The sequence below is a fragment of the Tabrizicola oligotrophica genome (assembly GCF_011008935.1).
In the GTDB taxonomy this organism is placed as follows: domain Bacteria; phylum Pseudomonadota; class Alphaproteobacteria; order Rhodobacterales; family Rhodobacteraceae; genus Tabrizicola_A; species Tabrizicola_A oligotrophica.
Genome location: NZ_JAAIVJ010000011.1, coordinates 1 through 56,379 on the forward strand (window position 1 = coordinate 1; position 56,379 = coordinate 56,379).

The following is a 56,379-nucleotide window of genomic DNA, read 5'->3' on the forward strand; positions in this document are numbered from 1 at the left end:
ACCTGCTCGTGCTGCGAACGCTTCGTGCAAGCCCCGCTCCCGTCGCGGCCCATCGAACGCGGCCGCCCCGGGCCGGGTCTCTTGGCCCATGTGCTGGTCAGCAAGTATGCCGATCATCTGCCACTCTATAGGCAAAGCCAGATCTTCGACCGCGAAGGGCTCGATCTGGACCGTTCGACCCTGGCCGATTGGGTCGGCAAGACCACCGCCCTGCTGGAACCCCTCGCCGATGCCATTGGACGACATGTCCTGTCGGCCGAGGCGATCTTTGCTGACGATACGCCCATCAGCATGCTGGCACCCGGCACTGGCAAGACCCAGACAGCAAGGCTCTGGACCTATGCCCGCGATGAACGGCCATGGGGAAGCACTGTGCCCCCGGCAACCTGGTATCGGTTCTCCGGCGACCGCAAAGGTCAGCACCCCAAGGATCACCTCGCCCGATACCGTGGCTGGATGCATGCCGACGGCTATGCAGGGTTCGAGGACCTCTACCGCTCCGGCGCCATCCGCGAAGTCGCCTGCATGGCCCATGTCAGGCGCAAGTTCGTCGACATCCACCGGTCGCAAGGCTCGCCCATCGCCGAAGAGGCCATCGGCCGGATCGCCCAGCTTTATGCTGTGGAGAAGGAGGCCAGAGGGTCGCCACCTGATCGACGCGCCGAACTCCGCCACGCCCATGCTGCCCCGGTCTTCGACGATCTGGAGCGATGGCTGGCCATGCAACTCACCACGATCTCTGGCAAATCCCCGCTCGCATCCGCTATCCGATACGCATTGACCCGAATGGAACGCCTGCGCCCATACCTCGATCACGGCATCCTCGAATTGGACAACAACGCCGCCGAACGTGGCATGCGCCCCATCGCCCTCGGGCGGAAGAACTACCTCTTCGTCGGGTCCGAGGCAGGCGGCAAGGCCGGCGCCATAGCCTACACCCTGATCGAAACCGCCAAGCTCAACGCCGTCGATCCCCACGCCTGGCTCGCAGACACCATCGCCCGCATCCCCGACTACAAGATCACCAAGGTCGATGACTTGCTGCCGTGGAAATGGCGCGGGTAGCGGTCAGGCCGGACGCTTACTGGGGAACTCCTGATTTTTCCCGCAGTCTAAACGCCCATGCGAAAATCACAACAAAGGGCCGCGCCCGACCTCGGGTGGGCGCAGCAACGGCTGTTCTGGGCGATTTATGGTGCAACCAACCCCACCGCAGTTCTAGCGGCTGAGGTTGCAATCGCGCCCTCCCGGGGGGAGGTCGGGCGCGGCCCGGCGGCGCATGCGCGCCTTGATTCCGGGCGGGGGCGGGGCGTGCTCTTATTTCTTAGTTGAATGTCATTTGAAGCGATAGTGTCGGCAATCCGGCATAACTGTAAACCGCGCCTGCAAGACGATGCGCCCCTGCGTCACATGTAACAAATGCATCAAAATATCCGGCTTCGCCGATGTGCAAGCAATCAAGAAACTGAGCGCGAAACTTGCTTTTCTGATTACTAGGTGCCCCGGAATAGTTTCTTCCTGTTTTAGCGATAGCACCAAGTGAGTATAGCGTCAAAGAAAACGCCGTAAGCCTTTCGGCACGGTTTGAGAAATTCTGAGCAAAACCGCGCGGATACTCTGTAGTTATTTCTGTTCGGCCGTCGTCGGTCATTTGATTGAAAACAGTTTCGGCGACCCGTTCTACGGGTATTTGAGAAATGTTGCCAAGCGATGCAATCTTGGCGCGAACGGAGGAGAACCGCTCGACATCTTGACTGAGATTAATTCTTGATAAGTTTTCTCGCATTTCTAATTCCACGCGGTCTAAAAGCGCAGAGATGGCGACATATTCTGACTGTAGAGTTCTACCAGATTCCTTTGTCAGTTGCTCAACGGCATCGCGCATCGAAGTGACAAGATCTTCAACCAACTCCTTGTCATCAATCTCCCCCAATCCGCTAATCAGTTTCAAAAGGGGAAACACAGTTTCAAGATATTTAGATTCGATAGTGTATATGTTTTCTCGGTGCCATTTAACTTCCGAACTCACATTCATACTTGAGAGGTCAGCTTTTCCGTGTTTCCGAAGTTGGTTCGATCTTTCTGATGACAAAAAGAATGGATCCAACTTCTCGAGGCGTGGCACATATTTTTCGAAATTGGGACTGCGACAAATTTCTGTCAAATGAAAGTGTGACACTACCGGAAGAATATCATTCTTCCGCAATTTTCTGAACAAATTGACAACCTCGTCGTTATCAAGGTGGCCAAGTACGTTTTGGTCTACGTAGCAGTGCGCCCTCACACCAACCGCTCCGCCTCCTTCGCCGCCCGGATGAAATCGGCGAACAGCGGGTGCGGGGCGAAGGGTTTGGACTTCAGTTCCGGGTGGAACTGGACGCCGATGAACCAGGGGTGGTCCTTGACCTCGACGATCTCGGGCAGGCGGCCGTCGGGGCTCATGCCGCTAAAGATCAGGCCGCATTTCTCAAGGCCCTCGATATACTTGGCGTCCACCTCGTAGCGGTGGCGGTGGCGTTCCTCGATCACGGTGGTGCCGTAAACCTGCGCCACCCTGGACCCCGCTTTCAGGTTCGCGGTATAGGCGCCCAGACGCATGGTGCCGCCCTTGGCGTCATCGGCCTTGCGGCGCACGGTGTGGTTGCCCTGCACCCATTCCTTCAGGTGATAGACCACGGGCGTAAAGCGCTTGGCCCTGGCCTCGTGGTCGAACTCCTCCGAGCCGGCATCGGGGATGCCCGCCAGATTGCGGCTGGCCTCGATCACCGCCATCTGCATGCCAAGGCAGATGCCAAGATAGGGCACCTTCTTTTCCCGGGCAAAGGTGGCGGCCTTGATCTTGCCTTCGGTGCCGCGTTCGCCAAAGCCGCCGGGCACCAGAATGGCATTGAAGCTTTCCAGATAGGGCGCGGGGTCTTCACGTTCGAAGATCTCGGAATCGATCCATTCGGCGCGGACCTTGGTGCGGTTCGCCATGCCGCCATGGGTCAGCGCCTCGGCGATCGACTTATAGGCGTCCTCAAGCTGGGTATACTTGCCGACAATCGCCACGCGCACCTCGCCTTCCGGGTGGGTGATGCGGTCCATCACGTCTTCCCAGCGGCTGAGGTTCGGCTTCGGCGCCGGGGTGATTCCGAAGGCATCCAGCACCGCCTGATCGAGACCCGCGCGGTGATAGGCGAGCGGCGCCTCGTAGATCGTCTTCAGGTCATAGGCCGGGACGACAGCCTCCTTGCGGACGTTGCAAAAGAGCGCGATCTTCTCCAGCTCCCGCTCGGGGATCGGGTGTTCCGAGCGGCAGACCAGCACGTCGGGGGCAAGGCCGATGCTCTGCAACTCCTTGACCGAATGCTGCGTGGGCTTGGTCTTCAACTCGCCCGAGGCCGACAGATAGGGCAGCAGCGTCAGATGCATCAGGATCGACTGGCCGCGCGGGCGCTCATGGATGAACTGGCGGATGGATTCGAAGAACGGCAGGCCCTCGATGTCGCCCACCGTGCCGCCGATCTCGCACAGCATGAAATCGACCTCATTGTCGCCGATGCGCAGGAAGTCCTTGATTTCATTGGTGACGTGCGGAATGACCTGAATGGTCTTGCCGAGGTAGTCGCCCCGGCGCTCCTTCTCCAGCACGTTGGAATAGATCCGGCCCGAGGAGATGCTGTCGGTCGTGCGGGCGTGAACCCCGGTGAAGCGCTCGTAATGGCCAAGATCGAGATCGGTTTCCGCCCCGTCATCGGTGACGAAGACCTCGCCATGTTCGAAGGGCGACATGGTGCCGGGGTCGACGTTCAGATAGGGGTCAAGCTTGCGCAACCGCACCGTATAGCCGCGGGCCTGCAACAGCGCGCCAAGTGCCGCCGAGGCCAAGCCTTTGCCAAGCGAAGACACCACGCCGCCGGTGATGAAGATATAGCGCGCCATGTGGGGTCTCCCGTGGTTTGAATTCGTGCGATTCGCGGATCTGGAATCACAGCATCACGGGAGTTGACCTATAGCCGAGGATGGCCAAGCGCGCAACCGCACCGCAAGATGCTGTTTCAGGTTCCGGCAGCGCCGCAACAGGTTGAGGTCAGTTTTCGGCTTTTTCCGGGGTGGCCGGGGCGTCCGCCGGGGCAGGCGGCAGAAGATCGGTGGCCGGAGCCTCGGCCTTGGGGGCGGGGGCTTCGATGCCGATCTGGTCGGCGACCGAGCCGGTCTTGCCCTCGCCTGCCGCAAGGATGGTCAGCGTGATCGAGGTCACGATGAAGGCCGCCGCCAGAACCCAGGTGATCTTGCCGAGCGCCGTCGCCGCGCCACGGGCCGAGATCGCGCCGCCGCCGCCCATGCCAAGGCCGCCGCCTTCAGAGCGCTGCAACAGCACGACGCCGATCAGAAGCAGGGCAAGGATGAGGTGGACGGTGAGAACGACGTTTTCCATGAGGCCTTCGCTAAGCTTTGGCGCCGGTTCGGGCGCATGGGGCTGACGCGCCTATCTAGGCGGATGGGGGGCGGGGCGCAAGGGTTTTGGGGGCGGTCAAAGCGCGATCTGCGGCGCATCGGCGCGCAGCATGTCGGCAAGCGTCAGGCTTTCGATGATGACCAGATAGGACCAGAACACCTCGGCAAAGACCCGGCGGATGCGGCAGGCAGCCTCGTCCTTGCAATCCTCGCAGCGCTGATAGGCCGAGCGCGACAGGCAGGGCAGCGGGGCGATGGGGCCGTCGATGGTGCGCAAAAGCTCGGGAATGGAAATGTCGGCCGGCGCCTTCAGCAGCGAGTATCCCCCCGACCGGCCGCGGGTCGAGCGGATCACGCCGGCATTGCGCAGCTCCAGCAGGATATGCTCGAGAAACCGCTTCGGCGTGCCGGCACGTCTTGCCACCTCTTCGATGGTCAAGGCCTCGGGCGTCGTCTTTGCGGCCTCGTCGGCCAGCACCAGAAGCGCCTTCAGCGCATATTTCATCTTTTGCGTAATCATCGCTGCAGCCTAAGCCCCTGTCGGACGGGAATCAATCCGGCCTCAGCCGGCTGCGGCAACCGGCGCCATCAGGCTTTCCAGCCGCTGCGCGGTGCGCCGGTAGTGATCGGCCAGAAGCGCGCAAGCCAGATCGGCATCGCGCGCCAGCGTCGCCCTGGCCAGTGCCTCGTGTTCGGCCTGCACATCGCGGGCCGGTTCGCCGGGGCGGGGGGCCAGCATCGGATGACGGTAGCGTTCGCTCTCGACATAAAGCCGCTGGAAGAATTCCATCAGCCAGCCCGACCCGCAGGCCACCAGAAGCGCCTTGTGAAAGGCGTGGTGCCGGACCTCCAGCGCGCGGGCGTCGTCTTCGCTGGCCGTCCCCCGCGCGGCCTGCAACATCAGCGCGTGCAGCGTGCCGACGATGCCGGCCTCCCACTCATCGCCGCCCTGTTCGATCGACAGGCGCAGCGCGCGGGATTCGATCAGGATGCGGGTGTTGGTGGCGTCCCACATCTCGTCCATCGACAGGGGCGCCACAGAAAACCCCTTCAGCGCCACCGATGTCACCAGCCGCTCCGCCTGCAACCGGTTCAGCGCCTCGCGCAGCGGCGAAAAACCCATGTCATAGCGTTCCGACAGCTGCGCCATGCGCAGGGGGGCACCGGGTTTCAGATGTCCCGCCACGATGTCGCGGCGCAGGCTGTCATAGGCTTTTTCGGCAAGTGTCATGGTTTTTGCCCCTTTTCCCGGCCACTATGGCGCAGGCGTGTCTGTTTGGCAAATCCAAGATTTTCGAAAATCCGTATTGCCATCGAAAATAATTCACGCCACACTGCACCGCGGAAACGCACCCTGCATCCGGGAGAAGCCTTCATGGCCAAAGCGCATGAGAACCACCGCGAAGACGTCATCGGCCGCGCCAATGTCGAGGACACGCCCGAGCTGCTGTCCTATTACGACGATCTGGAGAAATACCACACCGGCGCGCTCTGGACCGTGGCCAACAAGATCGAACCCTGGGAACCGAAATCGCAGTCGGTGCCGGTGGTCTGGCGCTACAAGGATCTGCGCGAGCATGTGATCCGCTCGGTCGATCTGGTGACGCCGGAAAAGGCCGGCCGCCGGGTGATCTACCTCAACAACCCCGGCCGCACCGATGTTGCCGCCGCGGTGGGCTGGATTTACGCTGGCCTGCAGGTGATGAACCCTGGCGAGGTGGCCGGCGCCCACCGCCACTCGGCCAGCGCGATCCGCTTCATCATGGAGGGCAGGGGCGCCTATACGGTCGTCGACGGCCACAAGATGACCCTTGGCGGCAATGATTTCGTCCTCACCCCGAACGGCACCTGGCATGAACACGGTGTCTCGGCCGAAGGCACCACCTGCCTGTGGCAGGACGGGCTGGACATCCCCTTCGTCAACGCGATGGAGGCGAATTTCTACGAGGTTCACCCCGATCTCAACCAGGCGGTCGGCTATGCCGTGGATGACATGACGAAAACCTGGGGCAATCCGGGCCTGACGCCTTCCACCGGCAAATGGTCGCACGGCTATTCGCCGATGTTCAAATACGAATGGGAGCCGACCTATGTCGCGCTGTCGAAATACGCAGGCTGCACCGAAGGCTCGCCTTTCGACGGGGTGATGATGGACTACGTCAACCCCACGACGAACGGCCCGGTAATGCGCACCATGGGCGCCTCGATGCAGATGCTTCGGGCGGGAGAACACACAAAGGCGCACCGCCACACCGGCAGCTATCTCTACCACGTCGCCAAGGGCCGCGGCTATTCCATCATCAACGGCAAGCGCTATGACTGGCAGGAGCGCGACATCTTCTGCGTGCCCTCCTGGGCCTGGCACGAACATGTCAATCTGGATGACCGGGGTGACGCCTGCCTGTTCTGCCTCTCCGACCTGCCGGTGATGCGCGCCCTCGGGCTCTACCGCGAAGAGGCCTTTGCCGACAACAACGGCCACCAGCCGATCCTCTGAAGGAAACCTGAATGAAACTCGTGACTTATCGGGCATCCATCGAAGATGCCGCCCGCCTTGGCGTGATCGTCGATGATCTGGTGGTGGACGTGGCCGCCCTGGGTGAGGCCTACGGCGAGGATCTGCCGGACAGCATGCTCGGCCTGATCGACGCCGGACGGCCCGGCCTTTCCGCCCTGCAAGCCTGCCTGGATGAGGCCGATGGCGATTTCCCGATCCACAGCGCCACGGCGCTCGCCAATGTGCGCCTCCTGGCCCCGATCCCCCGGCCGCGCAAGAACATCTTCGGCATCGGCCTCAACTACCTCGACCATGTGCTGGAAAGCGCCAAGGCGCTCGACACCAACAAGGACTTGCCGAAACAGCCGGTGATCTTCTCCAAGCCGCCGACCAGCGTGATCGGCCCGGACGAGCCGATCCTGCACAATTCCAAAATCACCCGGCAACTCGACTGGGAGGTCGAACTCGCCGTCATCCTCGGCACCCGCGCCAGCCGCGTCTCTCGCGAAACTGCGCTGAAACACGTCTTCGGCTATTCGGTGATGATCGACGTCTCCGCCCGCGACAACCGCCGCGCCGGGCAGTGGATCTATTCCAAGGGCATGGACAGCTATGCCCCCTTCGGCCCGGTGATCGTCACCGCCGATGAAATCCCCGACCCGCAGACCCTTGAGCTGTGGCTCACCGTCAACGGCGTCGAAAAGCAGCGCTCGAACACTGCGAAGATGCTGTTCAAGGTCGATGAGCTCATCGCCGACATCAGCCAGGGCATCACGCTCGAACCCGGCGACATCATCGCCTCCGGCACGCCGGAAGGCGTCGGCGCCGGCCGTGACCCGCAGGAATTCATGTGGCCCGGCGATACCGTCGTGGCTCATGTCGAAGGCATCGGCACGCTGCGCCACCCGGTTGTCAATTCCACCCCAAACGACCAGACTGGCTCCTGATTTCATCTGTTCGCAAATATCCTGGGGGTCCGGGGGCCAGCCCCCGGTCCTGTCCGCAAAAGGACCGCATCCATGACCGTCACCGTCGCCGTCGCGCAAATCGCCTCGATCCCCACCGACTCCATGGCCACTGCCGAAAAAGCCGCCGCCGCCCTGCGCGAGGCCGCCGCCAAAGGCGCGCGGCTGGTGGTCTTTCCCGAGGCGTTGATCGGCGGCTACCCCAAGGGGGAAAGCTTCGGCGCCCCGATCGGCCTGCGCAAGCCCGAAGGCCGCGCCGCCTTTGCCCGCTACCACGCCGCCGCCATCGACCTTGATGGTCCTGAAGTGGCGCTCCTCACCGAGGCCGCCGCCGAGACCGGCGCCTTCGCGGTGGTCGGGGTCATCGAACGCGACGGGGCGACGCTCTATTGCACCGTCCTTTATTTCGAGGGCGCCAAGGGCCTTGTCGGCAAGCACCGCAAGCTGATGCCGACGGCGGGCGAGCGGCTGGTCTGGGGCTTTGGCGACGGCTCCACCCTGCCCACGTTCAAGACCGATTTCGGCACGGTGGGCGCGGTGATCTGCTGGGAAAACTACATGCCGGCGCTGCGCATGCACATGTATCACCAAGGAGTCAGCCTTTACTGCGCCCCGACGGCAGATGATCGCGATACCTGGCTGGCCACCATGCAGCACATCGCGCTGGAAGGCCGCACGTTCGTCTTGACCGCCTGCCAGCACATCACCCGCGCCGCCTATGGCCCCGAGCATGAAAGCGCCCTCGGTGATGACCCCGCCACGGTGATGATGCGCGGCGGCTCGGCCATCATCGGCCCTTTGGGCAAGGTGCTGGCCGGCCCGGATTTCAGCGGCGAAACAATTCTTTACGCCGAAATTGACCCTTCCGAAATCCTGCGCGCCAAGTATGATTTCGACGTCACCGGCCATTATGCCCGCCCCGATGTGTTCGAACTGACCGTCGATACCCGGCCGAAAACTCCGGTAAAGGAAGTCTGATGTATTGGGACATGGATGCGGTGGCCGAGCCCATCGCCTACAAGCTTCTCGCCGCCACCATCATGCCCCGGCCGATCGCCTGGGTGGTCACCGCCGACCGCGAGGGCCGCCTCAACGCCGCGCCCTACAGCTTTTTCAACGCCATGGGCTCCGATCCGCCGACCATCGTGCTGGGCATCCAGTCCGACACCGGGTCGACCTTCAAGGACACCGCGGCCAACATCCATGCCACTGGCGAGTTCGTCATCAACCTCGTGCCCGAGGCGCTGGCCGAGGCGATGAACGTCACCGCGCTTGACGCGCCGAGCGGCATGAACGAGCTGGACATCGCCGGGCTGGAAACCCTGCCGTCGACCCACGTGCGGCCGCCGCGCATCAAGGGCAGCCCGGTGGCCTTCGAGTGCCGGCTGCTGAGTTCGGTCATCACCGGCCCCTGTCAGACCGTGGTGATCGGCCGGGTGAAGGCCGTTCATATCGAAGACCGCTTCGTGAAGAATCCCGAGCGCGCGCATATCGACACGCCGGCGCTGCACCTGATCGGCCGGAGCTATGGCTCGACCTACGTTCGGACCGGCGACACTTTCGAGATGGCGCGGCCAAACTGGGCGAGCTGGACCGGCATGGGCAAGACCTGACCGCAAGCGCCGGAAATCGCACGATTTCCGCGCCGATTTCTGCTGCAGAAATCGCCCCCGGATGCCGTCGCGGCGCCGGGGGTGGCGGTATTTCCCCGGCTGGTTCCAAGGCGCATTTTCGCAAGCGAAAGGATTTTCGAAAATCCTGTTGACAGAATCCTGAATCTCATAATTACTAAACCGATCAGTAAGAAAATGGGCCAGACCAGCGGGAGGGCAGGGGATGCTACAGGAACGGATCGAAGGCAAATGGCTCGCGGCCTTCCGCCGGGTCTTTGCGCTGAACGGCGTGACCAAGGGCACCCGGATGGCGATCATTTCCGAAACCCAGTCGCGCCCGGTGCTGATCCAGCTCTGTGAGCTGGCCGCCTATGACCTTGGCGCCGAGTTCTGCCTGATCCAGATGCCGACCCTGCCGCAAGTCGCGCCGGTTCCGGTGAAATCCACCGGCACGAGTTGGGCCATTCAGGGCAACCGCGCGGTGATCGAGGCGCTGAAGCTGCAAGACATCATCGTCGATTGCACGGTCGAAGGCCTGATCCATGCCCCCGAATGGCCCGAGATCGAGGACGCCGGCCGGGCGCGGCTGCTGGTCATCACCAACGAACACCCCGAGATTCTCGAACGCACCGAGCCGAAAGCCGAACACGCGGCCCGCGTCACGCTCGGCATCCAGATGCTGCGCGAGGCCCGCGAAATGCGCGTCACCTCCGCCGCCGGCACCGACCTGAGCATCGACCTGCGCGATGCGCCTTGCGGCGGCACTCCCGGTTTCGGCACCACGCCCGGCGCCGTGGCGCATTGGCCGGGCGGGCTGTGCCTGGCCTTCCCCGGCAAGAACACCGTCAACGGCCGCATCGTGATGGACGTCGGCGACATGAACCTGACGTTCAAGACCTATCTCACCAGCCGCATCGATTGCACGGTCGAGAACGATTTCGTCACCGCCATCAAGGGCGACGGCATCGATGCGCTGCATTTCCGCGAGTACATGGAGGCCTGGGAGGACAAGAACGCCTATGGCATCTCCCATGTCGGTTGGGGCGTGCATCCGGGCGCGAAATGGGTCTCGGCGGCGATGTATGACAAGCGCGACATGCAGGCCGTCGAGTTCCGCGCGCTGCCCGGCAGCTTCCTGTGGTCGACCGGCGCCAACCAGTATGCCGGGCGCTATACGCTGGGCCATTTCGACCTGCCGATGCGCAACTGCACCATCGCCCTTGACGGCAAGATTGTCGTCAAGGCGGGCGTGTTGCAGGGCGAGCTGGCGCTGTGACGTCACAGCTTTTCCTTGTCGGATTTGCCCCAAGCAAATCTGACCGCGCCCGACCCGCCCCCCGGGGGCGGGCGCGATATATCGCTCCCACCCCCGCGTGCCGGTCGCGGTCAGATTTGCGCCGCGGCGCGTTCCCCAAACGAAAAGGCTTCCCCCAATGAGCACCCCCGCCGACTACTACGACCTCTCCCGCATCCGTCCCGAAGTCCTCGCGGCCTTGGACAAGATCAACGAAATGGGTCCGGCCTTTGCCGCCCGCGCCAAGGGGGTGGATGACGACGCCTCTTTCCCGACCGAAAACTACAAGGATCTGGCCGATGCCGGTTTCCTTGGCCTGTCGATCCCGACCGAATTCGGCGGCTGGGGCTTTTCGATGGGCGAATATGCCATGGTGGGCGCCGAAATTGCCAAATACTGCGGCGCGACCGCGCTGACGTTCAACATGCACAACTCGTCGATGGCCTGGTCGCGCTTCATGTATGACATGCCGAACCTGACGCCCGAGGAGAAGGCCGAGTTCGCGCCCTTGCGCGCCCGCCAGTTCACCCGCGCCATGAAGGAACGCGCGATCTTCTCGCAGCCGATCTCCGAAGGCGGCCAGAACTGGACATCGAAGCCGAACCAGACTCAGGCGCGTGCTGTCGACGGCGGCTGGAAGATCAATGGCTTCAAGAAATTCGCCTCGCTCGCCGGCTATTGTGACTATTACACCATCGTCTGCACCGAGGTGTTCGAGGGCATGGAGCCGCGCCACGAGGACACCAAGCTGTTCGTCGTCCACAAGGATGCCCCCGGCCTGATGGTCAAGGGCGACTGGGACCCCTTGGGCATGCGCGGCACCAACAGCCGCGACCTGATCCTGAAGGACGTCTTCGTCACCAAGGACGACCTCTTGATGCCGCGCGGCATCTTCGGCAAGACCCTGCCGAACTGGCCGCACATGATGGCGACGCTCAGCCCCACCTATATGGGCGTGGCGCAAGGCGCCTATGACTTCACCGTCGCCTATCTTCAGGGCAAGATCCCCGGCCAGCCGCCGATCGACCGGCGGATGTATGCCACCAAGCGCGTGGCGGTCAGCAAGATGTATGCCCGGCTGGCCAACATGCGCGCGCTCTGGACGCAGGCGTTTTCCGAATGCAAGGGTTTCCCCAGCAAAGGCGAGGTGATGCGGATGTATGCCGCGCAATACAACGTCATGGAAGGCGTGCAGGAAATCACCGCCATGGCGATCCGCACCTGTGGTGGCCAGTCGATGCTGCGCTCGCTGCCCCTGGAGCGGATGTACCGCGACAGCCGCTGCGGCGCGCTGATGTTGCCCTATACCTCGGAAATCATGGAGGATTACATCGGCGTCCTCGCGCTTTATGAGATGGACGAGCTGGACCATGCCCCCGGCGACGAAGGCGGGGCGCGCAACAGCCTGTGGCGCGGCGACTCGGGCCAGTTGCGGATGCTGCGCTGATGGGCCGCGAGACGGTGCATGTCATGGCGCGGACCGAGGCAAGCCCTGCCGCGCTCTGGCCCACCGCCCGCGATTTCTGCGGGCTGTGGCACCCGTTCCTGGCGACCATCGCCGAGGAGCGGGGCGAGAAGGGCGCGCAGATCCGCCGCTTTACCGCCCATGGCGAGGATACCGTCTACCGCGAGCAGCTGACGTACCTGTCAGACAGCGATCACACGCTGGCCTATACCCATCTTGACGGCATCCGGGGGGCGACCCGCTACACCGCCCGGCTGACCATCTCGCCGCGCGAGGCGGGCGGCTCGGTCATCACCTGGACTGCCGAGATCGAGGCGCCGGGGCCGCGTGCCTCCGAGATTGCCAAGGGCACCGCGCCGGTGTTCGAGGCCGGGATCGAGGCCATTCTGGCCCGCGCCGGGCAGGCGCGCGTGCCGATTTTCGACGAAAATCGGGCCCTTCCCCTGACCGACACCATCCTTGACGGCACGCCGCGCCTTGGCCTGAGCCATACCGCGCGCAAGGGCGACACGCTGGTCTTGTTCCTGCACGGCATCGGCGGGGCGCGGCAGAACTGGGCGCGGCAGGTGCAGCAGGCGGGGCATCTGATGACCGCCTGCGCCATGGACCTGCGCGGCTATGGCGAGTCAACGCTGGGCTTCCGGCAATCGAATGTCGATGATTATTGCGACGACATCCTGCGGGTGATGCAGCATTTCGGCGCCAAGAAACTGGTGCTGGTCGGCCTCTCCTATGGCTCGTGGATCGCCACCTCCTTCGCCATGCGCCATCCGGGCCTTCTGGCGGGGCTGGTGCTGTCGGGCGGCTGCACCGGCATGTCCGAGGCCGGTCCCGAGGAGCGCGAAGCCTTCCGTGTCAGCCGCGAAGTGCCGCTGAATGCCGGCCAGGTTCCGGCCGATTTCGCGCCCGCCGTGGTCAAGGTCATCGCCGGACCCGACGCGTCCGAGGCGGTGCGGGCCGAGCTTCTCGCCTCGATGTCAGCCATTCCCGCGGCGACCTACCGCGACGCTCTGGTCTGCTTTACCAACCCCTTGGAGCGGTTCGACTTTTCGCGGCTGACCATGCCGGTTCTCTTGATGACGGGCGAGCATGACCGGCTGGCGCCGCCTTCCGAAATCCGCGCCGTGGCGGGCCGCATCCTTGACGCCGCGCCGCAGATGGGCAGCGCCCGGCCCGATGTGCGCTATGAGACGATCGCCGGCGTCGGACATGTCTGCAACGTCGAAGGCCCGCTGGCATATAACGCCGCCCTGATCCCCTATCTCGCCCGCCTGATCCCATGACCGCGCTGCCCCCCAGAACCCGCAACCGTCTGGCCAAAGAGCGCCGGATTCTTGACTCTGCGCTGAAGGTTTTCGCCGATCAGGGCTATTCCGGCACCTCGATGGACGCCATCGCGGCGCTGGCGGGCGTGTCGAAACCGACGCTGTATCAATACTTTGGCTCCAAGGAACAGCTTTTCGGTGCCATCATGGCCGAACAGCGCGATACCATGCTCGGGGCCTTTGAAGAACCCGACGGGCTGGGCCTTGTGCCAGAGCTTTGGGCATTTTCCTGGCACTATGCCGGCACCGTGCTGCGCCCCGAATTCCTGTCGCTCGCGCGGCTCATCATCGGCGAGGCGCAGCGCTTTCCCGAGATCGGCCGCGCCTATCAGGCCGCCGGGCCGGAGCGGATGCTGGCGGGGATGATGGACTATCTCATGGCCCGCAAGGCCGAGGGTCGCCTGACCTTCGACGATGCCGAAATGGCCGCCGAGGACCTCTGGGGCCTTGTCCTGTCGGCCCCGCGCAACCGCGCGCTGCATGACCCGGAAAACCTGCCCTCGCGCGCCGATCTCAACCGCTTCATCACCAACGGGCTTCGGGTGTTCCTGAAGGCCTATTCCACCGATCCGGCCACCGATCTGGCCCAACTTCAAGCCCTTAGCGAACAGGGCCCAGCACAGGGAACGCCATGACACTGCAAGCTTACATGGATGACGAGAACAGCCGCTTTGCCACGGTGGCGCTGGTCGATACCAACGGTCTGTTGCGCGGGCAGATGGTGTCGGTCTCCAGCCTCAAGGGCATCGTGAAGAACGGCATGGGCATGTCGCCGGCGCAACTGGCGCTCGACCCGACCGATGAGATGCTGGAGATGCCGGGCGTCACCGACGGCACCGGCGATTTCCATGACGACCCGCTGGTCGTCGATCCCGCCACCGTCCGCCGCATTCCCTGGGCCAAGCCCGGCCATGACCTTCTGGTGCTGACCAACTATTCCGGCGAGACCTCGCAGCTTTGCCCGCGCTCGATCCTGAAGCGAGTGCTGGAACGGGCGGCGGGCCATGGCTTGCATCCGAAATACGGGATGGAGCTGGAATACACGCTCTTTGACGAAACCCCGGAATCGGCGCGCGACAAGGGCTATCGCAACCTCAAGACCGCCACCATGCACGCCAGCCACGATCTGATCCTTTACCAGACCGTGCAGAGCGAATGGTACGAGGCGCTGTCCGAGATGTGCGGGCCTCTAAAGATCGACCTGGCCAAGATGCACGAGGAAATCGGCGGCGGCTTCCTTGAGGCCTGCATCGGCGCCGGGCAGGGGCTGGAGCCGGCCGACCAGCTGGTGCTTTTGAAGAACTTCATCCGGGCGCTGGCACTGCGGCAGGGCCGCTCGGTCACCTTCATGCCGCGCTGGATCGAGACCGCCGACAGCCAGTCGATCCATCTGCACATCTCGATGAAGGACGCCGCCGGCAAGACTCTGTTCCACGAGGTCGGGGCCGAAAATGCGATGAGCCAGACCTTCCGGCATTTCATCGGGGGCTTGCAGAAGTATATCGGCGACATGAGCCTTGTCTTCCTGCCGACGGTGAACAGCTATCGCCGCTTCGCGCCCGGCACCTTTGCGCCGCCCGGCCTGACCTGGGGCTATGAGAACCGCACCACCTGTTTCCGCGTCGTCGGTCATGATGCGGGCAGTCTGCGGGTGGAGAACCGCCTGCCCGGCGCCGACACCAACCCCTATCTCACCGCCGCCGCCACCATCGCCGCCGGGGTGGCCGGCATCGTCGAGAAGATCGAGCCGCAGCCCGAGGTGAAGGGCAACGGCCATGCCAACCCGCAGGAGGGCGCCGATTACGCCCGCTCGATGCCCGAGGCGATTGCCCGGCTGCGCGGATCGGACTTTGCCCGAGACTGGCTCGGCAGCCGCTTTGTCGATGCCTTCTCGGCCACGCGCCAAAGCCAGCACGACCAGTTTGCCAAGAAAGTGCCGGATGTCGAATTGCAACGCTTCTTCGATCTGGGGTGAGCCGATGGACCTGCGCCAATCCTTCGTCGAGGGCATGAGCCGCGCCGCCACCTTCGTGTCTGTCATCACCACCGACGGGCCGGGCGGGCAGCACGGCGTCACCGTGTCGTCGATGACCTCGGTGTCGGCCGATGGCGAGGCCCCTTCGCTTCTGGTCTGCATCCATCACAAGAGCCCCGCCGCCGCGGCGATCCTGCAAAACCGTGCCTTCTGCGCCAACCTTCTGAACCAGGCGCAACAGGGCCATTCCGACATCTTCTCGGGCCGCGACAAGGGGGCTTCGGGCGGAGAGGGCAGCCGGTTTGACCGGGTGGACTGGCAGCCGGGGCAGGGGGGGCAGCCGGTTCTGGCGCAGGCCGCCGCCAGCTTCGAATGCACCCTGAAAACCGCGCTTTTGTGGGAGACGCATTACATCCTGATGGGACAGGTGACGGCGGTGACGCTGTCGGATCGCCCGGATGCCCTGCTTTACGGCAATCGCGGCTATCGGCGCGCAGTCGGCATGGCGGACTGACGCCGGATTTCCGCCCCTCTCCGGCGATGCACGGAGGGGGCGCCGAAAAGGGGCTTTACTATCCTGACTATTTCAGTAATCTATTTGTTGACAGCCAGCCCTTCAGGCCAGCCAACCGCTGAACCCGCCACCTGAACCACAAGGGCCCCGCCATGACCGCCATGATCTCTGCCGACGTCTTCACCTCTGCCGCCGCCTTTGCCGATGCCATCCCGCTGCACGATGCCGCCAAGCTGACCAAGGGCGGCAATCTGGCCCGCATCGCATTGAACGGCCAAATCTATTCGCTGCGCATCACCCGTCAGGGCAAGCTGATCCTGACCAAATGACCGGCCCTGCCGACAGGGCAGATCCGGGCGAAGGGGCGGTCGATCAGATGTGATCGCCGCCCCCGTTACATTTCCGTTACATTCTGTTGACAGACCTGGGGGAGGCGCGCGTAATCTGGCCCTATGAAAGGTGATGGACTGGAACTGTCACAACACTGTCAGCATCCAGCCTTAATGAACTGTCAGCATCCAGCCTTAATGACAAAAAACGACGGAGCGGCGTGACCGTTACCGCAAAACCTTCCGGACCATCCGGAACAAACCAGGGAGACTTCCGTGACGAAAACCACCTCCACTCTGTCCCGCCGCAGCTTTCTCAAGCGGACTGCCGCGGGGGCCGGTGCGCTGGCCGCTCCGGCGCTGATCTCGTCCAAGGCGCTGGCCTCTTCGGGCGAGCTGAACTTCGTGGGCTGGGCGGGCTATCCCGCGCTGGCCGAAAAGGTCATCCCCGCCTTCACTGCCGCCACCGGCATCACCGTGAACTTCAAGGAGCTTCCCGACCAGGACACCATGTTCGCCGAAGGCAAGGTCGCGCTGGAGGCCGGCGGCATCGACCTGATGGAACCGACGATCGACCGCGTCGGCGCCTGGGATTCGAACGGCCTTCTGGGGGCTTTCGATGAAGCCAAGCTGGCGATGGACAACTATCTGCCCGGTCTGGCCGATGGCGCGGCGGGCGAGCGGTCGCGTCCCGGCGGCGCGCTGAAATATGTGCCGTCGAACTGGGGCACCGAGGCTCTGGTGGTGAACACCGCAGGGGCCAAGCTGTCGTCGCCGCCCTCGCTGGGCGATCTGTTCAACGCCGAAAACCAGGCCACCGTGCGCCCGCATTCGGCGCTGGCCGCGATGGGCCGCTGGCTGGACGCCACCGGACAGCTGCCGCGCCCGTGGATGGACGGCTACACCGACATGGCGGCCATGGTCGAGCTGTGGGACATCGCGCTGGCCAAGGCCGTCGAGATGAAGGGCAATGTCGTGCAGTGGTGGTCGGGCGAGAACGAGGCCAACGCCGGCTTTACCGCGAACGGCGCCACCATCGGCCTGTGCTGGGATTCGACCGGCTACAACCTGCGCAATGACGGCTATGCCTATGTCGCGCCAGCCGAAGGTGCCTTCGCCTGGCATCAGGGCTTCGTGCTGATGAAGAACGCCGCCAACGTCGATCAGGCGCACGAATTCGCCAAGTACATCTCCACCGCCGAAGGCGCTGCGGGCTGGGCCACGGCCTTCTCGTCGAACCCGGTGGGCAAGGGCGCGTCCGACCTGATGAGCCCCGACGTTGCCGCCTATTACAACGGCACCTTCAACGACGAGGCGCTGTCGAAGCTGTGGTGGTGGCCCGACCAGTCGGCCGACTTCCTCGCCAAGCGCGCCGAATACGCCGACAAGTACAAAGCGGCGTAACCCAAAAGGCTGCCCCATTTTCGGGCACTTGACCATCACGCCGGGCCGTCGAACGCCCGGCGTGTTTCGTTCGCGCCGGGGGGTGCCAAATCTGGATGAATTGCACCGCCCGAACTGGCTATAGCCATTGCGCGGGGTCCGGCGCCTGCTAGGCTGACAAAAAACATAAACAGGGGGAAAGACGGTCCATGAGTGCAGGGATTGATCTTGAAGGCGTGTGCTGCGATTTCGGCAGCTTTCGCGCGGTTGACAATGCCAATGTGTCGATCAGGCCGGGCGAGTTCTTTTCGTTCCTTGGGCCGTCGGGCTGCGGCAAGACCACGATCCTGCGGATGATCTCGGGGTTCATCGACCCGACGCAGGGCGCGATCAAGATCGGCGGCAAGGACATGAAGGGCCAGCGCCCGAACCAGCGGCCGACTGCGCTGATCTTTCAGAACCTCGCGCTGTTTCCGCTGATGCCGATCTGGGAGAACATCTCCTTCGGGCTTGAGGTGCGCGGCGTCGACAAGGCCACCCGGCGCAAGAAGGCCGAGGATTTGCTGAAACTTGTCGATCTGCCCGGCGCGGCCGACAAGATGGTCAGCCAGTTGTCCGGAGGGCAAAAGCAGCGCGTGGCGATCGCCCGGGCGCTGGCGGTAGAACCGGCCGTGATGCTCCTGGATGAACCGCTCTCCGCGCTCGATCTGAAACTGCGCCAGCACATGCGGGCCGAGTTGCGCGCCATCCAGAAACGGACCGGCGTGACCTTCATCTACATCACCCACGACCAGGGCGAGGCGCTGGCGATGAGCGACCGGGTGGGCGTGATGAGCCAGGGCCGCATCCAGCAGGTCGCCGATCCGCGCGACATCTACAACAACCCGGTGAACGGCTTTGTTGCCTCTTTTGTCGGAGAAAACAACATCTTCGAAGGCACGGCTGGCGCGGCGTCCGAAGGGCTGGCGCGGTTTGACACCGCGCATGGCGCCTTCCGCGCCCGACTTGCGCCCGATGCGGCGGGCAAGCCGGTCAAGCTGTACGTCCGGCCCGAGCATACAGTGCTGACGGCGACGGCGGCTTCGGAAAACTCGGTCCCGGTCACAGTGTCCGAGGTTTCGTTCGAGGGGGCCTTCATCTCGGTCCATTCGGTCAGCGATCACGGCCAGACCATCACCGCCGAGATCCGCAACGACGGTTCGGCCACCGTGCCGCAGGTCGGCAGCAAGCTGCATGCCAGCTTTGAGGCCGCCCGTGCCGCGCTGCTGCCTGACGCGAATGTAAGGGGGTAAGCCGATGCAAGACCTCCTGCGCCGCTACGGGCCGGGGCTGACCGGGCTGATCTGCCTTCTGGTCGCCTTCTGGCTGGTGATGCTGGTCATCGTGCCCAACGTCACCTTGTTCGAACAAAGCTTCCGCCCCTATCTGCCGGTCGTCGATATCGGCGGTCCGAAAGACACCTACAGTTTCAGGAACTACCTCAAGGTGCTGGACGGCGCGACCGAGACCAGCCTTTTCGGCATTGCCTTTTCAGTCCCGGTGCATGTGAAGACCTTCTTCCAGACCATCTGGTATTCGATGGTCGTCACCGTGGTCTGTTTCGCGCTGGCCTATCCGCTGGCCTATTACATGGCCAAGGTGGTGCGCCCGAGAACCGTGCCGACGCTCCTGCTGCTGCTGTTCGTGCCCTTGTGGGTCTCCGAAGTGCTGCGCGCCTTTGCGTGGTGGATCATTCTGGCCTTCAAGGGGCCGTTGAATGTGCTGTTGCAGGGGCTTGGCCTGATCGAAGATCCGATCCGCTGGACCAACATGGGCTACACCGGCGTCATGGTCGGGCTGGTCTATACCTATGTGCTGTTCATGATCTTCCCGATCTACAACGCGGTGTCCTCGCTTGACACCAACCAGATCGAGGCGGCGGATGATCTGGGCGCCTCGTGGTGGCGCATCCATTGGCGCATCGTGCTGCCCCATGCCAAGCCCGGTATCGCCTCGGGCGCGGTCATGGTGTTCATGCTGTCGGCCGGCTCGCTTCTGGTGCCCTCAATCCTTGGCTCCACCACCTCGCAATGGTTCACCCAGACCATCGACCAGTGGTTCAAGGACGCGCTCGACTGGAACACGGCCAGCGCCTATGCCTTCCTGCTTCTGCTGCTTTGCACAGTCTTCGTCTCGGTGGCGATGAAGGTGTTCAAGGTCAAGCTGTCCGATATTGCGAAATAAGGGGGTGGGATCATGCACAAGCTTCGACTGAACCTCCTGCATCTCTACATGGGCCTCTTTCTGGTCTACATGCTCGCGCCTCTCGTCGTCATGTCCGGCGCGGCCTTCAATGACAGCAAGCTGCCCTCGATCGTGCCGTGGAAGGGCTGGACCGGCAAATGGTTCTCCGAGATGATCGCGGATGAGCGCATGATGCTGGCCTTCGCCAACACGCTTTGGGTGGCGGTGGCGGTGGCGGGGATTGCCGTCCTCATCGGCACGGCGGCGGCCATCCTCATCAACTCGGTCTCGGGCAAGGTGCGCACGGCGCTTTACGGCATGATGATCTCGACCATCCTCATTCCCGGCGTGGTGATCGGCATCTCGACGATGATCCTGTGGACCAAGATGGGCAATGCGCTGGGGACCGAGTTCTTCCTGTTCAATCCCGGCCTGCATCTTTCGGTGCTGGGGCAGGTCAGCTACATCGCCGCCATGGTGATGCTTCTGGTGCTGGCCCGGCTGCAAAGCTTTGACGCCGGGCTGGAGGAGGCGGCGCTGGACCTTGGCGCCAGCCACGGGCAGGTGATGCGCCGTATCCTGCTGCCGCACCTTTACCCCGCCATCGGCGCGGGGGCGGCGGTGGCCTTCTTCCAGTCGATCGAGAACTTCAACGTCACCCAGTTCACCCGCGGCGGGGCCGATACGCTGACGGTCTATGTGTTCTCCAAGGTGCGCTCGGGCATCACCCCGACGATCAACGCGCTGGCCTTCCTGCTGATCATCGTGACGCTGGTGCTGGCGGTGGCCTATGAGCTGAACCGGCGCCGCAAGGCGCATGAGGAAGCCGCCCGCGAGGCCGAGGCCCGCCGCGCCGAGGCGCTGGAGGAAGCCCTGTAATCCAGCGGAGCCGCCGGTCCTGAAACAGGACCGGCGGCACGGCTTTTGTTTAAGGGCAGGGGCGTTGCCCCTCTGCGCATGCGCGCATTCACCCCAGGATATTTGCGAACAGATGAAAGGCGGGTCCGGTTTTCTAGTGCCGCCCGGTGATCCAGTTGCCGAAGGCGGCAAGGCGCGAGGGCTTGCCGCGCAGCCGGGCCTCGCGGCGGTCGGCGATGCCGAAAAGCTGGTACATCATGTGGATGCCGAGCCAGCGGAAGGGTTCCGGCTCCCATTGCCGGACCCGGCGGTTGACCCAGGGGTGGCGGGTGAGGGCGGTGTCGCGGCCAAGCGCGAGGTCGGCCAGCGTGCGACCGGCGAGGTTCGAGGTGGACACTCCGACGCCGACATAGCCGCCCGCCCAGCCAAGCCCGGTGTCGCGGTCCAGCCCGACGGTCGCGCACCAGTCACGCGGCACACCGATCACCCCGCACCAGGCATGGTCGATGGGGTATTTCGCGGCCTCGGGAAAATGTTCGTGCAGGACGGCGGTCAGGCGGGCGATGGTTTCGGCGTCGGGCGCGCCATTGGCGTCCATCTTTGAGCCGAACTTGTAGGGCACGCCGCGGGCGCCCACAGTGATGCGGCCTTCGCGGGTGCGCTGGCAGTAGCAATAGGCGTTCTTCATGTCGCCGATCAGCTCATGCCCGTCCCAGCCGATCCTGGCCCAGGCCTCGGGCGGCAGCGGCACAGTGGCGATCTGCGCCGAATTCAAGGGCACCCAGTCGCGCTTGTGGCCTTCGATGCCGGCGGTGAAGCCTTCGGTGCAGCGCAGGATGATCGGGGCGGTGACGGTGCCTTTCGTGGTCACCACCTGGCCTTTGTCATAGCTGACGACCTCGGTGCCCTCGACGATTCGCGCGCCCCTGCGCTCCACCGCTTGCGCCAGCCCGCGCACCAGTTTTGCCGGCTGCACCCGCGCCATGCCGCTGACCACCATGGCGCCCAGAACGCCCGGCACGCTGATGCGCTGCGCCACTTCTGCGGGGCTGAGTTCGCGCACCCGGTGGCCGTCGCCCCAATGCCGGCGATGGGCGATTTCCTCCTGCATGCGCTGGAGTTGCGCCGGGTTCGTTGCCACCATCATCTCTTCCGAGGGCAGGATGTCGGCGTCGATGCCTTCGGCGGCGCAGACCGCGGTGATCTCGGCCACGGTGCCTTCGAGGTCCTTGACCATCTCCAGCACTGCCGCGCGCGAGGTGGCGGCGGCATAGCGTTCGTGGTTCCAGGCGAAGGTGCCCATGCACCAGCCGCCGTTGCGCCCCGAGGCGCCAAAGCCGGCGAATTCCTTTTCGATCAGCAGCACCTTGAGATCCGGCTTTTCCTGCAGCAGATACCAGGCGGTCCAGAGCCCGGTGAAGCCCGCCCCGATGATCGCCACATCGGCCGTGGTGTCGCCTTGCAGCGCGGGCCGGCGAGTTTCGGGCAGGCCGATGTCGGCATACCAGAACGACACGTCACCGATCTTCATGCGGTAGCCTCCCTTGCGTTTGCCGCATGCTGGCGCTGCGTTTGATCAAACGCAAGGGGGCCTCAGCCGATTTCGCCTTTCAGCCAGCGCCGGAACGACTGCAAGGGCGCGCGTTCGGCGCGGTCCTTCGGCCAGACAAGGTAATAGCTGCCGGTCGAGGCGATGGCGGGGCCGTAAAGCGGCACGAGGCGGCCGGACTCCAGTTCGCGCTGGATCAGGTAGGTCGGCATCAGCGCCGCGCCAAGGCCGTGGATCGCGCCCTGCATCATGGTGGCGAACTGGTCGAACAGCATGGCGGGGGGCCGCAGGCCGGCTTGCCCGTGGTGCGCCAGCCAGCGGCCCCAGTCGCCGGTGCGGCTTTCCAGTTGCAGGAGCGGCAGGGCCAGCACGTCCTCGGGCCGGGGCAGGGGGGCGGGCGCCAGCGACGGGGCGGCGACCGCCAGCATGTCCTCTTGCATCAAGGGCAGGTAATCGACGCCCGGCCAGTCCTGCCGGCCATAGTGGATCGCGGCGTCGAACTGGCTGGCCTCGAAGTCGAAGGGCTTCAGCCGGGTCGAAAGGTTCACCGTCACTTCCGGGTGCTGGCCGGCGAACCGCGCCAGACGCGGGGCGAGCCAATGCATCCCGAAAGCCGGCAGGATGGCGAGGTTCAGCGCCCCGCCGCCGGGATTGGCGCGCAGGGTCAGCGTCGCCTGCCCAAGCCCCGTCAGCAGCCGCCGCACCTCGCGGCAATAGTCGCGCGCGCCTTGCGTCAGTTTCAGCCGGTGCTTGTCGCGCTGAAACAGCGCCACGCCGAGTTGGCCTTCCAGCACCTGCAACTGACGGCTGACTGCGCCCTGCGTCAGGTTCAGCTCCTCGGCGGCGGCGCTGGCGCTGCCAAGCCGGTCCACCGCCTCCAGCGCCAGAAGCGAGGGCATCGAGGGCAGGTAGCGACGCGAGACGAGCATTCAGGCCTCCTTTGGCATATGAGATTTCCTCATGGAGTATTGCCCCTGTTTCGCTAGGGCCAGCGGCAGATTCGTGCAATAGACTTGTGCAAATCTCATTCCTTCTGGAGGCCAAGATGCTCGACAAACCCAAGCTGAAAGCCAAGGACGCCCCCGATCTCGGCCGGTTCGACTGGGAAGACCCCTTCCGTCTGGAAGACCAGCTGACCGATGAGGAGCGCATGCTGCGCGACGCAGCCCGCGCCTATGCGCAGGACAAGCTGCAACCGCGCGTCATCAAGGCCTTCCGCGAGGAATCCACCGACCCGGCGATCTTCCGCGAGATGGGCGAGATGGGGCTTCTGGGCGTCACCGTGCCGGAGGAATACGGCGGGATTGGCGCCAGTTATGTCGCCTATGGCCTGATCGCGCGGGAAGTGGAGCGGGTGGATTCGGGCTATCGCTCGATGATGTCGGTGCAGTCCAGCCTCGTGATGTATCCGATCTATGCCTATGGCACCGAGGCGCAGCGGCAGAAATACCTGCCGAAACTGGCCATCGGCGAGTGGATCGGTTGCTTTGGCCTGACCGAGCCCGATGCGGGCTCAGACCCCGCCGGGATGAAGACCGTGGCGAAGAAAACCGCCAACGGCTATGTGTTGAACGGCGCGAAGATGTGGATTTCCAACGCGCCCATCGCCGATGTCTTCGTGGTCTGGGCCAAGTCGGAAGCCCATGGCGGCAAGATCAAGGGCTTTGTACTGGACAAGGGCATGAAGGGCCTGTCCGCGCCGAAGGTCGGCGGCAAGATTTCGCTGCGCGCTTCAATTACCGGCGAGATTGTCATGGACAATGTCGAGGTTGGCGAAGACGCGCTGCTGCCGCATGTCGAAGGCCTGAAAGGCCCGTTCGGCTGCCTCAACCGCGCCCGCTATGGCATTTCCTGGGGCGTTCTCGGCGCGGCCGAATTCTGCCTGCACGCCTCGCGCCAGTATGGGCTTGACCGCAAGCAGTTCGGCCGCCCGATTGCCCAGACCCAGCTTTACCAGCTGAAACTGGCGAACATGCTGACCGAGATTTCGCTCGGCCTGCAAGCCTCGCTCCGCGTCGGCCGGCTTCTGGACGAGGCGAATGCCGCACCGGAAATGATCTCGATCGTCAAGCGCAACAACTGCGGCAAGGCGCTGGATGCGGCGCGCTGGGCGCGCGACATGCACGGCGGCAACGGCATTCAGGAGGATTTCCAGGTCATCCGCCATATGGTGAACCTTGAGACCGTGAATACCTATGAGGGCACCCATGACGTGCACGCGCTGATTTTGGGCCGCGCCATCACCGGGCTGCAGGCGTTTTTCTGATCGCCCCCTGCGGTGGGTTCCGCCCCACCGCTTCGCCCCTGAAATCCCACCACAAGGTCCGGACCCCGCAAGGTTCCGGGCCTTTTGCATCTCCCCACCTGAGTCTTGCCCGCAACAGATGCGCCCCCAGATGCGGTATCGGCAACTTTCCGCTACCCGAGATCACGGGGCCGCCCCTATAGTCGGCGCAAGATCACGGGGGCATACCCCCGGGCTTGAGGCAGGACACCAGGAACAAGCTAGGAGGGAGCCGATGCGCTGCCCATTCTGCGGGAACGTCGATACGCAAGTGAAGGACAGCCGTCCGGCGGAGGACCATGTGTCGATCCGCCGCCGTCGCTTTTGCCCGGCTTGCGGGGGGCGCTTCACCACCTATGAACGCGTGCAACTGCGCGACCTTGTGGTCGTGAAATCGTCCGGCAAGCGCGAGGATTTCGACCGCACGAAGCTGGAACGCTCGATCCGCATCGCCATGCAGAAGCGGCCCATCGACCCCGAACGCATCGACCAGATGATTTCCGGCATCGTGCGGCGGCTGGAATCCCTGGGCGATACCGACATCCCGTCCAAGACCATCGGCGAGATCGTCATGGAAAGCCTCGCGCGGATCGACACGGTGGCCTATGTGCGTTTTGCCAGTGTTTACAAGAACTTCCAGGCGGCGGACGACTTTGACCGCTTCGTGAGCGAACTCCGGCCGAACCCGGCCAGCGACGAGTGAGCGACGCTCAGCACATGACCCATGCCCTGCGCCTTGCGGCGCGGGGCCTTGGCAATGTCTGGCCCAATCCCGCGGTGGGCTGCGTCCTGGTGAAGGACGACCAGATTGTCGGGCGGGGCTGGACCCAACCCGGTGGCCGCCCCCATGCCGAGCGCCGGGCGCTTGATCAGGCCGGGCCGCGCGCGGCGGGCGCCACCGCCTATGTCACGCTGGAGCCTTGCGCCCATCACGGCCATACCCCGCCCTGTGCGTCAGGTCTGATCGCCGCCGGCGTCGCGCGGGTGGTGACGGCGCTGACCGACCCGGACCCGCGCGTGTCGGGCAAGGGCCATGCGATGCTGCGCGCCGCCGGGATCGAGGTGACCGAAGGCGTGATGGCCGCCGAGGCGGCCCGCCTGAACGCCGGGTTCCTCAAGCGCGTGACGCGGGGGCTGCCCTTCGTCACCCTGAAACTTGCCACCACGCTTGATGGCCGGATCGCCACGGCCTCGGGCGAGTCCCGCTGGATCACCGGGGCGGCGGCGCGGCGGCATGTGCATCTCTTGCGCCTGAGCCATGATGCAGTGCTGGTGGGCGCCGGAACGGCGCGGGCCGATGACCCGGACTTGACGGTGCGTGACATGGGGGTAGTGCGCCAGCCGGTGCGCATCGTGTTCGACAGCCGGCTCAGCCACCGCCCGGACAGCCGGCTTGGCCGCACGGCGCGGGAAAACCCGGTCTGGATGGTGCATACCGCCGCAGCGCCGCCCGACGCCCGCGCCGCATGGGCGGGCACCGGGGCCGAGCTGATCGAGGTCGCCGCGACCGCCGCAAGGCAGGTGGACGCCACCGCCGCCCTGCAGGCGCTGGCCGCGCGCGGGCTGACACGCATCCTGTGCGAGGGCGGTGGGCAACTGGCGGCAAGTCTTGTCGCCGGGGGACTTGCCGATGATCTGGCCAGCTATCAGGCCGGCGCGCTGATCGGGGCCGATGGCCGGGCAGGGTTTGCCGCGCTGGGTCTGGCCGCGCTGGCCGAGGCCCCCCGCCTGACCCTGCGCGAGGCCTGTGGGCTGGGGCCGGACCGCTACAGCCTGTGGTCCTTTCCGCAAAGCTAGGAAATCGCGCCGCGCCTTCGCAAGGCGAAGCCGCGGCAAGGGTGTTTCTCGCCTCTGGCCTGCGGCCAACCGGCTCGGCCGGATTGGATATTTGGGCCAGTCTGAAAGATCAGACCGCGCCGTGGACCAGCCGGCCTTCGAACAGCGTGGCCTCGGGGCGGGTGCCGGCGATGTCCTCGGGGGAAAGCCGGTCAAGCGGGCGGGCGAGCACGATCAGGTCGGCTGAGGCGCCGGGGGTGATCTGGCCGGTCTGGCCCTCCAGACCCAGCGCCCGGGCGGCGTTGCGGGTAAAAAGCGGCAGGGCCTGCGCCAGCGGGATCGCCTCATCGGGGGCGACCGTGCCGGGATAGGTGCCGGTCGGATCGCGGCGCGAGATCATGCCGGCAAGGCCGGTCCAGGGGTTGGCATCCAGCGCCGCGGCGGGCCAGTCGGAGCCGTAGATCACCTCGGCGCCATGGGCCAGCAGGCTGCGGATCGGGTGGCATTGGTCGACCCGCGCATCGCCCAGCACGGCGCGCTGGCCCGCCGTCACCGGGTTCGGCATCCAGAGTTTCGGCGACACCTCGGCCACCGCCCCCAGCGCGGCAAAGCGCGGCAGATCGGCGGGGGCGATGAAATTGGCATGGGCGATTTCATGGCGCAGGCCCGAGGCCCCGTTGGCGGCCCGCGCCGCCGCAATCGCATCCAGCCCGGCCTGCACCGCCCGGTCGCCGACCGCGTGCATCTTCACCACATAGCCCGCGGCGTCGAGCGCGGTGACCTCGGCATTCAGCCGGTCCGGCTTGAGCAGCAGCATGGCTTCGGGATCGTGATTGGTGGGGTCGCTGCCCGGGTAAGGGGCAAGGAAGGCCGCCGTGCGGGCAATCGGCACGCCGTCGAGGAACAGCTTGGCAAAGCCGGTGTGCAGATGCGGGCTTTGATGCGCCGCGCGCAGGACGGCGAGGCTCTCCATCTGCACCCAGTCTTCGGAGAAGGGCGAGAAGCGTGTCAGATGCGCGCCGACGTGCAGGTCAAGCGCGCCGGCGCGGTCGGCCTTGGCATAGGTGGCGAGTTCGGCGGCGAAGGCCATCGGCTCCTTGAAGCCGGTGATGCCGAGGCCGTGGAAATAGCCCGCCATATGCTGCACCGCGCGGTCAAGCTGCGCCGCGGTCGGCTCCAGAAACCGCTGCACCGCCGCGCCTGCAGTTTCGATCAGGATGCCGGTCGGCGCCCCGGTGCTGTCGCGTTCGATCTGGCCGCCCGCCGGATCGGGGCTGTGCCGGTCGATCCCGGCCAGCCGCAAGGCCGCCGAATTGACCCAGAGGTTATGCTGCGAGACATCCTTGACCACCACCGGATGATCGGGGGCAAGGCGGTCGAGCATCTCGGCCGGGCGGGCGCCAAGGCCCGGCCGGTCGAAGGGGCGCCACGGCCCGGCGATGATCCAGTCGCCCGGCGGGGTGCGGGCGGCGCGGGCGGCGATGCCGTCGAGAACCGCTTGCAACGGGGCGCCAAGGCCGGGGAACACCTCGAAAAGGTCGCGGCAGGCGCCCCAGAGCCCGTGGGTGTGGCTGTCGATCAGGCCGGGCATCGCTGCGCGGCCCCTGAGCGCGATGCTGCGGGTTGACGGCCCGGCGAGGCGCGCCAGATCATCGCCAACCGCAAGGATGCGCCCGCCGGCAATCGCCACGTCGCGCGCGAAAGGCCGGGCCGGGTCCATGGTCAGGACATGGCCGCCGGTCAGGATCAGGTCCGGGGCGGTCATGCCGGCTCTCCCGGCAGGTCGGGCAGGACGCGGGGCAGGTCCGGCAGCGCCTCGGCCACCTCGCGCAGGCGCACCAGCATCTCGACCAGCCGCGCCAGATCCTCGCGGCCATAGACCGCCTCGATGTCGCGGTAGACCGCTTCGGAAATCACCGCGATCCGGTTGAAGGTGCGCCGCCCTTCCTCTGTCAGCGTGAGCAGCCGCCGGCGCGCATCGCTGCCAGGGACCGTCTCGATCAGCCCGCGGTCCTGCAAGCCCGTCAGAAGCCGCGAGACCGACGGCTGCATCAGCACGCAGCGGTTGGCCAGCGTGGCGACGTCCAGCGGTTCGCCCGCCGCCAGCGCCCGGATCACCCGCCATTGCGGCTGGGTCAGTCCGGCCGCGTCGGTATGCGGCTTGAACTTGTGGGCCGTCGCCTGCCGGGCGCGCAGGAGTGCAATCGGCAGCGAGCTTTCAAAGCCGCGCATCGTGCTGGGGCTGGTCATCGAGCACCTCATCGGACTTGACTATATAACGTGTTATTGATTAACCTGTTATGCAATAAATAATCAAGCGGGAAGTCCCGCCACACCAGGGAGAATGACATGCGCAAGATGACTGCCGCCGCGATCCTGGCCTTCATGGCCGGAGCCAGCCCGGCGATTTCCGAAACGACCATCGTTTTCAACAACTTCCTCGCACCGAACGATGCGCTCTGGACCGATGTGATGGCGCCCTGGATTGCCGACATCGAGGCCGCGACCGAGGGGCGGGTGAAATTCACTGTCCCCGATTCGTCTTTGGCGCCGCCGCCGGAGCTCCTCAATTCCGTCCAGCAGGGCGTGATGGACGGGGCGTTTTCCATGGTCGGCTTCGCCCGCGAAACCAATCCCGAACTGCAAATGCCGCTCTTGCCGATGACCTATTTCGGCGACAAGGAAACCTCGGTCGCGCTCTGGCGCACCTATGAGCAGTTCTTCAAGGGCAAGAACGCGCTGAAGGATGTCGAGCTTCTGGGTCTTGTCACCACCCCCGCCAACAGCCTGATCTCCATGGACGCGACGAAGCCGATCGACAGCCTCGCCGCCATGGCCGGACTGAAGATGTGGTCGCCCCCCGGCATCCCGGCCGAGGCGCTGACCGCCGCCGGGGCTGTGGTTTCGCCCGGCCCGGCGGTCAGGATGCACGAGGTGATCTCGGGCGGGGTTGTCGACAGCTTTTGCTGCATCAACTTTGAATCGCTTGAGGTCTTCGGCGTGATCGATTTCGCCAAGGCATCTACCGAAGTGCCCGGCTCGATCTTTGCCCCGGCCTTTGCCGTCTATGTCCGCTCGGATGTCTGGGCCACGATCAGCCCCGAGGATCAGGAAAAGATCCGCGCCGTCTCGGGTGAGGCTTTGGCCGCCCGCGCCGCCGGGGGCGATGACAAGGAAACCGCTGCACGCGAACGCGCACTGGCTTCGGGCAAGACCATCACGCCCGCGTCGGATGCCTTCGTGGCCGAGCTTACCGCGGCCTTCGCCCCGGTGAAGGATGCCTGGATCGCCTCGGTTCAGCCCATGGGCATCGACGGCACGGCCGCCCTGGACTTCTACATCGCCGAGCAAGCCAAGATCGCTGAGGGGAACTGAACGATGGCGCGACTGTGGTCAGGTATCGAAAGGGGGCTGGAACTGGTGATCTGTCTCAGCCTCATTGCTATGGTCGCGCTGACCGTTCTTGACGTGGTGGGGCGCTATTTCTTCAACGCCCCCCTGTCGGGCGGCTATGAGATTTCGGAAATCCTGATGGGATTGACGGTCTTTGCCGCCTTGCCGCTGGCCAGCCGGGCGGAAAGCCATCTGGCCATCGGTCTGCTGACCGATCGGCTGACCGGCAACGCCCGCCGCTGGCACCGTATTGTTATTCTTGTGATTTCCACCGCTGGCCTTGGTTTCATCGGCTGGCGGATGACGGTGCAGGCCGGGATCATGTACAGCTCCATGGCCTCCACCGGTTCGTTGCGCCTGCCACTTTGGCCTGTGGCCGGTGCCATGGCGATCCTGGGGTGGCTGTCTTGCCTTGTGACGGCGGTGCTTCTGGCCCGCGCGTTGGCCGGGCTGGACCGCGACCTGCATGCCGCGAAAGGGTCTCTGGAATGATCGTCTCGATAATCGGCTTTGCCGTCATGCTGTTCCTGCTGTTTGCAGGCGTGCCCCTGGGCTTTGCGCTGATGTTCGTCGGTCTGGTCGGTTTTGCCTATGTGCGGGCCGACATGGTGGGGCAGGCGCTGATCTCGTGGGGCGAGGCAGGGCTGGAGTTCAACATGCGCGCCATCAACGGTGCCTTGGTGATGACCGGCCAGCAAATGTATGATCAGGTCACGCTTTACAGCTTTACCGTCATTCCGCTGTTCATCCTGATGGGCGCGCTCATCAGCCGCGCCAATCTCGCGCACGAACTTTATGACGCCGCCAACGGCTTTGTCGGCCATTTCCGCGGCGGGCTGGCGATGGGAACCGTGGTGGCTTGCGGTGGCTTCGGGGCGGTCTGCGGGTCGTCGCTGGCGGTGGCCGCCACGATGAGCCGCGTCGCCATGCCCTCGATGCGGCGCTATCGCTACGATGACGGGTTGTCGGCGGGGGCGATTGCGGCGGGCGGCACGCTGGGCATCATGATCCCGCCTTCGGTGCCGATGGTGATCTATGGCATTCTGGCCGAGACCGATATCGCGAAACTGTTCATCGCGGGTATCCTGCCGGGCATCCTCCTCATGGCGCTCTTTTCTGGCGCCATCGCCTGGACCACCTGGCGCCACCCCGAGCAAGGCCCCCCCGGTGCCCGCACGCCATGGCCGCAGCGCCTGCGGCTTCTGGCGCGGGTCTGGGGCGTTGTGCTGATCTTTGTCATCATCATCGGCGGCATCTATGGCGGGCTTTTCACCCCGACCGAGGCCGCAGGTATCGGCGTCACCGCCGCCGGAGCCTTTGCCATTGCGCGCGGCAAGCTGTCGTGGCGGACGCTTTGGGAAAGCCTGATCGAAACTGGCGTCACCACCGGCATGATCTTTGTCATCTCGTTCGGTGCGGTGATCTTCGCCAATTTCGTCAACCTTGCCGGGTTCACCGGCGGGATTTCCGATTTCCTCATCGGGCTTGAAATCTCCCCCATGGGCATCGTCATCGCCATCTGCCTGATCTACCTCGTGATGGGCTGCATCTTTGACAGCCTGTCGATGCTGATCCTGACGATCCCGATCTTCGCCGCCATCCTGAAACCGATGGGCGTGGACATGATCTGGTTCGGCATCGTCGCCGTCATCACCGTCGAGATGGGGCTGATTACCCCCCCGGTCGGCCTTAATGTCTTTGTCGTCAAGGCCACCATCGGCGACATCAGCCTTGGCACCGCCTTCAAGGGCGTCTGGCCTTTTGTCGCCGCCATGGCGTTGGGGCTGATCCTCGTCCTGATCTTCCCGCAGATCGCCACTGTCCTTCCCGGCCTGATGGGGCGCTAGAACACCATGAGCCAGATCAAGAACATCCTCTTCGTCATGTATGACCAGCTCCGGCACGACTATCTGTCCTGCGCCGGCCATCCGACGATGCGCACTCCGAACTTCGACCGGCTGGCGGCGAAGGGGGTGCGCTTCACCCGCGCCTATGTGCAATCTCCGATCTGCGGCGCCAGCCGTATGAGTTTCTACACCGGCCGCTATGTGCATTCGCACGGTGCGGCGTGGAACAACTTTCCGCTGAAAGTGGGCGAGATCACGCTGGGCGACCACCTGCGCAAGGCGGGGGTGGAAAGCTGGCTGATCGGCAAGACCCATATGAGCGTCGATGCCGAGGGCATGGCCCGGCTTGGCCTTGCTCCGGATTCGGTGATCGGCGCCCGCGTCGCCGATTGCGGCTTTGACGTCTGGGTGCGCGAGGACGGGCTGAATGCCGAGGGGCCGGAGGGGTTCTACGACGAAAAGCGCTCGCCCTATAACGAATGGCTGAAGGGGCAGGGTTATCCCGGCCACAACCCCTGGCACACGCATGCCAATTCCGGCGTGGACGCCGAAGGTGATATCGCCTCGGGTTGGCTCCTGCAGAACGCCGTCCAGCCGGCGAACATCCGCGAAGAGGACAGCGAGACCCCCTGGCTCACCCGGCAGGCGATGGAGTTCCTGAGCCAGCCGCACAAGGCGCCCTGGCTCTGCCACCTCAGCTATATCAAGCCGCACTGGCCCTATATCGTGCCGGCCCCCTGGCACAACCTTTACGGCCCCGCCGATGTGGTGCCCCCGGTCCGCGATGCCCGCGAAAAGGCCGATCCGCACCCGGTCTACAAGGTGTTCATGAACAATCAGGCCGGGCAGGCGTTTTCCAAGGACGAGGTGCGCGAGGCGGTCATCCCGGCCTATATGGGCCTCATCGCCCAATGCGACGCCGAATTCGGCAAGCTTCTGGATTTCCTCGAGGAAACCGGGCGGATGGCCGAGACGATGATCGTCCTGACCTCCGATCACGGCGATTACCTTGGCGATCACTGGATGGGCGAGAAGGACCTGTTCCACGACCCTTCGGTGCGCATCCCGCTCATCATCTACGACCCGCGGGCCGAGGCCGACGCCACCCGCGGCACCACCTGCGATGCCCTGGTGGAAGCGATCGACCTTGCCCCGACCTTCGTGGCCGCGATGGGCCAGCCCCCCGCCGACCACATCCTTGAAGGCCGCGACCTGACGCCTTTCCTGCACGGCCAGACGCCGGCATGGCGGCAGGCGGTGTTCTCGGAATACGACTATTCCGGCATGGCGCTGGCCGGCCCCGGCTATCTCGACATGGAGCCGGAGGATGCCCGGCTGTTCATGGTCTTCGATGGCCGCTGGAAGCTGATCCACGCCGAGGGCGGTTTCCGCCCGATGCTGTTTGACACCGCCGCCGACCCCGATGAGTTCACCGATCTCGGGGCCTCTGCCGATCATCAGGCCGAAATCGCCCGCCTGATGGTCCTCCTGAACGACTGGGCCCGCCGCCCGGCGCAGCGCACCACGATCTCCAAGGCCGAGATCAAGGGCATGCGCGGCAAATCCCGCCGCGTCGGCGTCATCATCGGCGCCGTCGCCCCCGAAGAACTCGCCCCCGACCTGCGCGCCAAGATCTCGGGCCGGCCGGAACGGGACTATCGCTAGGGCAACCCGCCGCCGCCCCGCGAGAGGCAAGGCCGCGCCCCCCCTCCCTCTCCCTCCCCCACAAGGGGGGAGGGAAGCGCCTTCGTGTCCGCCGCGCTGCCCTTGGCCCGCCCGTCACCTCCCCTCCCCCTTGTGGGGAGGGGCTGGGGGTGGGGGGCAGGTGGCCCCAAGGGTAGCGCGGTGCCCCGTCGCTCTCCCCGACAATCTGGCTTGCTGGGCGTGCCCCTCTCCTAAGATGGGGGAAAGAAGCGCACTGCTGTCGGCGGCACTTCCGACCTCATCGGCACGATGGAACACGACGCATGAAAAGCGTCCCCCGCGTCCGCCGCACTGCGCTTGACCCGCCGGTCACCTCCCCTCCCCCTCGTGGGGAGGGGCTGGGGGTGGGGGCAGCACGGTATCCGCGCAAGCTCCTCAGTTATCGGCCTTGCACAGCGCGAGTCCCCTCTTCCTCCCCCCACAAAAGGGGGAAGCGCTCCCGCGTCCGCCGCACTGCCCTTGGCCCGCCGGTCGCCTCCGTTCCCCCTCGTGAGGAGGGCTGGGGGCCGCACGGCATCCGCCCGTCAGGCGGCGGCGCCCGGAAGCCCCTGCTTCAAGACGCTCTCACCAATGGCCGGTGTTGCCCATGCTGACCCAAGGCTCTGCCGGCGCCAGCGCCTCGCCCGCCTGCAAAAGCTCGATCGAGATGTTGTCGGGGCTGCGCACAAAGGCCATATGCCCGTCGCGCGGCGGGCGGTTGATCGTCACGCCATGCGCCGCCAGATGCGCGCACATGGCGTAGATGTCGGCCACCTCATAGGCGAGATGCCCGAAATGCCGGCTGTCCGACGGCAGGCCGGTGTCGCCATCCCAGTTGAAGGTCAGTTCCAGCGGCGTCTCGGGCTGGCCCTCGGCGGCGAGATAGACCAGCGTGAAACGGCCCGCCTCGCTTTCATAGCGCCGGATCTCCTTCAGGCCCAGAAGACCGTAGAACGCCATGGATTTCTCAAGGTCCAGCACGCGGACCATGCAGTGCAGATAGCGCAGTGTCATGATGCCCCCTTTCGGCTGCCGGAACTCTAGGGCGGGCGGGGCGGAAAGGCCAGCGTCAGAAGACCGAGGAAATCCCGATGCTTATGCCGCTCGTCCCGGTCTCGTAGCGGCTGACGTTGGACTTGGTCTTGCCATGGCGCAACGACAGGACCGGGGCAAAACCCATCACCGACCAGTCGTCGAAGGACAGATCCATCGACAGGCCCACCGAGGCATCCTCGCGCCCGCCGGTCACATGGACAAGCCCGAGCGAAAAGGCCTCATAGTCGCGCAGTCCCGCGGTCGCGCCCAGCGACACCGACGCCCCGCCGATCTTCCAGTCCGGGCTGAGCTGCAGCGAAAGCCGCGCCGCGTCATAGGTGGAGTTGATGAACTCGGACCGGGCGGCCTCGACCGTCAGCGCGACGGAAGCCTCGGTCTTGCCAAAGGCCCGTTCTCCGACCACCGACAGCGAGAACAGGTCGGCACCCCGGATGTTCGCGTCATCCCAGGCCCGTTCGACGCCGCCGCCAAGCCAGATCGTCCCCGCCGGACCGCGCCAGATCGCGCCCTGCGCCGTGACCCCAAGGCTGGGGCCGAGAACCTCGCCCCCGGCCCAGTTCTGCCCAAGCTCGACCGACAGGCTGAGCGGCATGCCCCTGTCGCCCAAAAGCAGGTCGCGACGCAGGCCAAAGGACAACCGGGTGCGGTCCAGATCGCGCGAGGTCATGGTGCCGGCCTCATCGCGCGAGGCGGCGTCGATCTGGTTGCGCACTACCTCTGCCGACAGGCCGAGAACCGTCTGCGCCCGCGCGCTGCCGGGCAGAGCGCGCTCGGCCTTGATCCGCAGGTTGGCGCGGGCACCGGACAGGGCTTCGGACCCGTTCGACAACTCGCCCAGCACGAAATCCCCGATCCTGAACACCGAGGAATCCGCCCCGCCGTTCAGGTTGTCACTCGGCCCCGCTTCCATGTCGAACGCAAGCCGCCAGGGGGAGCGATTGCGCACCAGACCCAGATCGCGGCCCGAGGCGGCGAAGGCCGCGTCGTCGGGGGCGACGTCCAGCGACCGGCGCAGCCAGAACTGCGCCTGCAGCGGCTTGCCTGCATCCAGCGCCGCCTTGGCCGTGTTGCGCGCGATTTCATAGCGCAACGGGCGGGCCTCCTTGCCGCGCCCCGCCAGTTTCCAGGCCTTGCGCCCGGCGATCAGCCCGGCCTGAGCCCGCCCGAGCTTCGGCTCGGTGGCCGACAACAGCAGATGCACCAGCGGATCGTCTGGCTGCACTGACGCGAGCGCGCGCGCGATATGCGCCGCCGCTTCGACATCGCCCGAAAGATAGGCGGCGCGGGCGGTCATCAGCGCCTCGTCGGGCGTCAGGTGCAATACCTCGGCCCGCGCCATGGGGGCAGCGGCGCCCAGCCCCAGCGCGAGGGCAAAGGCCAGCGCCCCGAGACGGTGGCGCATCGAACGGCCCCTGGCCGGCATCGGCTCAGCGCGGGTCGCAGATCGGGGAGGCGCCCGCCAGATCGCAGCGCGGCAGGTTGAAGGCGCCATATTCCCAGATGCCATCCTGGCCGTCGATCGGGTTGACCCAGATCACGCCCGCCACATCGCTGGCCCCGGTGCCGCCGAAAGCACCGTCATACTCGCCGGCCTCGCTGTCGGGCGTCCCGGCATATTCGACTGTGCCAAGGAAGGTGCCATTGTCGGAAATCGCGGTTTCCCGCAGCACCAGGCTTTGCAACTCGGTGGTGTCAATGGTGGTAAACCCGCCGCTGCCATCCGACACGTCGATCGAGATGATTTGGTTGCCGTCGCGATCAAAGAGCTGGCGGTTGACGATCTGGCCCTCCACCACCTCGGGATCGCCCGAAGAGGTATTGGTGAACTGTGCGTTCACCTGGATCTGGCCGCGCACGCCCAAAGGTTCTTGCGGATGCAGCGGGTCCGGGCGCGGCGCGCCGTCGGCGTCCGCCAGACCGGGCACGAAGACCCCGGCATAGGCGCCGTAATACGAGAAGGTTCCAGCCTCCGGCCCCGGCGTCGGCGAGGGGCTGCTGGCGATGGTCGGGCGGGTGTAGCCGGTCAGCCGCACCCAGCCGCCGCCGCCATTGTGTTCGTTGAACTGCCCGCCATCGGCCGCCGCAACCGCCAGCAGCGTCTCGCGCTGGTTCTCGGCGACATAGGCCAGATAGGACCGCGTCATGTTGGTTTCCTGGAACTCATAGGCCAGATAGCGCGGGTGGGTGCCGTGGCGCGGAATGTCCATCGAGGGGCGGCGCACGAAGGTGCCGAACTGCCCCGACGAGCTGACCCCGGCCATGTCGATCGACAGCGTCGTGCCGTCATAGGCAAAGCCGCGCAGGTCCTGAACGGCGTTTTCGTTGTCCTCGGAGGGCGTGGGGTCGGTCGGATCCGTCGGATCGACGGGATCCGGGACAAACGGATTGCCACCACAGGCCGCGACGACCAGAAGCGCGGCCAAAGCCGCTCGATACCCGCCCATATTATGCCTCACATCTTATTCTTCTGTGAAAACATGCCCACAAGTGCCGGATATGTCAAAAGATATCCACAATCGCCCGATCGCCCGCGACAGATGATGCAGCCCCGCATCACGCCGCAGCTTGCGGTTTCCTTATCGGCCTTCCCCCAGATATAGTGGAATTCGACTCATTCCCCGCCGCGAAAGGCCATCCCATGCCGCTGACCCCCGACCAGATCGCCGAAATCGAAGCCGCCCGCGCCACTCCGCGCCCGACGCTGCGCGCGGTGTCCGAAGGCATGGAGGCGCATCTCTACCGCGCGCATGAGGTGCTGGACCACGGCTTCATCCGGGTCATCGACTATATGGGCGACGATGCCGCCATCGTGCAGGCGGCGCGGGTCAGCTACGGGGCCGGCACCAAGCATGTGCAGAACGACGACGGGCTGATCCGCTATCTGATGCGGCACTGGCACTCGACCCCGTTCGAGATGTGCGAGGTGAAGCTGCATGTGAAGCTGCCAGTCTTCGTCGCCCGCCAATGGATCCGCCACCGCACCGCCAATGTGAACGAATATTCGGCCCGCTATTCGATCCTCGACCGCGAGTTCTACATCCCCGAACCCGCGCAACTCGCCGCGCAATCGGTGGTCAACAATCAGGGCCGGGGCGAAGTGCTGACCGGCGCGGAATCCGCCCGCGTGCTGGAGATCCTGAAACGCGACGCCGCGCAGTGCTATGACGATTACGAGGCGATGCTGAGCCAGGACGGCCAGCAAGGCCTTGCCCGCGAACTGGCGCGGATGAACCTGCCGATGAACATCTATACCCAGTGGTATTGGAAGACCGACCTGCACAACCTGTTCCACTTCCTCAGGCTCAGGGCCGACACCCACGCGCAGTATGAAATCAGGGTCTATGCCGAGGCGATTGCGGCCACCGTGCGCGACTGGGTGCCGCTGGCGTTTGCGGCGTTCGAGGACTACCGGATGGGCGGGGTGACGCTGAGTGCCAAGGCGATTGCGGTGTTGAAACGGCGGCTTGCCGGGGAGACGGTGGGGCAGGAGGATAGCGGCATGTCGAAGGGCGAGTGGCGGGAGTTTATGGAGGTGTGGGCGTGAGTAAGGTATTCATATCTTACGTTCGCGAAGATGAAAAAGTTGCAACTTATTTATCGCAAGTTCTTGAGGCAAATGGCGTCAATACGTGGTTGGATAAAGAGTCACTAGAACCGGGCGTACGTTGGAAGCTTGCGATTGAAAATGCAATCCGTGGCGGCACATATTTTGTGTGTCTTTATTCTCGCTCGCGCGAGGCAAGGGATAAATCTTACGCAAACGAAGAACTGATTGTTGCTATTGAAGAGATTCGCAGGAGACCTTCCAACAAGTCGTGGTTTATTCCTGTCAAGATTGATGAATGCGAAATTGAAGCTCGACCGATTGGTGCAGGGGAAACGATCCTTGACTTTCAAATTTGTGATCTTCGTGAATGGTCGCGAGGAATTACCTCCTTACTCCGCATTTTGGGCGTTGATGAACCAAAGATTGATGTTAATGAGCCGCTTGCTCCGGGATACCCTTCTGCTCTTGAAATAGAGGGGGGTTACATTTCGTATGATTTTATCGAGGGTGCTCCAGCAATTTTTCAAGGAATGGAACATAGAGTTCCGCAGGGCTGGTGCCGACGCAGACAAGACAATTCGATTATTGCCTATTTTGAACTGTATGCGCCCCTCAAGCAGTTTCAGGATTTCAATCGTCTTCTTGGCTATACGAGTTTTCATGCGTTTTGCATGGACTCACAAATTTCACTAGATCCAAATGCACCTAGCAAGTTCGTTTATGAGCGCAAGCTCATCGCGCCTAAGGGAACGTTTGCGCCAAATCTGGAAGGTGCCGGAATGATAGAACTACCATTCGACATGCCCTTTACCAGTTCCTTCACTGCCTACGGAAGTTTGCATGGCTTTGTTTTCAGCGGGAAATTTGATACCAATCTCGATTTAGAAGTCTTTGGTCATATCAAGCGACAACGTTCGGCCGGTGTTTTCGAAATAAACATGCGGTCACCGGCGGGCCCGTTCGCGCACATTGCAAAATGAATTGGTCATCTTGACACCCCAGCCCGTGCAAGTTTGCGCGGGCATTGGAACCTAAAAGCTCTCCACATGATCTTTTCCCGCTGCCGAGGGCGGGGGCGGTTCTCACCCCACCAAGGGCCGCGCCCGACCTCGGGAGGACGCTCTGCCGCTGGTTCTAGGCGCTTTATGGTGCAACCCCTCCCACCGCAGTTCTACCGGCGAGCGGTGCAAGCGCGCCCTCCCGGGGGGAGGTCGGGCGCGGCCCGGCGGCGCGTTCGCGCCTTGATTCCGGGCGGAAGGGGGCGTGATCTTGGCAGGCGTTTGGCATGGCCCGGCCCGCGAAAGCGTTCGCGGGCGTTCGAACCTGAAAACGCTCCACCGGAGCGTTTTCCCCCCGCCAAGGGGCGGGGGCGGTTCTCACCCCCCTCAAACCGCCGCAAAGCCCTTGTCCAGCGCCGCAAGGATCACCGCTGCATCGGCATCGGTGATCACCAGCGGCGGCGACAGGATGATGTTCGGCCCCGAGACCCGCACCATGGCGCCGGCCTCATAGGCCACCTTCTGAACCTTGCCCGGCACCGCCTTGTCGGGGGCCGATTTCGTTGCCCGGTCGCCGACCATCTCGATCGCCAGCATCAGGCCATGGCCGCCGCGCACGTCGCCGATGACGGAATACTTGTCTTTCAGCGCCTTCAGCCCGTCGAACAGTTGCGCCCCGCGGGCTGCGGCGTTTTCGTTGACTTTCAGCCGCTTGGTTTCCGCCAGCGTCGCCAGCGCCGCCGCCGCGCCGACCGGGTGGCCAGAATAGGTATAGCCGTGGCCGATGGCAGCCTTGCCGGTTTCGTCCTTTTCGAACACCTCCGCCACGGCCTCGGAAATCATCACAGCGCCGAAGGGGAAATAGGCGTTGGTGATCGCCTTCGCCGTGCAGGTGAAATCGGGCTTCACCCCCCAAAGGCGGCTGCCGGTCCAGGCCCCGGTGCGGCCAAAGGCGGTGATGACCTCGTCGGCGATCAGCAGGATGCCGTTTTTGCGGCAGATCTTCTCCACCCCCGGCATGAAGCTTTCATGCGGCGGAATGACCCCGCCGGCGCCGAGGATCGGCTCCATGATGAAGGCGGCGATGGTGCCGGCACCCTGGAAGGCGATCTCGTCCTCCAGCGCCTGCAGGCAGAGCTGCGCCAGTTTGGCTGGGTCGGCCTCATTGAAGGGGTTGCGATAGGGGAAGGGGGCGGGGATGTGGTGGCAACCGGGCAGCAAAGGCTCGTAGGCGGTGCGGAAATTGGCATTGCCGTTGACCGAGGCGCCACCGAAATGCGTGCCGTGATAGCCCCTCTTCAGGCTGAGATACTTGATCCGCCCCGGCTCGCCCTTGATCTTGTGATACTGCCGCGAAAGCCGCAGCGCGGTTTCGACGCTGTCGCTGCCGCCCGAGGTGTAGAAGGCCCGGGTCAGCCCGTCCGGGGCAAAGAAATCGCGCAGCTCCTCGGCCAGTTCGATCACCTTGTCGTTCGAGGTGCCGCGGAAGATCGAGTAATAGGGCAGGGCGTCAAGTTGCGCCGCGATGGCGTCCTTCACCGGCTGGCAGGAATAGCCGAGGTTGACGTTCCAAAGCCCGCCAACGGCGTCGACCACCTCATGCCCGTCGATGTCGCGGATCTTCACGCCCGACGCCCCGGTGATGATCGCCGGCGGGTTCTTCAGGCTGTCCGAGGGCGCGGTCATCGGATGCCACAGGCTGCGGGCGTTGTTGGCCTTGAGGAAGTTTTCGTCTTTCATGTCGGTGGTCCTTTTGATCTTTGTCCGGGCCTCAGGCAGCAAGGCGCCAGAGCGTGACGATGTCGGCGGGCAATGTGCCGCCCCAAAGCGTGGTGATTTCGCTGCCCGCCCCGGTCAGGGCAAAGCGGATCAGGCGGCGCTGGTCCTCGGTCATCCGCGAGGCCAGCGCGGCGACGGCCACCGCCCCGGTGCAGCGGCCAAGCGCATCGAACAAGGGCACCGCCATGGAATGCACCTCGGCCTGAAACGCGCCGCGGCTTTCGGCAAAGCCCTGACCGCGCACCTCGGCCAGCCGGGCGCGCAGCGCCTCGGGGCTGGTTTCGGTGCGCCCGGTCAGGCGGGGGATCGGCTGGGCCAGCACCGCCTCGCGGAACGGCTCGGGCTGGAAGGCCAGCACCACCAGCCCCGAGGAGGTGGCATGGAACGGCAGCACCTCGGCATCTTCCATCGTCACGCGGGTCATGTGGGTGGTGGCATAGGCAAAGCCCAGCGTGTGCAAGGCCGGACCCATCAGCATCGACAGATGCGCCGTCTCGCCGGTCTTCTGCGCCAAGGCCTGCAACACCGGCATCGCCGCCTCGCGCGTCGGTACCTGTGCCTCGCGCAGCGTCGAAAGCCGCAGCACGGCGGGGCCCAGCCGGTATTCGCGCGCCGAGCCGACCTGCTCCACCAGACCGAAATCGCAGAGCTCCGTGACCAGCCGATAGCAGGTCGCCTTGTTCAGATCGGCCAGCCGCGCAAGGTCCGAAAGCCCGATCAGCGGGCGCTGGCGGGTAAAAAGGTTCAACAGTTCCAAGGCTTTGGTCACGGTGCCCATGGCGGCCCTACAGGGTTGCGAAGGTTGTGCTTGCCAGAATCCCGGTGGCGCGGTTCATTTCAGTTGACAGAATGTCGCAGACGCTGTCAAATGAAATCGAACCATCGGTTCAAATAATAAACCGACAAGACGGATCAACCAGATCCGCAATCCCAAACGAAAACAGGAAGGGGAACGTGTAGATGACAATTTCCATGCCGCAGGAGGGTCGCCATGTCTGATATGGGCGCGCCCTCGAAAGCCTTGCGCCAGAACGCCTTGGGCGTTGGCGCCATCACCTTCATGGTGGTTTCCGCCGCAGCGCCGCTGACCGGCGCGGGGGGCGGGATTCCGCCCTCGATGCTCTTTGGCAACGGCGCCGGCATTGCCGGCAGCTTCGCCATCGTGACGCTGATTCTGCTGGCCTTCTCGGTCGGCTATGTCGCCATGGCGCGGCATGTGAAGAACGCCGGCGCCTTCTATGCCTTCACCGCGCAGGGCCTTGGCGGCCATCTGGGCGGCGGGGCGGCGATGATCGCCATCCTCAGCTATAACGCCATGCAGATCGGTCTGATGGGCCTTCTGGGCGCCGTCGCCTCGGGCACCTTCGCGCAATGGGGGCTGGAGCTGCCGTGGTATGTCTGGACCTATATCGCCATCGCGCTGGTGGCGGTGTTCGGCTATCGCCAGGTTGACCTGTCGGCCAAGGTGCTTGTCGTCCTCGTGGCGCTGGAGTTCCTGATCGTCATCGCGCTGAACCTGTCGATCCTTGTCAAGGGCGGCGCGTCGGGTCTGAACCTGCAACCCTTCAGCTGGGGCCAGATCATGTCGGGCACCCCGTCGATCGGCTTCCTGTTCTGCTTTGCCGGCTTCATCGGCTTCGAGGCCACAACGATCTATTCCGAAGAGGCCCGCAACCCGTCCGTGACAGTGCCGAAAGCCACCTATATCTCGGTTCTGGCCATCGGCATCTTCTACACCATCACCTCCTGGCTGATGACCATGGGCATCGGGGTGGAAAACCTGCTGCCGACGCTGCAAGGCCTGCCCGATCCGTCGGCCTTCCTGTTCATCCTTGGCGAGACCTATATCGGCGCCACGCTGACCCAGATCATGGGCATCCTGTTCATGACCTCGATCTTCGCCGCCGTGCTGGCCTTCCACAACGCCGTGGCGCGCTACAAGTTCGTGGCGGGCCGCGAAGGGCTGCTGCCCGACCGCGTCGGCACCACCCATGCCCAGCACCTGTCGCCGCATGTCGGCTCGGTGATCCAGACGGTGCTGGCGCTCCTGGTGGTGACGCTCTTTGTTGCCAAGGGGCTGGACCCGGTGCTGAACCTCTTCGTCTGGCTGTCGCAACTTGGCACGCTTGGCCTTCTCGGCCTGATGGCGCTGGCCTCCTTTGCCGTGATCGCCTTCTTCCTGAAGGACGCGCAGGGCGAAAACGCCATGTCGACCAAGCTGTTCCCGGCGGTCTCGGGGCTGATCCTGGGCTATCTCTTCGTCCTGATCTTCCGTGATTTCGGCGCGCTGACCGGGGCCGAGGGCAACCTGTCGTGGATGCTGCCGTCGCTGGTGATCGTGGCGGGGGTGGTTGGCATTGCGCTGGCCGCAATGCTGAAATCCCGCGATCCGGGCCGGTTTGCCGAACTCGGCAAGGGCAAGCTCTGATCTGACCAACCGGGGCGGCGGGAGACTGCCGCCCTTCTTCTTTTGCGCGAAAGGACTGCTGCCATGGCCATCACCCAAGCCGAGATCGACCGCCTTGCGAGCGCCCCCGTGGCGCCGCGGAAACTCCTGATCGAGGGGAAATGGGTTGACGGGCAGGGTGGCGAAACCACGGTCCTGTCACCGATCAACGGTCAAAAGCTGACCACCACCGCCGCGGCCTCTGCCGAAGATGTCGCCCGCGCTGTGGCCTCGGCCCGCGCCGCCTTCGACGATGGCCGCTGGAGCCGCATGGCCCCCGCCGGTCGCAAGGCGGTGCTGCATCGGCTGGCCGACCTCATCGAGAAACACACGCTGGACCTCGCGGTCCTTGGCGTGCGCGACAATGGCACCGACATCGGCATGGCCTTGAAGGCCGAGCCGGGTTCGGCTGCCGGCACCTTCCGCTATTACGCCGAAGGCATCGACAAGGTCTATGGCGAGATTGCCCCGACCGCCGACAACATCCTTGCGCTGGTCCACCGCGAGCCGGTGGGCGTGGTGGCCGCCATCGTGCCGTGGAACTTCCCGCTGATGATCGGCGCGTGGAAGATCGCGCCCGCGCTGGCCGCCGGCAATTCCATCGTGCTGAAACCGGCCGAAACCGCCTCGCTGTCGCTGATCCGCCTCGCCGAACTGGCGCTCGAGGCCGGGGTGCCGCCCGGCGTGTTCAACGTCGTCACCGGGCCGGGCCGCATCACCGGCGAGGCGCTGGCGCTCTCCATGGACGTCGACGTCATGGTCTTCACCGGCTCCGGCCCGACCGGCCGCCGCCTCTTGCAATATTCCGCCCAGTCGAACCTCAAGCGCTGCTATCTGGAACTTGGCGGCAAGTCGCCGAACATCGTCTTTGCCGACGCCCCCGATCTCGCCGCCGCCGCCAAGGCCGCCGCCACCGCGATCTTCCGCAACGCAGGCCAGGTCTGCGTCGCGGGCTCGCGCCTGCTGGTCGAGGCTGCGGTGCATGACGAGTTCGTCGCCGCGCTGTCGAAAGCCGCCAGCGCCATGAAACTCGGCAACCCGCTCGACCTGGCCACCCAGATCGGCGCCGTGAACTCCGAAGTCCAGCTCGAAGGCAATCTCGGCTTCGTCGCCGATGCCCGCAAGGAAGGCGGCGAGATTGTCCTCGGCGGCAACCGCGCCCTCAGCGAAACCGGCGGCTATTACATGGAACCGACTGTGGTCGCCGGCGTCCAGCCCAGCCACCGGCTCTTTCGCGAAGAGGTCTTCGGCCCGGTGCTCGCCGTCACCCCCTTCACCACCGAGGCCGAGGCCGCAAGCCTTGCCAATGCCACCGATTTCGGCCTTGCCGCCGGGGTCTGGACTGCGAACCTGTCGCGCGCGCACCGCATGGTTCGCGCCATCCGCTCGGGCATCGTGCATGTCAACACTTATGGCGGCTCGGACAACACCGTGCCGCTCGGCGGCATGAAACAATCGGGCAACGGGCATGACAAATCGCTGCACGCGCTCGACAAATACACCGAACTCAAGACCGCCTGGATCCAGCTCTGAGCCTTTCATACTGGTTCAAATATCCCGCAGGGGGGCCGGGGGACGCGAAGTCCCCCGGGGGTGGCAAAGCAGAGGACCAAAGACCGAATGGGCAACCGCATCCTGATCACCGGCACCTATGACACCAAGGACGACGAACTGAATTACATCGCCGGGGTGATCCGCGGGCAGGGCGGCGAAGCCTTGACCATGGATGTCTCGGTCCTTGGCAATCCCACCGCCCCGACCGACTGGTCAAAGCACGACGTGGTGGCCGAGGCCGGCACGACGATCGAGGCCATCATCGCCGCGGAGGATGAAAACGTCGCCATGCAGGCCATGGCGCGGGGCGCGGCGGCGCTGGCCGCCCGCCTGCACCGTGAAGGCCGGTTCGACGGGGTTCTGGTGCTGGGCGGCTCGATGGGCACCGATCTGGCGCTCGACCTCTGCGCGGCGCTGCCCTTGGGCGTGCCGAAATACATCGTCTCGACGGTCAGCTTCTCGCCGATGATCCCGCCCGAGCGGCTGGCCGCCGATACCCAGATGATCCTCTGGGCCGGCGGGCTTTATGGCCTCAATTCGGTCTGCAAGGCCTCGCTTTCCCAAGCCGCTGGTGCAGTTCTGGGGGCTGCGCGGGCGGTGGAGGCGCCGGAGCGGAAAAAGCCGCTGATCGGCATGACCAGCTTTGGCAAGACCGTGCTGCGCTACATGACCACGCTGAAACCGGCGCTCGAGGCGCGCGGTTTTGAGGTGGCGGTGTTTCATGCCACCGGCATGGGCGGGCGGGCCTTCGAAAGCCTTGCCGCCGAGGGGGCCTTCGCCGCGGTGATGGATTTCGCGCCGCAGGAAGTGGGCAACCACCTGTTCGGCTCGGCGATTTCTGCCGGGGCCGACCGGATGGAGAATGCCGGGGCGAAGGGCATTCCGCAGATCGTCTCGATCGGCTGCTATGACCTGATCGACTTCGTCGGCTGGCATGAGCTGCCGCCGGCCTTCAAGGACACCCCGGCCCATGCCCACAACCGCCTGCTGACCAGCGTCGTGCAAACCGCCGAACAGCGCCGGGCGCTGGCGCGGGTGATCTGCGACAAGCTTTCACGCGCGAAGGGACCGGTGGTGTTCCTGCTGCCGGTGCAGGGCGGCAACGAATGGGACCGCGCCGGCGGCCCGCTGTCGGACCCCGAGGCGCTGGCGGCCTTCGTGGGCGAGATGCACCGCGCCTGTCCGGCGAATGTGCAGCTGATCGACATCGACGCCCATATCAACGATCCTGCCTTCCACGACGCCGCGCTGGCGGTGTTCGACGGCTGGCGCGCGGCCGGCGTGGTCGGCTGAGGCTTATCGTCGGGCTGCGCCCGCTCTTCGCGGGCGATCCGGCAAGTCGCGCGGGCGGGGGCCGATCGGGCGTGCCTCCGGCGGGGATATTTGCACCACGTTGAAGGCGGTCAGGCCGGAATGCGGCTGGCGAGATATTGCGCGAATTCGAAATTCGGGCGTTCGAGATGGCTGAGCGGCCCCGGTTCGGCCATGTCGGACAAAAGCCCGCGATAGACCTTTTCAGTGCAGCCCTTGTCCTCGACGTTCACGTCGTCGAGCAGCGCCTTGACGCTGGCCAGATGGCGTTCCGCCTGCGGATCGGCCAGCCAGTCGGCCGACATGCCCATGCCGAACAGCACATTGACATGGCCCGGCCCGTCGGGGGTCAGCGACAGATACCAGAAATAGCCCGGCGTCAGGGTGATGAGGAGCGAGGGGTAAATCGCCAGAAGCCAGGTCTTGCGCCGGTCACCGCCCGCAAGCGTGGTGTTCGACGGATGCGCCAGCGCCAGCGGTACTGTGTCGTTCTTCAGGATCCAGTGATAGTTGAAGGCGCTGGTGCCTTCCGGGCAGACCATTTCCTCCAGCTTTGATGCCCCGCCGATGGTGCCGGCATGGCACATCGGCAGGTGGTAGCTTTCCATGAAATTCTCGGCCAGCACCTTCCAGTTCGTCGCCCAGCGGAAGCTTTCGCGATAGGTCTCGGTATAGGTTGCCATGTCGAGGCCGGGGATCAGCTCGCGCACGCCTTGCAGCGCGGTTTCGGGCGCGGGGGCGTCGGGGTTCAGCGTCACCATGATCCAGCCCTGCCAGACCTCGCAGCGCACGCGGGGCAGGGTCATGTTGTCCTTGCAGAAGCCTTCGTTCAGCGTCATGGCGGGGGCGCCGCGCAGGGTGCCGTCAAGGTTGTAGGTCCAGGCGTGGTAGGGGCAGACGATGGAGCGGGCATGGCCGCGGCCTTCCAGCAGCGTCGACATGCGGTGCCGGCAGACGTTCGACATCGCCTTGATCTGCCCGTCGCGGTCGCGCAGCACGATCACCGGCTCTCCGGCGAGCTTCAGCGTCAGATAGTCGCCGGGGTTGGGCAGGGTTTCGGCCCGACCGGCGCAGACCCAGTCCTTGGCGAAGACGTGCTTTTGTTCCAGCGCCAGGAATTCCTCGGTGGTGTAGACCGATTTCGGCATGGCGCGGGCACGGGTGAAGGGCACCGACACGTTGTCATGCAACTCTCGGGCGGGGCTGATGCGGGCGTGGCTGGTCATGGCGGGTCCTGTTGCTGTGCGCGATGTGGTGAGGATGCGGCCATCGACGGCAAAAGGAAATGAAGGATTTTCTAACCGCTTCTGAGGGCCTGCCTATGCGGCGCTTTGGTCGGGCTTCCCTGATGCGGGGGCATCGGGTTAGACAGAAGCGGATGGAGGAAGAGAGTGTCATGCAGGATCTGTCCGAAAGCCGGCCGGCCGGTCCGCGCAAGCTGTCGCGCGCCGCGCGCCGGGTGCAGTTGATCGAGGCCACGATCGAGGTCATCGCCGAGCGCGGCTTTGCCCGCACCACGCTGTCGGATGTTGCCGGGCGTGCCGGGCTTTCGCATGGGTTGGTGAATTTTCACTTTGAAAGCAAGGACCTGCTGCTTTCCGAAACGCTCTCCTACCTGTCGGAAGAATACCGGGAGAACTGGACCAGGACGCTGGCCGAGGCGGGGCCGCGTCCGGCACACCAGCTGGACGCGCTGTTCCGGGCCGATTTCTCGCCGCACCTGTTCACGCCGGCGCGGCTGGCCGCCTGGGTGGCCTTCTGGGGCGAGGCGCAGAGCCGCCCGCTTTACCGTGAGAAATGCGGCGCCAATGACGATGACTATGCCGACCGCCGCGAGGCGATCTGCGCGGCGCTGATCGCCGAGGGCGGCTATGCCGGCGATGCCGCGCGGATTTCCCGCGCGCTGCGGCTGGTGACGGAAGGGGTCTGGATGGATCTCGTCATCATGGAACAGCCCTATTCCCGCGACGAGGCGCTGGCGACGGCACGCTGCGCGGCGGCGGCGTTCTTTCCGCGGCACTTCTCGCCGGAGGGTTGTCTGGACTGACCGGGGTCAGACCCGCCAATAGGCGTTCTGGCCGGTCGGGGGCAGCACGAGGATCATCCGCCAGCCGTCCTGCAGGCCGACATGGATGCGCTCATATCCCATCAGCCCTTCGACCAGCGCCGCGGCATAGGCGTCGTCGGGGCGGTCCGCCTGCGCCAGAAGCAGCAGCGGCGAGGCCCCCCGCGCCAGCGTGGCGGCAATGGCGCGCGCGCCCGCGGCATGCAGCCGCGCCGTCGCCGCCGGATCGGCCCCGGCCTCAGCGCCGAGACCATGCAGGACGCAGCCTGCGTCGCGCGCGGCGCGGTCGGGGTCCGCGGCGGTGTGCAGCGCACTCAGGAACGCATCGGGCTGGAGGGAGGGATCGGGCAGGGCGGTCATGATGCGGCTTTCCTATCCTGCCGCAGTCCGGCGCACAACTGGTCCGTCGGGCGGCCCGATTGCCGGCCCGTCCGCAGGGCGGGGCAGGCGGGGATGCGCTGGACCTAACGGCACGATTGCTCTGGTCCTAAGGCAAATCCCGGCTTTCCCCGATGATGCCAGTCATCATCAGGCCGCCTTGCGCGGCGCATTGCCTATGAGGGGACGCCATGGAAGGCTACGCATCCGCCAATGACATCTCGGCCGTGGTCGAGGCCGACAAGAAGCACGTCTGGCACCACCTGATCCAGCACAAGATGTTCGAGACCGTCGATCCGCGCGTGATCGTCGAGGGCAAGGGCCTGCGGGTCTGGGACGCCAAGGGCAAGGAATACATCGATGCCGTTTCCGGCGCGGTCTGGACGGTGAACGTCGGCTATGGCCGCGAGTCGATCGCCAATGTAGTGCGCGACCAGCTGGTCAAGATGAACTACTTTGCCGGTGTCGGCGGCTCGATTCCCGGTGCGCTGTTCGCCGAAAAGCTGATCTCGAAGATGCCGGGGATGTCCCGCGTCTATTATTCGAACTCGGGCTCCGAGGCGAACGAGAAGGTCTACAAGATGGTCCGCCAGATTTCGCACAATGTGCATGGCGGCAAGAAGTGGAAGATCCTCTACCGTGAGCGTGACTATCACGGCACCACCATCGGCGCGCTGGCGACCTCGGGTCAGGCCGAACGCGCCGCGCAGTACGGACCCTACCCGGACGGTTTCGTCATGGTGCCGCACTGCCTTGAGTACCGCAAGCAGTGGGATGTCGAGAACTATGGCGAGCGCGCGGCGGATGCGATCGAGGAAGTCATCCTGCGCGAAGGCCCCGACACCGTTGGCGCCATCGTGCTGGAACCCGTCACCGCCGGCGGTGGCGTGATCGTTCCGCCGAAAGGCTATTGGGAGCGGGTTCAGGAAATCTGCAAGAAATACAACGTCCTGCTGCACATTGATGAAGTGGTTTGCGGCGTGGGCCGCACCGGGGTCTGGTTCGGCTATCAGAACTACGGCATCAAGCCCGATTTCGTGACCATGGCCAAGGGCGTCGCCTCGGGCTATGCCGCGATTTCCTGCACCGTGACGACCGAGGCAGTGTTCGATCTCTTCAAGGCCAATTCGGCTGACCCGATGAGCTATTTCCGCGACATCTCGACCTTCGGCGGCTGCACCTCCGGCCCCGCCGCGGCGCTGGAGAACATGCGCATCATCGAGGATGAGAACCTGCTCGACAACACCCTGCGGATGGGCAAGCGGACGGTCGACAACCTGAATGCCCTGATGGAAAAGCATAAAGTCATCGGCGATGTGCGCGGCGCGGGCCTGTTCTGCGGCGCCGAACTGGTCGCCGACCGCAAGACCAAAGAGCCGGCGGACGAAAAGAAGGTCGCCGCCGTCGTGGCCGAGTGCAATGCACAGGGCGTCATCATCGGCATGACCAACCGCAGCTTGCCGGGGCTGAACAACACGCTCTGCCTGTCGCCGGCGCTGATCGCGACGCCCGACGATATCGACGCCATCACCGGCGCCATCGACAAGGCCCTGACCAAGGTCTTCGGCTGATCCCGGTCTGACCGCAATGCACCCGCGCCCGTGCAAGACACGGGCGCGGGTTTTCCTTTTTGTCGGCTTCGCCTCCCCCAGGTTATTTTCCACCACGTTGAAGGCCTTCAATGTGGTTCAAATATCCTCGGGGGGTGCGGGGGGCGAAGCGCCCCCGCGGCGGCGCTTGACAGGGGCGGGCGGCCGCAGTCTTGATAGGTCCAGCCACATCGGCGATTTGAGGCCAGTATGTCGATCCCGCCCGAAGCCTTCGTCCTGCCCCCCGCCACGCGCGGCTCGCTGCAGCAGCGCATCCGGCAGATGGTCACCGAAGGCGTGCTTGCCGGGCGGTTCCGGGCCGGGCAGAAGATGCCCTCGTCGCGCGGGCTGGCGCAGCATCTGGGCATCAGCCGCATCACCGTGACGCTGGCCTATGCCGAGCTGGTCAGTTCCGACTATCTGACGGCGCGCGGCCGCTCGGGCTATTACGTCTCCGACTCGGCGCCGCGCGCGCCCGAGGTGCCGCTGCGCGCCCCACGGGTCGAAAGCGCTGAATTCCAGCGTTTGATTGCCGGGCGGTTTCAGGGGCTGGCGCAGATCGACCGCCCGGCTGACTGGGAGGCCTATCCGCACAACTTCATCTATGGTCAGGCCGACCCGAGCCTGTTCGATCACCAGAACTGGCGGCTTTGCGCCGTGCGGGCGCTGGGGCGCAAGGATTTCGCGGCGCTGACGCAGGATTACTACGACCGCGACGATCCGCTGCTGATCGAGCATGTGTTGCGCACCATCCTGCCGCGCCGGGGGATTGCGGCGGGCGAGGATGAGGTGCTGCTGACGCTCGGGGCGCAGAACGGGCTGTGGATCACGGCGCAGGTGCTGTTGGGGCAGGGCCGGCGCGGGGCGATTGAAAACCCGGGCTATTCCGGGTTGCGCGGCATCCTGTCCGCCTCGGGGACCGAGACGGTGAATGTCGATATCGACGCCGACGGTTTGCCCCCCGACGCCATTCCGAAGGGCGTGGATGTGGTCTTTACCACGGCGAGCCACCAATGCCCGACCAATGCCACCATGCCGCTTGAACGCCGTCTGGCGCTCTTGGACGCGGCGGGGCGTGAAGGCTTTGTCATCGTCGAGGATGATTACGAATTCGAGATGTCCTTCCTGAAGCCCGTCTCGCCCGCCCTGAAGTCCTTGGATACCGAGGGGCGGGTGGTCTATGTCGGCTCCTTCTCGAAATCGGTGTTTCCGGGGATGCGGCTGGGCTATCTCGTCGGCCCGCCGAGTTTCATCAAGGCCGCCCGCGCGCTCCGGTTGATGATGCTGCGCCATCCGCCGGGGCATATCCAGCGCACCATGGCCTATTTCCTGTCGCTGGGCCATTACGACAGCCTGATCAACCGGATGCGCAACGCCTATCGCCGGCGCCGGCAGGTGATGGAGGAGGCGATCCTGACCCATGGGTTGAGCGTCGCGGGGCAGGGCGGCTTTGGCGGATCGTCGTTCTGGATGAAGGCGCCGGAGAGCGTGGACACCGAGGTTCTGGCCGAACGCCTGCGGGCCGAGGGGGTGCTGCTGGAGCCGGGGCGGGCCTTCTTCGACCCCGCCCGCCCGGTGCGCAACCATTACCGGCTGGCCTATTCCTCCTCGACGCCGGTGCGGATTCCGGAAGGTGTGGCCAAGATTGCCAGCGGCATCGCGCGCGGTCTTGGGTAAGATGTTGAAAAGGCGTGGGAAACTGACGTTTCCTATGCTGCGTTGCGGCAAGGCCATCTGGCGCTATCGGGCCGAATTGACTGGCCCTAAGCCGGACCTGCCGGCGGCGCTACACAGGGGGCAGACCTCGCCCGGACAGCGGGCCAGCCACGCCATGACAGGAGTTTCGCCATGAAGATGACCACCGAAGAAGCCTTTGTGAAAGTGTTGCAGATGCACGGCATCGAGCATGCCTTCGGCATCATCGGCTCGGCCTTCATGCCGATCTCGGATCTGTTCCCGAAGGCCGGCATCCAGTTCTGGGATTGCGCGCATGAAGGTTCGGGCGGGATGATGGCGGATGGCTACACCCGTGTCACCGGCAAGATGTCGATGATGATCGCGCAGAACGGGCCGGGGATCACCAACTTCGTCACCGCGGTGAAAACCGCCTACTGGAACCACACGCCCTTGTTGCTTGTCACGCCGCAGGCGGCCAACAAAACCATCGGGCAGGGCGGCTTTCAGGAAGTCGAGCAGATGGCCCTCTTCAAGGACATGGTCTGCTATCAGGAGGAGGTGCGCGACCCCAGCCGCGTGGCCGAAGTGCTGAACCGGGTGATCCTGCAGGCCAAGCGCCAGTCGGCCCCGGCGCAGATCAACTTCCCCCGCGATTTCTTCACGCAGGTCATTGATATCGACCTGCCCGCGGTGGTGGAGTTCGAGCGCCCCTCGGGCGGCGAGGAGGCGATGGCGCAGGCGGCGGCCTTGCTGTCATCGGCGAAATTCCCGGTGATCCTGAACGGCGCCGGCGTGGTGCTGGCAGGCGCCATTCCGGCCTCGATGGCGCTGGCCGAGCGTCTCGATGCGCCGGTCTGTGTCGGTTATCAGCACAATGACGCCTTCCCCGGCTCGCATCCGCTGTTCGCGGGGCCCTTGGGCTATAACGGCTCGAAGGCGGGGATGGAGCTGATCCAGCAGGCCGATGTCGTGCTGGCGCTTGGCACGCGGCTCAATCCGTTCTCCACCCTGCCGGGCTATGGGCTGGATTACTGGCCGAAGGACGCGAAGATCATTCAGGTCGACCTGAACCCCAACCGCATCGGTCTGACCAAGAAGGTCACGGTCGGCATTGTGGGGGATGCGAAGAAGGTCGCGGAAGGCATTCTTGCACGTTTGACCAAAACGGCGGGAGATGCCGGGCGTGCAGGCCGCAAGGCGCTGATCGCGCAGAAGAAATCGGCCTGGGCGCAGGCGCTTTCCGGCATGGACCACGAGGACGACGATCCCGGCACCAGCTGGAACCAACGCGCCCGCGCCGCCAAGCCCGAGTGGATGAGCCCGCGCATGGCCTGGCGCGCGATCACCGCGGCGCTGCCGAAGGATGTCATCACCTCGTCCGACATCGGCAACAACTGCGCCATCGGCAACGCTTACCCGACCTTCGAGACGGGGCGCAAATACCTTGCGCCGGGCCTGTTCGGCCCCTGCGGCTATGGCCTGCCCTCGATCATCGGCGCCAAGATCGGCTGCCCGGATGTGCCGGTGGTCGGCTTTGCCGGCGACGGGGCCTTTGGCATTGCGGTGACGGAACTGACCGCAATCGGCCGCGAGGAATGGCCGGCGATCACCATGGTGGTGTTCCGCAACTACCAGTGGGGCGCGGAAAAGCGCAACTCGACGCTGTGGTATGACGACAATTTCGTCGGCACGGAACTCGACAACAACGTGACCTATGCCGGCATCGCCCGCGCCTGCGGCCTTCAGGGCGTGCAGGCCCGCACGATGGACGAACTGACCGCCGCCCTGCGCAAGGCGGTGGACGACCAGATGACCCATGGCAAGACCACGCTGATCGAGGCGCTGATCAATCAGGAACTTGGCGAGCCCTTCCGCCGTGATGCGATGAAAAAGCCGGTCGCGGTGGCGGGGATTTCCAAAGCCGACATGCGGGTGCAGAAGGTATGACGCTGCCCTTCGACATCGGGCTTTGGGGCGCCTTGTGGATGGGGGCTGCCGTTCTGGTGGCGGCCTTTGTCCGGGGATATTCCGGTTTCGGCTATTCGGCGATGGTGATCGCTGCTTCAAGTCTGGTCGCCAACCCCTTGAATTTTGTGGCGGTTGTGGTGATTGCCGAAGCGGCGATGACGCTTCAGGCCTGGCATGGCGTCGGGCCCGAGGTGGACTGGAAGCGCGTCAAATGGCTGGTGCTCGGCGCGGTGGTCGGTCTGCCGCTCGGCCTTTGGGCGCTGACCGCGATCCCCGAGGATTGGGCGCGGGCGGTGATTTCGGCCTATGTGCTGCTGATGTGCCTTGTGCTGCTGGCGGGTTGGCGGCTGGCGCGTGAGGTCGGCGCCGGTGGCACGCTGGCGACCGGCCTTGTCTCGGGGCTGGCCAACGCGCCGGGGATGGGGGGCTTGCCAGTCGCGGCCTTCTTCGCCGCGCAGCCGATGGCGGCGGCGACCTTCCGCGCCACGCTGGTCGCCTATTTCCCGATCCTCGATCTCTATTCCGCGCCGCTTTACTTCTGGCACGGGCTGGTGACATGGGACACGCTCTGGGCCAGCCTCATGGTGCTGCCCCTGACCTTCCTTGGCAACTGGCTGGGGGGGCGGCATTTCTTCAACACCGACCCGCAGGATTTCCGCCGCTTTGCCATCCTCTTGCTGGCGGGGCTGGCGGCGCTGGGGCTGGTCAAGGCGGTCCTGTGATGCTTCTGGTGGTCAACGCCGGATCATCCTCGCTGAAGCTGGCGGTGTTCGACGCGGGGCTGCGACAGGTGGCCGAGGCCCGGTCCGAGCGGATCGGGGCCGGCGGCGCGGCCGATCACCAAGCGGCCTTGCAGGCCGGTCTGGCCGAGATGGGCCTTTCTGCCGCCGATCTGCGGGCGGCGGCGCATCGGGTGGTGCATGGCGGGGCCGACCTGATTGCGCCGTGCCGGGTGACGCCCGAAGTCGAGGCCGGAATCGACGCCTGTGCCGCGCTGGCGCCGCTGCACAATCCGGCGAATCTGATGGGCATACGTGCCCTGGCCGCGCTGGCCCCCGACCTGGCCCAATACGCCAGTTTCGACACGGCCTTTCACGCCACCAACCCGGCGCTGGCCACCACCTACGCCCTGCCCTTGGCCGAACGCGAACGGGGCCTGCGACGCTATGGCTTTCACGGCCTGTCCTATGCGGCGATCCTGCGCAAGTTGCGGGCCGCGCAAGACGACCTGCCGGCGCGGCTTCTGGTGTTCCATCTCGGCAACGGGGCTTCGGCCTGCGCCATCCTGAACGGCCAGTCTGTCGCCACGACCATGGGGTATTCGCCGCTGGATGGCCTGACCATGGGCAGCCGCGGCGGCAGCCTTGATCCCGCGGTGGTGCTGGACCTTGCCCGCCGTCATGGCGTGGACGGTGCCGCGCAGATCCTGAACCGGGAAAGCGGTCTGAAGGGGCTTGGCGGCGCGATCGACATGCGGGCCTTGCGCGGGCTGGCGACGCCGGAGGCGCAGTTTGCCATCGCGCATTTCGCCTATTGGGCCATCCGCCATGCCGGCAGCCTGATTGCGGCGATGGGGGGCCTTGATGCCGTTGTCTTCACCGGCGGCATTGGCGAGAATGATGCCGGGATGCGGGCGGCGATCCTCTCTGGCCTTGGCTGGGCCGGGGTTGCCTTTGACGCGGAGGCCAACCGGACACATCAATTATGTCTGCACAAAAGCGGCAGCCATGTCGCCATCTGGCGCGTCATGGCGGATGAAGAGCGGCAGATTGCGATCGAGGCGATGCAGGTCATCGCAAGCGAGGGGACATGACTCAGCCGAAGCTCAACCTGTCGCCCGCCGTCTCCGACGAGATCCGCCGGACCACCTGCTACATGTGCGCCTGCCGCTGCGGCATCAACGTGCATATGAAATCGGGCAAGGTCAGCTACATCGAAGGCAACCGCGACCACCCGGTGAACAAGGGGGTGCTCTGCGCCAAGGGCGCAAGCGGCATCATGCAGGTCACGGCGCCCTCGCGCCTGCGCGCGCCGCTGAAGCGGGTGGGGCCGCGTGGCTCGGGGGCGTTTGAGGAGATCAGCTGGGACGAGGCTTTGGCGCTGGCCGTCAGCTGGATGAAACCCCTGCGCGACACCGCGCCGGAAAAGTTCGCCTTCTTCACCGGGCGCGACCAGAGCCAGAGCCTCACCGGCTGGTGGGCGCAGATGTTCGGCACGCCGAATTATGCCGCCCATGGCGGGTTCTGCTCGGTCAACATGGCGGCGGGCGGGATTTACACCATCGGCGGGGCGTTCTGGGAATTCGGCCAGCCCGACTGGGACCGCACCAAGCTTTTCGTGCTGTTCGGCGTCGCCGAGGATCATGACTCGAACCCGATCAAGATCGGCCTTGGCAAGCTCAAGGGCCGCGGCGGCCGGGTGATCGGCGTCAACCCGATCCGCTCGGGCTATAACGCGGTGGCCGACGACTGGTTCGGCATCACGCCGGGCACCGACGGGCTGTTGATCCTGTCCCTTATCCATTGCCTGCTGGAGGCCGGCAAGGTGGATCTGAGCTATCTGGCACAGTTCACCAACGCGCCCTTGCTGGTGGTGGAA

The 56,379-nt window shown here is 65.0% G+C and carries 51 protein-coding genes (1 of these 51 only partly in view); 35 read left to right on the plus strand and 16 right to left on the minus strand.

Translation table 11 applies throughout. The features are described from left to right. Positions 1-1,065: IS66 family transposase (gene tnpC / locus G4Z14_RS15185; protein WP_164627243.1), on the plus strand; the 1,065-nt coding region annotated here is incomplete at its 5' end. 259 nt (positions 1,066-1,324) lie between these two features. Here the strand turns inward: tnpC and G4Z14_RS15190 are convergent. The 5 genes from G4Z14_RS15190 to G4Z14_RS15210 all read right to left on the minus strand — a co-directional run bounded on the left by G4Z14_RS15190 (position 1,325) and on the right by G4Z14_RS15210 (position 5,671). Further along, a complete protein-coding gene (locus G4Z14_RS15190) occupies positions 1,325-2,125 on the minus strand; it encodes a hypothetical protein (protein ID WP_164627245.1) in 801 nt (266 codons plus the stop codon). A gap of 155 nt (positions 2,126-2,280) precedes the next feature. Beyond that, the gene (locus G4Z14_RS15195; RefSeq protein ID WP_164627247.1) at positions 2,281-3,924 is read right to left on the minus strand and encodes a CTP synthase; all 1,644 of its coding nucleotides are present in this window, start codon (positions 3,922-3,924) and stop codon (positions 2,281-2,283) included. Between the two features lie 148 nt (positions 3,925-4,072). After that, entirely contained in the window at positions 4,073-4,420 is a 348-nt protein-coding gene (gene secG, locus G4Z14_RS15200) for a preprotein translocase subunit SecG (RefSeq protein ID WP_164627249.1), read from the minus strand. Positions 4,421-4,516: 96 nt separating this feature from the next. Further along, a complete protein-coding gene (locus tag G4Z14_RS15205; RefSeq protein ID WP_164627251.1) occupies positions 4,517-4,960 on the minus strand; it encodes an Rrf2 family transcriptional regulator in 444 nt (147 codons plus the stop codon). Between the two features lie 42 nt (positions 4,961-5,002). Next, complete coding sequence (locus G4Z14_RS15210) at positions 5,003-5,671, minus strand: FCD domain-containing protein (protein ID WP_164627253.1); 669 nt, start codon at positions 5,669-5,671, stop codon at positions 5,003-5,005. 144 nt (positions 5,672-5,815) lie between these two features. Between G4Z14_RS15210 and G4Z14_RS15215 the strand changes: the two genes are divergently transcribed. The 15 genes from G4Z14_RS15215 (at position 5,816) to G4Z14_RS15285 (ending at position 20,902) form a co-directional block, all read left to right on the plus strand. After that, positions 5,816-6,937, plus strand: a complete 1,122-nt coding sequence (locus G4Z14_RS15215) for a cupin domain-containing protein (protein ID WP_164627255.1) — start codon at positions 5,816-5,818, stop codon at positions 6,935-6,937. 11 nt (positions 6,938-6,948) lie between these two features. Beyond that, entirely contained in the window at positions 6,949-7,884 is a 936-nt protein-coding gene (locus G4Z14_RS15220; RefSeq protein ID WP_164627257.1) for a fumarylacetoacetate hydrolase family protein, read from the plus strand. Positions 7,885-7,956: 72 nt separating this feature from the next. Continuing rightward, complete coding sequence (locus G4Z14_RS15225; RefSeq protein WP_164627259.1) at positions 7,957-8,880, plus strand: carbon-nitrogen hydrolase family protein; 924 nt, start codon at positions 7,957-7,959, stop codon at positions 8,878-8,880. Then, positions 8,880-9,515 (plus strand): flavin reductase family protein, encoded by a 636-nt coding sequence (locus G4Z14_RS15230; protein ID WP_164627261.1) that lies wholly within the window; start codon positions 8,880-8,882, stop codon positions 9,513-9,515. The genes G4Z14_RS15225 and G4Z14_RS15230 overlap by 1 nt, the downstream gene beginning before the upstream one ends. 223 nt (positions 9,516-9,738) lie before the next feature. Beyond that, positions 9,739-10,791, plus strand: a complete 1,053-nt coding sequence (locus G4Z14_RS15235; protein WP_164627263.1) for a peptidase M29 — start codon at positions 9,739-9,741, stop codon at positions 10,789-10,791. Between the two features lie 157 nt (positions 10,792-10,948). Next, positions 10,949-12,256, plus strand: coding sequence for an acyl-CoA dehydrogenase family protein (locus G4Z14_RS15240; protein ID WP_164627265.1), 1,308 nt, complete (start codon positions 10,949-10,951; stop codon positions 12,254-12,256). Continuing rightward, complete coding sequence (locus tag G4Z14_RS15245; RefSeq protein ID WP_164627267.1) at positions 12,256-13,557, plus strand: alpha/beta fold hydrolase; 1,302 nt, start codon at positions 12,256-12,258, stop codon at positions 13,555-13,557. The genes G4Z14_RS15240 and G4Z14_RS15245 overlap by 1 nt, the downstream gene beginning before the upstream one ends. Then, on the plus strand, positions 13,554-14,234 hold the full coding sequence (locus G4Z14_RS15250; RefSeq protein ID WP_164627269.1) for a TetR/AcrR family transcriptional regulator: 681 nt from the start codon (positions 13,554-13,556) through the stop codon (positions 14,232-14,234). The genes G4Z14_RS15245 and G4Z14_RS15250 overlap by 4 nt, the downstream gene beginning before the upstream one ends. Next, complete coding sequence (locus G4Z14_RS15255; protein ID WP_164627271.1) at positions 14,231-15,574, plus strand: glutamine synthetase family protein; 1,344 nt, start codon at positions 14,231-14,233, stop codon at positions 15,572-15,574. Before G4Z14_RS15250 ends, G4Z14_RS15255 begins: the two co-directional genes overlap by 4 nt. Beyond that, positions 15,540-16,088, plus strand: a complete 549-nt coding sequence (locus tag G4Z14_RS15260; RefSeq protein WP_164627273.1) for a flavin reductase family protein — start codon at positions 15,540-15,542, stop codon at positions 16,086-16,088. The genes G4Z14_RS15255 and G4Z14_RS15260 overlap by 35 nt, the downstream gene beginning before the upstream one ends. Positions 16,089-16,240: 152 nt before the next feature. Further along, complete coding sequence (gene hemP / locus G4Z14_RS15265; protein ID WP_407703839.1) at positions 16,241-16,417, plus strand: hemin uptake protein HemP; 177 nt, start codon at positions 16,241-16,243, stop codon at positions 16,415-16,417. Between the two features lie 276 nt (positions 16,418-16,693). After that, complete coding sequence (locus G4Z14_RS15270; RefSeq protein ID WP_164627352.1) at positions 16,694-17,821, plus strand: extracellular solute-binding protein; 1,128 nt, start codon at positions 16,694-16,696, stop codon at positions 17,819-17,821. Positions 17,822-18,009: 188 nt separating this feature from the next. Next, complete coding sequence (locus G4Z14_RS15275) at positions 18,010-19,092, plus strand: ABC transporter ATP-binding protein (protein ID WP_164627275.1); 1,083 nt, start codon at positions 18,010-18,012, stop codon at positions 19,090-19,092. Between the two features lie 4 nt (positions 19,093-19,096). Next, entirely contained in the window at positions 19,097-20,023 is a 927-nt protein-coding gene (locus G4Z14_RS15280) for an ABC transporter permease (RefSeq protein WP_164627277.1), read from the plus strand. Positions 20,024-20,035: 12 nt separating this feature from the next. Beyond that, positions 20,036-20,902, plus strand: coding sequence for an ABC transporter permease (locus G4Z14_RS15285; RefSeq protein WP_164627279.1), 867 nt, complete (start codon positions 20,036-20,038; stop codon positions 20,900-20,902). A gap of 133 nt (positions 20,903-21,035) precedes the next feature. Here the strand turns inward: G4Z14_RS15285 and G4Z14_RS15290 are convergent, their stop codons facing one another. Further along, the gene (locus tag G4Z14_RS15290) at positions 21,036-22,412 is read right to left on the minus strand and encodes an NAD(P)/FAD-dependent oxidoreductase (protein ID WP_164627281.1); all 1,377 of its coding nucleotides are present in this window, start codon (positions 22,410-22,412) and stop codon (positions 21,036-21,038) included. A gap of 62 nt (positions 22,413-22,474) precedes the next feature. Then, positions 22,475-23,359: a LysR substrate-binding domain-containing protein gene (locus G4Z14_RS15295; protein ID WP_164627283.1), complete on the minus strand. Its 885-nt coding sequence runs from the start codon at positions 23,357-23,359 to the stop codon at positions 22,475-22,477. Between the two features lie 116 nt (positions 23,360-23,475). Between G4Z14_RS15295 and G4Z14_RS15300 the strand changes: the two genes are divergently transcribed. The 3 genes from G4Z14_RS15300 (at position 23,476) to ribD (ending at position 26,511) form a co-directional block, all read left to right on the plus strand. Continuing rightward, positions 23,476-24,696, plus strand: a complete 1,221-nt coding sequence (locus G4Z14_RS15300) for an acyl-CoA dehydrogenase (protein WP_164627285.1) — start codon at positions 23,476-23,478, stop codon at positions 24,694-24,696. A gap of 253 nt (positions 24,697-24,949) precedes the next feature. Beyond that, the gene (nrdR, locus tag G4Z14_RS15305; RefSeq protein WP_164627287.1) at positions 24,950-25,417 is read left to right on the plus strand and encodes a transcriptional regulator NrdR; all 468 of its coding nucleotides are present in this window, start codon (positions 24,950-24,952) and stop codon (positions 25,415-25,417) included. Between the two features lie 14 nt (positions 25,418-25,431). Next, a complete protein-coding gene (ribD, locus tag G4Z14_RS15310; protein WP_164627354.1) occupies positions 25,432-26,511 on the plus strand; it encodes a bifunctional diaminohydroxyphosphoribosylaminopyrimidine deaminase/5-amino-6-(5-phosphoribosylamino)uracil reductase RibD in 1,080 nt (359 codons plus the stop codon). Positions 26,512-26,620: 109 nt separating this feature from the next. Here the strand turns inward: ribD and G4Z14_RS15315 are convergent, their stop codons facing one another. Both G4Z14_RS15315 and G4Z14_RS15320 read right to left on the minus strand, forming a co-directional pair. After that, positions 26,621-28,255, minus strand: coding sequence for an amidohydrolase (locus G4Z14_RS15315; RefSeq protein WP_164627289.1), 1,635 nt, complete (start codon positions 28,253-28,255; stop codon positions 26,621-26,623). Then, a complete protein-coding gene (locus G4Z14_RS15320; protein ID WP_164627291.1) occupies positions 28,252-28,740 on the minus strand; it encodes a MarR family transcriptional regulator in 489 nt (162 codons plus the stop codon). Before G4Z14_RS15320 ends, G4Z14_RS15315 begins: the two co-directional genes overlap by 4 nt. A gap of 99 nt (positions 28,741-28,839) precedes the next feature. On the opposite strand from G4Z14_RS15320, the gene dctP reads away from it, so the two are divergent. From dctP to G4Z14_RS15340, 4 genes are read left to right on the plus strand one after another with little or no spacing between them, the layout of a single operon-like run. Then, complete coding sequence (gene dctP / locus G4Z14_RS15325) at positions 28,840-29,865, plus strand: TRAP transporter substrate-binding protein DctP (RefSeq protein ID WP_164627293.1); 1,026 nt, start codon at positions 28,840-28,842, stop codon at positions 29,863-29,865. Between the two features lie 3 nt (positions 29,866-29,868). Then, the gene (locus tag G4Z14_RS15330) at positions 29,869-30,375 is read left to right on the plus strand and encodes a TRAP transporter small permease (RefSeq protein ID WP_164627294.1); all 507 of its coding nucleotides are present in this window, start codon (positions 29,869-29,871) and stop codon (positions 30,373-30,375) included. Continuing rightward, on the plus strand, positions 30,372-31,730 hold the full coding sequence (locus G4Z14_RS15335; RefSeq protein WP_164627296.1) for a TRAP transporter large permease: 1,359 nt from the start codon (positions 30,372-30,374) through the stop codon (positions 31,728-31,730). Before G4Z14_RS15330 ends, G4Z14_RS15335 begins: the two co-directional genes overlap by 4 nt. A gap of 6 nt (positions 31,731-31,736) precedes the next feature. Then, on the plus strand, positions 31,737-33,395 hold the full coding sequence (locus G4Z14_RS15340) for a sulfatase-like hydrolase/transferase (RefSeq protein WP_164627298.1): 1,659 nt from the start codon (positions 31,737-31,739) through the stop codon (positions 33,393-33,395). 603 nt (positions 33,396-33,998) lie between these two features. On the opposite strand, the gene G4Z14_RS15345 is transcribed toward G4Z14_RS15340, so the two are convergent. From G4Z14_RS15345 to G4Z14_RS15355, 3 genes are read right to left on the minus strand one after another with little or no spacing between them, the layout of a single operon-like run. Next, positions 33,999-34,427 carry a VOC family protein gene (locus G4Z14_RS15345; RefSeq protein ID WP_164627300.1) on the minus strand — a complete coding sequence of 143 codons (429 nt, stop codon included), beginning with the start codon at positions 34,425-34,427 and terminating at the stop codon, positions 33,999-34,001. Between the two features lie 55 nt (positions 34,428-34,482). Next, positions 34,483-35,871, minus strand: a complete 1,389-nt coding sequence (locus G4Z14_RS15350) for a surface lipoprotein assembly modifier (protein ID WP_164627302.1) — start codon at positions 35,869-35,871, stop codon at positions 34,483-34,485. A 25-nt stretch (positions 35,872-35,896) separates the two neighbouring features. Then, entirely contained in the window at positions 35,897-36,913 is a 1,017-nt protein-coding gene (locus tag G4Z14_RS15355; protein WP_164627304.1) for a hypothetical protein, read from the minus strand. A 194-nt stretch (positions 36,914-37,107) separates the two neighbouring features. Here G4Z14_RS15355 and thyX point away from each other — a divergent pair, with 194 nt between their 5' ends. Together thyX and G4Z14_RS15365 are read left to right on the plus strand one after the other, a co-directional pair. Continuing rightward, a complete protein-coding gene (thyX, locus tag G4Z14_RS15360; protein ID WP_164627306.1) occupies positions 37,108-38,013 on the plus strand; it encodes an FAD-dependent thymidylate synthase in 906 nt (301 codons plus the stop codon). Continuing rightward, complete coding sequence (locus tag G4Z14_RS15365; protein ID WP_164627308.1) at positions 38,010-38,996, plus strand: toll/interleukin-1 receptor domain-containing protein; 987 nt, start codon at positions 38,010-38,012, stop codon at positions 38,994-38,996. Before thyX ends, G4Z14_RS15365 begins: the two co-directional genes overlap by 4 nt. A 405-nt stretch (positions 38,997-39,401) precedes the next feature. On the opposite strand, the gene G4Z14_RS15370 is transcribed toward G4Z14_RS15365, so the two are convergent. Both G4Z14_RS15370 and G4Z14_RS15375 read right to left on the minus strand, forming a co-directional pair. Continuing rightward, positions 39,402-40,754 (minus strand): aminotransferase class III-fold pyridoxal phosphate-dependent enzyme, encoded by a 1,353-nt coding sequence (locus G4Z14_RS15370; RefSeq protein WP_164627310.1) that lies wholly within the window; start codon positions 40,752-40,754, stop codon positions 39,402-39,404. 31 nt (positions 40,755-40,785) lie between these two features. Continuing rightward, complete coding sequence (locus tag G4Z14_RS15375) at positions 40,786-41,571, minus strand: IclR family transcriptional regulator (protein WP_164627312.1); 786 nt, start codon at positions 41,569-41,571, stop codon at positions 40,786-40,788. Between the two features lie 213 nt (positions 41,572-41,784). Here G4Z14_RS15375 and G4Z14_RS15380 point away from each other — a divergent pair, with 213 nt between their 5' ends. From G4Z14_RS15380 to G4Z14_RS15390, 3 genes are all read left to right on the plus strand, one after another. Beyond that, a complete protein-coding gene (locus G4Z14_RS15380) occupies positions 41,785-43,221 on the plus strand; it encodes an APC family permease (protein WP_164627314.1) in 1,437 nt (478 codons plus the stop codon). A 63-nt stretch (positions 43,222-43,284) separates the two neighbouring features. Continuing rightward, positions 43,285-44,772 (plus strand): aldehyde dehydrogenase family protein, encoded by a 1,488-nt coding sequence (locus G4Z14_RS15385; RefSeq protein WP_164627316.1) that lies wholly within the window; start codon positions 43,285-43,287, stop codon positions 44,770-44,772. An 87-nt stretch (positions 44,773-44,859) separates the two neighbouring features. Then, entirely contained in the window at positions 44,860-46,086 is a 1,227-nt protein-coding gene (locus tag G4Z14_RS15390; RefSeq protein ID WP_164627318.1) for a Tm-1-like ATP-binding domain-containing protein, read from the plus strand. 110 nt (positions 46,087-46,196) lie between these two features. Here G4Z14_RS15390 and G4Z14_RS15395 read toward each other — a convergent pair whose 3' ends face one another. Next, positions 46,197-47,330: an aromatic ring-hydroxylating oxygenase subunit alpha gene (locus tag G4Z14_RS15395; protein ID WP_164627319.1), complete on the minus strand. Its 1,134-nt coding sequence runs from the start codon at positions 47,328-47,330 to the stop codon at positions 46,197-46,199. A 170-nt stretch (positions 47,331-47,500) separates the two neighbouring features. Here G4Z14_RS15395 and G4Z14_RS15400 point away from each other — a divergent pair, with 170 nt between their 5' ends. Next, the gene (locus tag G4Z14_RS15400) at positions 47,501-48,151 is read left to right on the plus strand and encodes a TetR/AcrR family transcriptional regulator (RefSeq protein WP_164627320.1); all 651 of its coding nucleotides are present in this window, start codon (positions 47,501-47,503) and stop codon (positions 48,149-48,151) included. 6 nt (positions 48,152-48,157) lie between these two features. Here the strand turns inward: G4Z14_RS15400 and G4Z14_RS15405 are convergent, their stop codons facing one another. Beyond that, entirely contained in the window at positions 48,158-48,529 is a 372-nt protein-coding gene (locus tag G4Z14_RS15405) for a hypothetical protein (protein ID WP_164627321.1), read from the minus strand. Between the two features lie 209 nt (positions 48,530-48,738). Here G4Z14_RS15405 and tpa point away from each other — a divergent pair, with 209 nt between their 5' ends. The 6 genes from tpa to G4Z14_RS15435 all read left to right on the plus strand — a co-directional run. Next, a complete protein-coding gene (gene tpa / locus G4Z14_RS15410; RefSeq protein ID WP_164627322.1) occupies positions 48,739-50,118 on the plus strand; it encodes a hypotaurine--pyruvate aminotransferase Tpa in 1,380 nt (459 codons plus the stop codon). 228 nt (positions 50,119-50,346) lie between these two features. Next, positions 50,347-51,813, plus strand: coding sequence for a MocR-like pyridoxine biosynthesis transcription factor PdxR (gene pdxR, locus G4Z14_RS15415; RefSeq protein ID WP_164627323.1), 1,467 nt, complete (start codon positions 50,347-50,349; stop codon positions 51,811-51,813). A gap of 171 nt (positions 51,814-51,984) precedes the next feature. Next, positions 51,985-53,760, plus strand: coding sequence for a sulfoacetaldehyde acetyltransferase (gene xsc / locus G4Z14_RS15420; protein WP_164627324.1), 1,776 nt, complete (start codon positions 51,985-51,987; stop codon positions 53,758-53,760). Beyond that, a complete protein-coding gene (locus G4Z14_RS15425; protein ID WP_164627325.1) occupies positions 53,757-54,503 on the plus strand; it encodes a sulfite exporter TauE/SafE family protein in 747 nt (248 codons plus the stop codon). The genes xsc and G4Z14_RS15425 overlap by 4 nt, the downstream gene beginning before the upstream one ends. Further along, positions 54,503-55,594 carry an acetate/propionate family kinase gene (locus G4Z14_RS15430; protein ID WP_164627327.1) on the plus strand — a complete coding sequence of 364 codons (1,092 nt, stop codon included), beginning with the start codon at positions 54,503-54,505 and terminating at the stop codon, positions 55,592-55,594. The genes G4Z14_RS15425 and G4Z14_RS15430 overlap by 1 nt, the downstream gene beginning before the upstream one ends. After that, positions 55,591-56,379: the 5' portion of a molybdopterin-dependent oxidoreductase gene (locus tag G4Z14_RS15435; RefSeq protein ID WP_164627329.1), read on the plus strand. 1,992 nt of this gene lie beyond the right edge of the window; the window shows 789 of its 2,781 coding nt (coding positions 1-789); its start codon is at positions 55,591-55,593; the stop codon falls past the right edge of the window. The genes G4Z14_RS15430 and G4Z14_RS15435 overlap by 4 nt, the downstream gene beginning before the upstream one ends.

What these genes read in the sequence shown, in the direction of transcription:
- G4Z14_RS15425 (WP_164627325.1), top strand. Translation starts at nt 53,757, where the DNA reads ATGACGCTGCCCTTCGACATCGGGCTTTGGGGCGCCTTGTGGATGGGG.
- G4Z14_RS15345 (WP_164627300.1), bottom strand. Translation starts at nt 34,427, where the DNA reads ATGACACTGCGCTATCTGCACTGCATGGTCCGCGTGCTGGACCTTGAG.
- G4Z14_RS15195 (WP_164627247.1), bottom strand. Translation starts at nt 3,924, where the DNA reads ATGGCGCGCTATATCTTCATCACCGGCGGCGTGGTGTCTTCGCTTGGC.
- G4Z14_RS15225 (WP_164627259.1), top strand. Translation starts at nt 7,957, where the DNA reads ATGACCGTCACCGTCGCCGTCGCGCAAATCGCCTCGATCCCCACCGAC.
- G4Z14_RS15320 (WP_164627291.1), bottom strand. Translation starts at nt 28,740, where the DNA reads ATGACCAGCCCCAGCACGATGCGCGGCTTTGAAAGCTCGCTGCCGATT.
- G4Z14_RS15230 (WP_164627261.1), top strand. Translation starts at nt 8,880, where the DNA reads ATGTATTGGGACATGGATGCGGTGGCCGAGCCCATCGCCTACAAGCTT.
- G4Z14_RS15385 (WP_164627316.1), top strand. Translation starts at nt 43,285, where the DNA reads ATGGCCATCACCCAAGCCGAGATCGACCGCCTTGCGAGCGCCCCCGTG.
- G4Z14_RS15205 (WP_164627251.1), bottom strand. Translation starts at nt 4,960, where the DNA reads ATGATTACGCAAAAGATGAAATATGCGCTGAAGGCGCTTCTGGTGCTG.
- G4Z14_RS15235 (WP_164627263.1), top strand. Translation starts at nt 9,739, where the DNA reads ATGCTACAGGAACGGATCGAAGGCAAATGGCTCGCGGCCTTCCGCCGG.
- G4Z14_RS15215 (WP_164627255.1), top strand. Translation starts at nt 5,816, where the DNA reads ATGGCCAAAGCGCATGAGAACCACCGCGAAGACGTCATCGGCCGCGCC.
- G4Z14_RS15350 (WP_164627302.1), bottom strand. Translation starts at nt 35,871, where the DNA reads ATGCGCCACCGTCTCGGGGCGCTGGCCTTTGCCCTCGCGCTGGGGCTG.
- G4Z14_RS15355 (WP_164627304.1), bottom strand. Translation starts at nt 36,913, where the DNA reads ATGGGCGGGTATCGAGCGGCTTTGGCCGCGCTTCTGGTCGTCGCGGCC.
- G4Z14_RS15390 (WP_164627318.1), top strand. Translation starts at nt 44,860, where the DNA reads ATGGGCAACCGCATCCTGATCACCGGCACCTATGACACCAAGGACGAC.
- G4Z14_RS15330 (WP_164627294.1), top strand. Translation starts at nt 29,869, where the DNA reads ATGGCGCGACTGTGGTCAGGTATCGAAAGGGGGCTGGAACTGGTGATC.
- tpa (WP_164627322.1), top strand. Translation starts at nt 48,739, where the DNA reads ATGGAAGGCTACGCATCCGCCAATGACATCTCGGCCGTGGTCGAGGCC.
- G4Z14_RS15275 (WP_164627275.1), top strand. Translation starts at nt 18,010, where the DNA reads ATGAGTGCAGGGATTGATCTTGAAGGCGTGTGCTGCGATTTCGGCAGC.
- thyX (WP_164627306.1), top strand. Translation starts at nt 37,108, where the DNA reads ATGCCGCTGACCCCCGACCAGATCGCCGAAATCGAAGCCGCCCGCGCC.
- G4Z14_RS15380 (WP_164627314.1), top strand. Translation starts at nt 41,785, where the DNA reads ATGTCTGATATGGGCGCGCCCTCGAAAGCCTTGCGCCAGAACGCCTTG.
- hemP (WP_407703839.1), top strand. Translation starts at nt 16,241, where the DNA reads ATGACCGCCATGATCTCTGCCGACGTCTTCACCTCTGCCGCCGCCTTT.
- G4Z14_RS15280 (WP_164627277.1), top strand. Translation starts at nt 19,097, where the DNA reads ATGCAAGACCTCCTGCGCCGCTACGGGCCGGGGCTGACCGGGCTGATC.
- G4Z14_RS15250 (WP_164627269.1), top strand. Translation starts at nt 13,554, where the DNA reads ATGACCGCGCTGCCCCCCAGAACCCGCAACCGTCTGGCCAAAGAGCGC.
- G4Z14_RS15405 (WP_164627321.1), bottom strand. Translation starts at nt 48,529, where the DNA reads ATGACCGCCCTGCCCGATCCCTCCCTCCAGCCCGATGCGTTCCTGAGT.
- G4Z14_RS15255 (WP_164627271.1), top strand. Translation starts at nt 14,231, where the DNA reads ATGACACTGCAAGCTTACATGGATGACGAGAACAGCCGCTTTGCCACG.
- G4Z14_RS15400 (WP_164627320.1), top strand. Translation starts at nt 47,501, where the DNA reads ATGCAGGATCTGTCCGAAAGCCGGCCGGCCGGTCCGCGCAAGCTGTCG.
- xsc (WP_164627324.1), top strand. Translation starts at nt 51,985, where the DNA reads ATGAAGATGACCACCGAAGAAGCCTTTGTGAAAGTGTTGCAGATGCAC.
- G4Z14_RS15335 (WP_164627296.1), top strand. Translation starts at nt 30,372, where the DNA reads ATGATCGTCTCGATAATCGGCTTTGCCGTCATGCTGTTCCTGCTGTTT.
- ribD (WP_164627354.1), top strand. Translation starts at nt 25,432, where the DNA reads ATGACCCATGCCCTGCGCCTTGCGGCGCGGGGCCTTGGCAATGTCTGG.
- pdxR (WP_164627323.1), top strand. Translation starts at nt 50,347, where the DNA reads ATGTCGATCCCGCCCGAAGCCTTCGTCCTGCCCCCCGCCACGCGCGGC.
- secG (WP_164627249.1), bottom strand. Translation starts at nt 4,420, where the DNA reads ATGGAAAACGTCGTTCTCACCGTCCACCTCATCCTTGCCCTGCTTCTG.
- G4Z14_RS15430 (WP_164627327.1), top strand. Translation starts at nt 54,503, where the DNA reads ATGCTTCTGGTGGTCAACGCCGGATCATCCTCGCTGAAGCTGGCGGTG.
- dctP (WP_164627293.1), top strand. Translation starts at nt 28,840, where the DNA reads ATGCGCAAGATGACTGCCGCCGCGATCCTGGCCTTCATGGCCGGAGCC.
- G4Z14_RS15245 (WP_164627267.1), top strand. Translation starts at nt 12,256, where the DNA reads ATGGGCCGCGAGACGGTGCATGTCATGGCGCGGACCGAGGCAAGCCCT.
- G4Z14_RS15220 (WP_164627257.1), top strand. Translation starts at nt 6,949, where the DNA reads ATGAAACTCGTGACTTATCGGGCATCCATCGAAGATGCCGCCCGCCTT.
- G4Z14_RS15395 (WP_164627319.1), bottom strand. Translation starts at nt 47,330, where the DNA reads ATGACCAGCCACGCCCGCATCAGCCCCGCCCGAGAGTTGCATGACAAC.
- G4Z14_RS15340 (WP_164627298.1), top strand. Translation starts at nt 31,737, where the DNA reads ATGAGCCAGATCAAGAACATCCTCTTCGTCATGTATGACCAGCTCCGG.
- G4Z14_RS15240 (WP_164627265.1), top strand. Translation starts at nt 10,949, where the DNA reads ATGAGCACCCCCGCCGACTACTACGACCTCTCCCGCATCCGTCCCGAA.
- G4Z14_RS15290 (WP_164627281.1), bottom strand. Translation starts at nt 22,412, where the DNA reads ATGAAGATCGGTGACGTGTCGTTCTGGTATGCCGACATCGGCCTGCCC.
- G4Z14_RS15315 (WP_164627289.1), bottom strand. Translation starts at nt 28,255, where the DNA reads ATGACCGCCCCGGACCTGATCCTGACCGGCGGCCATGTCCTGACCATG.
- G4Z14_RS15300 (WP_164627285.1), top strand. Translation starts at nt 23,476, where the DNA reads ATGCTCGACAAACCCAAGCTGAAAGCCAAGGACGCCCCCGATCTCGGC.
- G4Z14_RS15295 (WP_164627283.1), bottom strand. Translation starts at nt 23,359, where the DNA reads ATGCTCGTCTCGCGTCGCTACCTGCCCTCGATGCCCTCGCTTCTGGCG.
- G4Z14_RS15260 (WP_164627273.1), top strand. Translation starts at nt 15,540, where the DNA reads ATGTCGAATTGCAACGCTTCTTCGATCTGGGGTGAGCCGATGGACCTG.
- G4Z14_RS15285 (WP_164627279.1), top strand. Translation starts at nt 20,036, where the DNA reads ATGCACAAGCTTCGACTGAACCTCCTGCATCTCTACATGGGCCTCTTT.
- nrdR (WP_164627287.1), top strand. Translation starts at nt 24,950, where the DNA reads ATGCGCTGCCCATTCTGCGGGAACGTCGATACGCAAGTGAAGGACAGC.
- G4Z14_RS15210 (WP_164627253.1), bottom strand. Translation starts at nt 5,671, where the DNA reads ATGACACTTGCCGAAAAAGCCTATGACAGCCTGCGCCGCGACATCGTG.
- G4Z14_RS15370 (WP_164627310.1), bottom strand. Translation starts at nt 40,754, where the DNA reads ATGAAAGACGAAAACTTCCTCAAGGCCAACAACGCCCGCAGCCTGTGG.
- G4Z14_RS15375 (WP_164627312.1), bottom strand. Translation starts at nt 41,571, where the DNA reads ATGGGCACCGTGACCAAAGCCTTGGAACTGTTGAACCTTTTTACCCGC.